Source organism: Acrocarpospora catenulata (assembly GCF_018476525.1).
Classification (GTDB): Bacteria; Actinomycetota; Actinomycetes; order Streptosporangiales; family Streptosporangiaceae; genus Acrocarpospora; species Acrocarpospora catenulata.
This window is the reverse complement of record NZ_JAHCST010000021.1, coordinates 57099-113566: the sequence shown is the minus strand read 5'-3', so window position 1 is coordinate 113566 and position 56468 is coordinate 57099. Positions and strand designations below refer to the sequence as shown.

Sequence of the window (56468 nt, the reverse complement as noted above, 5' to 3'; positions counted from 1 at the left end):
GTCGGGGCTACGCTCCACGATGAGCGGGCCGCCGCAGCGCCGCTGGTCCTGGCCGGCCATGTCCACGTTGACGGCGGCGACCGGGACCGACGCCGCCGCGTCGTGCAGGTAGGCGGCCATCCCGGTGAACTCGGGCGCCCACAGGAAGCGCACACCCCTGCGGCGGCTCCCCGCCTCCGCCAGTACCGTGGCCGCGCCGAGCAGCGCGGCGGCTCCCGAGGCGTTGTCGTTGACGCTCGGCCTGGGATGGCACAGGTGGGCGCCGAGCAGCACCTCCGCCGCCTCCTCCCCGGGCAGCAGCCCGGTCACCACCGGCATCGGCGCTCTGCTGTGCGTACGCACCACGACGTGCGCACGGCCGCGCCGGACCAGCTCGGCCAGCTGTCCCGGGGTCAGGCTGAAGGCCGGCAGCCGGGCGCCGGGGCGCAGTTCGATGCGGCCGACCCGGCCCGCGCTCCGGCCGGTCGAGTGCTGGTCGGCGACGAAGAGCTGGTCGGTGACGAAGCCCACCGCGCCCTGCCCGGTGGAGTGCTGGTCGGCGACGAAGAGCTGGTCGGTGACGAAGCCCGCCGCGCCCTGCCCGGCTGCCAGATCGAGCGCGACGGGTACCGGCACGCGTGGATCGTCGTGCGCCACGATCGCGCCGCGCAGCTGGTCCGGTTCGGCGTGGCCGAGCCGGACCACGGGTGCCCAGATTCCGTCGGGTGGGGTGGGCGCGGAGTAGGCGGCCAGCGCGTAGGGCTGCTCGGGGTAGCCGACCACGCCGGCCAGCTCCGCGTGGACCGGCGTCCACGACACGGGCGCGCGGAAGCTCCACCAGCGCCGGTCCCCGTCCGCGGCGAACTCCAGCAGCCGCACCTCCCGCAGCCCGGCCTGTTCTGCGCGCTCGGCGACGTACGCGGCGGCGGCCATGATCCCGTCCGAGGCCTGGTAGCGGTCGTGCGCGGCCAGTTCGACGACGTCCTTGACGGCCGCGTCGACGTCGAAGCGGGCGTGCGCCTGCTGTACGGCCGCGTCGACGGCGGGCGCGCTCATCGGCCCGCCACCTCGCGGAGGGCGGCCCGGCGCGCCGCCGACAGCGGCACGCTGATCCGGGTCAGGCCGGGCAGCCGCCGTCCCAGCACCCCCTGCGGCGGCTCGTCCGCGGTCACCACCCAGGGCAGTTCGGGATGCCCCGGATCGACCCGGCAGCCCAGCCCGTCGAGCGTGGCCACCAGTTCGGGTTTGGCCTCCCGGACCGCCGCACGGAGCGGGCCGAACACGTCGCCCTGGCCGAGCAGTCCCAGCGCCACCTCCAGCGACAGGGGCGAGACGCCCAGCGGCGCGACGAGCGCGCGCACGGCCGCCGCCACGCCGGGCGAGGAGATCGCGAACCCGGCGCGCAGGCCGCCGCAGCAGTAGCCCTTCGACACGCTGCGCAGCACCACCAGGCCGGGCGTGCGCGTGACCAGCGGCACCGCGCTCTCCCCCGGGCCGAGGTAGGACGCCCGCGCCTCGTCCACCACCAGCAGCCCGCCCGCCGCGTGCACCGCCTCGGCGAGCGCGGCCACCCGGTCCAGCGGCAGCAGGTCGCCGCGGATGCCCGGCCGCTCGATGAGGATCAACTCAGAGCGGGCCAACCCAGAGCGGGCCAACCCAGAGCGGGCCAACCCAGAGCGGGCCAACCCAGAGCGGGCCAACTCGGAGTGGGCCAATTCGGAGTGGGCCAATTCGGAGTGGGCCAGCCCAGCGTCTGGGGCGGAGCCGTCGGCCCACGGGTCGAAGGGCAGGAGGCGGGCTCCCCGGTGGGCTGCCCAGGCGGGCAGGTCGGGATGGGAGTCGAGGGCGTGGGCGAGGGTGCCGCGTTCCGCCAGGGCGCTCAGCGCGTGGAGCAGCCCAGTGGTGCCCGCCCCCGTCACGACCTGGCCGGGGTCCAGTTCGGCGCCGAAGCAGGCGGCGAGCACCGGGGTCGAGCGCGCGGCGCCGTAGGGGTCGTCGAGCGCGTACCGTCTGGCGACCTCGGCGGGCTCCCCGCCGATCTGCTCCCATGCCCGCTCGATCGCGCCGCGCACGAACTCCACCTCGTCGGGCGCCCACCGCAGGTCCACCGGCCTCGCTTCGACGATCCCCGCACCGTTCCCCGACACAGCAGGAGCGGACCGCCGCCGCCCAGGGGCGACCTCCCCGTACCCCGGCCCAGCGGAGCCAGAGCGCCACCCAGGGGCGGCCTCCCCCTGCCTGTCGGCTTCGCCGTGCCCGAGGACGGCCGGCTCTGGGCGCTGTCCGGCGGTCGCCACGAGCTGGACGTACCGGGTGGCGGCGGTGACCGGCGCGCCGGCCGTGAAGCCGGCGTCGGCGCGCAGGATGTCGAAGCCGGTCTCCCGCACCATGGCCGCGACCTCGACCGGCAGGTACAGGCGCACGTCGTCGCGGAGCACCACCGTCGTCCCGTCCGCGCGGGTGACCTTCAGCTCGCCCCGGCTGCGCCCGCTCATGGGGTCGTAGGAGCGCAGGAAGTCGAAGACCTCCCCGTCGGCCGCGAACCGCGCGACCGGCTGGTACGCGGCGAGGATGGCGGCCACGTTGGAGTGGTCGAGCACCAGAATGCCGCCGGGCGAGAGGCGGTCGCGCACCCGGCGCAGCAGGGCGCGCTGCTGCTCGTCGCGCCCCCAGCCGAAGGACTGCACGCAGATCACGGCGTCGGACTCGGGCAGCTCGACCGGGCCGAGCAGGTCGGCCTCGACCAGCCGGAGCCGCACGCCCGCGCGTCCGGCCGCCTCGGCCGCCTGGTCCAGCGCCCACCGGCAGACGTCGACACCGGTGACCTCGAAACCGCGTCTGGCCAGCTCGACCGCGTGCCGCCCGGTCCCGCACCCGAGGTCGAGCACGCGCCGGCCAGGCGCGTGCTCCTCCAGCGTCTTCACCAGGTAGTCGACCTCGCCCGCCGTACGCTCCGCGTTGTACTCGTGCCGTGCGAAGCGCCAGTAGTCGGCGGTGAAGTAGTCGGCGTACCAACCTGTCACGAGAACTCCTGCCGGGCGAAGAAGTCGCACACGTCACAGATGTCGATCGGGTTGCGCACCCCCTCCTGCAGGACGTAGACGCCTTCGCACACCCGGCACTTCTCCTCCACCAGCGGGAACATGTACCGCTGCATGGTGGCGAAGGACTCGAACAGGTAGTAGTCGATCCCCGGCCAGAGGCCGTAGAGGTGGTCGGCCATCGCGTAGGCCATCGACCGCTCCTGCGGCCCGGTGGTGAAGCGCCCGGGGGTGCCCTGGCGGTTGAGCTCGGGGGCGACGAGCTCGAGGTAGATGGTGAGTTCTTTCTTGGGGATGCGGTAGAGCGGGAAGATGTACCGCATCCCGCCGATCTGCCGGACCGGGATGCCGCCCATCCGGTAGCCGCTGGTGATCCAGGTGACCATGCTCGCCACCAGGTCGTCGCCGTTGAAGCCGAAGGCGACGGTGTCGGCGCCGATGCGCTGGGCGTGGTCCTCCAGCATGCGGCGGAGCACCTGGTGGCCGACGACCATGTTGAGGTGCCGCGACTCGCCGCCGACCACGGAGTTCATGGCCTCGACGAAGGGGCGGCGCAGCTTGAAGACCCGCTCGATGTCGTGGGCGTCCACGATGACCTGGTCGATGCCCAGCCCTTCCGCCGAGGCGCGGGCGGCGGCGAACGTCGCGGGCTCCTCCCAGTCGGGCAGCCCGGTGATGGTCACCGACGTGATCGAGAAGGCGGGCAGCCGGTGCCTGGTGCGCTCCAGCAGCTTCAGGAAGGCGACGCTGTCGCGCCCGCCGGAGAGCCCGATCACCACGGAGTCACCCTGGTTCAGCACGCCGTGGCTGAGCACGCTCTGGACGAAGGTCTCCTCCACGTAGCGGACGAAGCTCTCCTCGTCGAACTGCTCCACCCGGTGTTCCAGCTGGCCCGCGGTGTCGAACATGACCGACTTCACGTAGACCGGGTCGGGGACGCCGTAGACGACCCTGGCCGGACGGCGGGTGACGTCGAGATCGTAGTGGCGCACCTGGCGGAGCTCGATGACGTCGTGCTCACCGACGATCGTCGTCTCCTCGGGGACGATCTTCCCGTTGCGCAGGGTGATGACGGCGTTGGTAGGGATGCCATGAGCGGTCAGCACGTCCGTCAGGGGCTGGCCGACGGCGGCCTCCAGAGTTTCCGAACCGCCCACTTTGTTGTGGAAGACGACATGCGCCACGACTTCCTCCTTGCTCAAATATCTGCTTAATATCCTCTTACACCGAATGAAAGGCAGATATGACGAAAAATCTGGAAGTTGGCATCTTTACGTCAATCGAGGACCTTGACATTGTCGAATGGGACTCCATTGTCACCGGATCACGCGCTCCGGTTTTCTATCGATCTCGCTACTTACGCGCGTATGAGCGATTTCCGCTGACACAGGTCAAACTCTTCGGATATTTCGTGATCCGTGAGGGCGGGCGTCCCGTCGCCGTGCTGCCCGTCTCCCTGATCGACGGCCTCGACCCTCTCGGGCAGCTGCGCGGTCGCTACCCCCTCACCGGGCAGGAGCTCGGCCTGCTGAGCCACGTCTGGCACTGCTACGACGCCGGGCTCCCCGAACTCTCCGACGAGTCCTGCCTGCGCGCGGCGGTCGGCGCCCTGCGCGAACTGGCCCGCGACCAGGGCGCGGCCTGGTACGGCTTCGTGAACGTCCCCCACGGCTCCCCCCTGCGCGCGGGCCTGACCGGCCTGGGCTTCCCCGCCGTGCACATCGAGGACCGCTTCCAGCTGGACCTGCGCGGGCTGGACAGCGTCGAGTCCTACTTCGCGGCGCTGCCCCGATCCGGGCGGGCCAACCTGCGGCGTAACCGGCGCAGGGCCACCGAGGCCGGGGTCTCCTGGCAGGTCAGACCTGCCGCCGAAGCCGACCTGGCCGAGATCGGCGGGCTGTGCGCGAAGACCGCGGCCAGGCACGGCACCGGCGGCTTCTACCCCACCGACCTGTTCACCGGTTTCGTCGCCGCGCTCGGGGACCTGGCGGTGGCGGTCGAGGTGCGTCAGGGTGACCGACTCATCGCGGCCGGCGTCTGTCTGCGTGATGAGATCCGCTTCCACGCCTGGGCGTGCGGCGTGGACTACGACGTCGTGGGCGGCTTCAGCCCCTATCCGCTGCTGCACGCCGCCACCGTGGAGGAGGCGATCGCGGAGGGCCGCGCCGTCTTCGAGGGCGGCCGGGGCAACCACGTCTTCAAGCTCAGGCATGGCCTGTCCCGGCTGGCCCTGGACGCCTGCCTGCTGGAGGTCTGATGCGCGCGACACCCGGGCACACCCCCGTCCCCGGCGGGCCGCTGTTCGCCACCGGGCACTGGCTGACCGCCATGCGCGGGCGGGTGCCCGGCGTGCCGTACACCTTCTCCGGGGACGGCGTGTCACTGCACGGCACGGTCGTGACGGAAGCCCACCCCGGTGAGGTCTTCGACCTGCCGTACGTCCTCACCGGCGACCCGCCGGAGCTGCCGCTCAGCGACGCCGCGCGGGCCGCGCGCGGGCCTGGCGAAGGGCTGGACTGGTTCCCCCACCTGGTCGTCATGCTGCCCGGGTACGAATGCCACCCGCTCGGCCCCGCCGCCCGCGCACCGGGGGCGCTCGCGGCGCTGGTGGAGGACATCGTGACCTGGTCGGCCGGGCGCGGGCTGCGCGCGGTCGCTTTTCTCTACACCCCACCGGAGACGGGCGAGCTCCAGCGGGTCCTGGACGGGCGTGGCTTCCGTCGGGTCCCGCTGTCCTACCGCTGCGAGCTGCCCGTCCCGGCCGGCGGGTTCCCCGCGTACCTGGACGGACTGCCCGCCAAGCGGCGCAGGGAGGCCTGCCGCGAGCTGCGACAGCTCGACGCGGCCGGGGTGAAGCTGACGGTGTCGGAGATCTCCCGCCCGACACCGGAGCTGGTGGCGCTCAAGTGCGGGCATTCCACCAAGTGGAACGGCGGCGCCGACCCCGTGGCGATCGCCGCGCGGCTCGGCGACCTCTGCGACCAGGGCGCACTGCTGTTCGGCGCCGAACACGACGGCGCCCTGCTCGGCTACGGCCTCTTCCTGGCCCACGGCGACACCTGGTACTGCGTCAGCACCGCCAGGGCGTACGGGTGCGCGCAAGCCCGCCACACCTACTTCGCGACCCTGTTCTATGAGCCCGTACGGCACGCCGCGGTGGCCGGCGTCACCCGCCTGCACTACGGGCACGGCAGCTGGCAGGCCAAGATCTCCAGGGGATGCCGCGCGGACGAGTTGCCCGCCTGGGTGCTGGCGCTGGACCCTCTTCTTGAGGACGCCGTCGCGCGGAGCGCGGAAAGCACCAGGCTGTCAGCCTGAGCGCAGCGGGGAAAAGAGCATCGAGCTGCGCAGCACGGCCCGTTCCCACCGGTCGAGCGTCACGCCGTAAACCGCCAGGTGCGCCTCGGCGCGTGGCAGGTCGATCCCCGGCAGGTCGGGCAGGAACTCGCAGGCCAGCAGAGCCGCCAGCGGGTGGCCGACCGGCAGCAGCGCGGCCAGCTCGGCGCCCGCGTCCGGCCGGTACGACGCCGCCAGTTCGGGGGCCAGCTTGCGCCCTTCCGCGTCGAGCTCGTGCCAGACGGCGGCCACCACCCGCGACCGCAGCCCCGCCCGCACCTGGTCGAACTCCCGGTTCTCCCGGGGATGACCGGCCTCCAGCATCGCCACCAGGTCGCGGAGCTCCCGCTGGTCGCCGTGGAGCGGCGTGCCGAGTTCGGGGCCGAAGAACACCCCGGCCTCGTGGCGGGAGTCGTCGGGGGTGTCGGAGCTGTGCACGATGTCCAGCAGGACGTTGACGCCGCGCAGGTCGCGGCGGATGGTGCCTGGGGCGGCCGACGCGGGATCGCTGGCGCCCTTCAGGGCGCGCAGCCGGGTGTGGGAGTCGACCGCGGCCGACCTGTCCTCTACCAGCAGGGCGAGGCTGGGGCCCAGCTCGAACACCAGGTCGACCTGCCGGTAGAAGTAGGCCTTCCAGACGGAAGTGATTTTGCGTTCGTGCAGGGCGTCCTGGTTCGGCGGCCGGTGCCACAGCACCTCGTAGCGGACCGGCTCGAACCCGTGGTCCTCCAGTACCGCGAGGACGGGAGCGCACAGATGACGCAGCACCGCATCAGGCGGAAACAGGAAGAAAACCGTCCGGTCCCATGCGATGTCCGTCATCTGCCGCTCCCTTTCTTCGAATTCCTGGAACGCCTTTAGCTCTTACGCGACTGCGAAACTCGGGGACGCCGAGCCACACGACGGTGACGGTCCATTGTCAGCCCTTCTTCCTCGCGACTTTGGGGCGGCGAACAAGTCGGATTCTCCGATCCATCACCCCTCCTTCCTTTTCCCCATCGTCGCTATTTCTGCCGCGATGGCGGCGCGAAAGGAGGTTGTTGGCAGGAAAGCGCCAATCATTCGGGACCGGCGACGGCGATGGCGAGCGGGCCCGCGGCCCGGCGCGTCACCTCGGCGATGTCGGCGGCGGTGACGGCCTCGATGGCGGCCGCCTCGCGGGCCAGGGTCCAGTCGGGACGGCCGGCCACCAGGCCGTGCCTGCCGTACCGCAACGCCTCCTCCAGGGACTGCTCGGTCTCCAGCCGGAGCAGCCCGGCCACCCGCCTGGCCGCGCGCGCGACCTCCTCCGGTGGCCAGCCGCGCGCGGCGCGCTCGATCAGCAGCCACGTCGCGGTGTCCACCACCTCTTCGACGTGCTCGGGAGCCGTGGCGACGTACACCCGCCAGGTGCCGGTGTCGCGGTAGGGCGCGGGCACCGCCCAGATGTCGTAGGCCAGGCCGCGCCGGTTCCTGAGCTCCTCGGTGAGCAGCGCCGACCCTGCCCCGGCGACCAGGTCCATCAGCACCTGCCAGGCCGGTTCCAGGCGATCCCCGTACGGCACCGCCGCGCCGCCGACCACCACCCCGGCCGTGTCGCTGTTGAGCGCGAGCGCCCGCCGCCCGCCGTGCGCCCGCAGGCCGACGCCATCGACGCCACCGGGAACCGCAACGGCGGACAGGTCCGCCAGCGGCCCCTTCTCCAGCGCCCGCAGCACGGCCCGCGGCTCGGCGCCCCCGCAGACCACGACCCCGGCCGTGCCCGCGAACCGGGCGTGGTGGCGGCGCAGCGCGTCGAGGTCCAGCCGCGCGACCCGCTCCGCCGTCCCGCCCACCGGGCGTCCCATCGCGTGGCCGGGAAAGGCCAGGTCGAAGAAGACGTCGTGCACCACATCGGCCGGATCGCCCGCGGCCAGCCGCAGTTCCTCCCGAACCACCCTGCGCTCCGCCTCGAGCACCTCGCCCGTCAGCGCGGGCTCCGCCAGCGCGCGTCCCAGCACCTCCAGGGCCGTGCGCGTCTCCTCCGTGGGCACCCGCGCGTACAGCACCAGATACTCCCGGCTGGTGATCGCGTCGGCCTCGCCGCCCAGCGCCTCCAGCAGGTCGACCGGACGCTGCCCGTCCACCGACGGCGCCTGCATGAGGACGTGTTCCAGCAGGTGCGTGACACCCGCCGTGTCCTCCTCCTCGTGGCGGGAGCCGGCGCGCAACCACAGGGTGACCGTGGTGGCCCCGGCTCCCGGGCGGTGCGCGACCCAGACGGGCACGCCTCCCGCCAACTCGCCGCGTACCGGCTCGTTCATCGCACCTCCACCACGCTCGCGCCGCCCAGCAGGTCCTCGCCCACCACGTCGCCGTGCACCAGGATGAACGGCCCGACGGGAGTGTGCGCCCACAGCGCCCCGCCGCTCTCACGCAGCGTGAGCCCGCCGGTCGTCTCGCCCGCCACGGGCAGGCCGAACAGCATCAGCCCCGCGTCCAGCGCCGCACGCGCGCTCATCCTGTTCGTCACCGCCTGCCAGGCCCTGCCGGCCCTTCCGCCGATGAAACCGCGCTGCAGCGCCGTCACCGCCAGGCGGAACGGCCGGCGCGCCGCCCCGGCCATCGTGATCCGCCGCCTGCGCCGGCAGGCCCGCGCCAGCGCCCGCCGATCGCCCGGCAGTTCGGGCGCCTCCAGCGGGCTGTCCGCCAGCAGTCCGGCCAGCTCGACGTACTCCGGCCAGAGCCCGAGCGCGGTGACGGCGCGCGCGCAGTCCGGCAGCGGCGCGCCGTCCAGCAGCAGTGCCGTGTCCACCAGGTCCCGCGCCCGGAAGGGCTGCTCGAACCGCTCGTAGAGCAGCGCGACGAGGTTCTTGACGGCGGGGTCGGCGCAGGCGGCGGGCAGGCTCGCCAGGTTCGGCACCCCGACTCCGTCGCCGAGCAGCGCGACCGTGGTCAGCTCCACCCCGTACGGCAACGCGTACGGGTCATCGGGCAGCCTGCGCAGGCTCAGGATCATCTCCGGTTCCCCGCCACCGGAGCCGCCGCGGAAGAACGTCGCGCTGTGCGTCGACCAGCCGTCCGCGAGCAGCCACTCCGCGACCTCCCAGTAGCGCTCCCGGTCGGGGATCCAGTAGTCGAGATCGTTCATGTACCGCACCAGAGGCTTGGGATAGCGTCCCGCGATCTCCAAGCCCTTGAGCGACACCGGATCCCGCCATTCGGCGGCCAGCCGCTCGTGCAGGTCGCGGTAGTAGTCCATGCGCCCGCGCTGCGCGGCCAGCTCGTGGGTCAGCGCCGGTCCCAGCGCGTGTCCCTCCGCCTCCCAGACGCTGAGCAGCGTCGCCACCAGCGACGGCTGCTCCAGCCTGGCCACGTGGAGCACCTCGCCCGGCGTCTCCATGTCCTGCCCGGTGACCAGGGCGAGGACCTGCTCCAGATCGGCCGCGGTCAGCTCCGCCATCGCGCTCACCCGGCCGGCCGGCGCAGGCACCAGACGCCGGTGGACGACTCGGGGGCGAGCGGACCTCCGGAGAAGCCCGCCTGCGCGCTCTCGATCTCCCATCCGGCCGCGCGCGCCCACCCGGCGACCTCGGCCATGGTGAGGAAGCAAAACCGGATGGGCGGGTAGTACTTCCGCTCGGTGACGACGCCGTGCTCGTCCAGCCGTTCGAGCAGGCCGATCATCTCGACGTCGCGGCCCTGCTTGTCGAGCATGCGGGTGATCTCGGAGACCACCCGGTCGCCGTCCCACGCCCGCAATCTGGGCACCCCGTCCCTGGCCTTCTGCCGCTCCGGCCGCGGCTGGACCACCTCGAAGGCCAGCCGCCCGCCCGGCGCGGCGTTCCGGAACGCGCACGCCAGCGCCCGCGCGACGGACTCGCGCGGCAGGTGGTTGAAGGTGTTCTGCGCGCAGTACTGCAGCGCCGCCGGCTCGGGCAGGGTGTAGTCGGCGAGGTCGGCCTGGATCAGCCGCACGCCGATGCCCAGCGTGTCGCGTGCCTCGGCCAGCATCGACGCCGAGATGTCCACCCCGACGTCCGGTTTGATCTCCTTGGCCAGGCGCCCGACGCCGACCCCGAGGTCGGCCACCGGCCCGTCGGCCATCGCGGCCAGCCGCCGGTAGTAGGCGATCTCCACGGGATCCTCAGCCGCGAGCCGCGTCCAGGTGCGGTAGAGATCCGCCCACAGGTCGAAGTCCGGAGGTGGTTCCATCGGCCGCTCCCTCGCGCATCGGGGCCAGACTCCGATGACACCACCTCACCGCGGCTGAGCGGGCGACCGGTGCGAAGGTGGCAGGAACACGCCGTTCTCCACGGCCGCCACCAGCGGTTTCAGTCCGCGGAGGCGCCAGGTCGCCCGGCGCCTCCGGCTACGTCAGTCTTTCGGCTGCCCGCCGTACTGGGCGATCAGCGCGCTCGCCTCACGCAGGATCGCCTCCTGCTGCCGACGTCGCTTGCGGCGCCGGGAAAGGACCACCCGGATGACGAAGAAGGCGACGACGAGGATGACCAGGAGAACAAGCTGCGGCCACGGCAGTGCCCAGAGCGTGGTGTCGATCGTCACCCGCTCGGTGGTGGTGGACAGCGGCTGACCGGCGGGCGAGGGGATCGCCAGGACTTTGGTGGTGATCTCCCCCATCGGCCAGACGCCGGTCACCTGCGCGGTGAACTCGCGGCTGCCGCCCGGCATGATCTCCCTGGTCCTGGCCTCGGAGGTGTCGTCCCAGCCGCTCTCCCCCACCAACGCCGAGGTCCGGATCTGGGTGTCGGGGGCCAGGCGGACGTTGCCGAGGTTGGCCAGGGTGTAGGTCACCTCGACCGTGCCCGCGGCGAAGGGGTTCCACGAGCCGGTGTACTCGGCGCGGAGATCGGTGACGGCGAGTTTGGTCACGTAGTCGCCGGTCACCCGGAGGTTGACCCGGACGCCCACCCGGTTCTGGACCCGGACCTGCCCGGAAATGGTGTCCACGGAGGCGGTGACACCCGCGGGGTGGTCCCCCGGCGTGGCGTTACGCGGCACCGCGACCCTGATGGGCACGACAGCGCTGGCCCCGGCGGGGATGGTCACCTTGTCGGGCACCTGGATCCAGGCTCCGCCGTCGGTCGGCGTGGCATCCGAAGGCCGCATGTCGAACAGTCCCCTGGCGGTCAGGTAGCCGTCGTTGGCGTCGATCGCGAAGACGACCTCCTTGGTGGAGCGGTTGGTGACCGCGATGTGCTCGGTCACCTCCTGCCCGCCGGCCAGTTCGAGGTCGATCACGCTGCGGCCGTCGGGACCGTCGGCATTGGCCGGCGCGACCGACCACGTGGTGTCGCTCCGGCCGGCGGCGACCGGGCCGGCGAATCCGACCAGGCTGGTCGCGACGACAGCGCACAGGAGCGTGAGGAGGGCGAGTGCCCTGCGCGGACTGCTCGTGGTCAACAGAGGTGTCTCCTGTCTCATCGTGAACATCCGGGACGTGCGCCAGACTGGCACACATCCCGGACGGACCCAAGGGCGGGGGCGTCCCCGCCCTCTCGGCTCAGGACTGGTTGAACAGCGAGAGCGTCAGGGTCGAGTGGTACTCACCGGCGGCGACGTCCGCCGGGGTCCGCAGCGCCAGGTCGGCGTTGACCTGGTGGGTGCCGATCTCCTCGGCCGAGTCGGCGGTCGAGACCAGCAGCTCCTGGCCCTGCAGACCCACAGCGGGAGCCCCGGTGCCGTCGGAGACGACACTGGAGACCGGCTCACCGGCCGCCACCGCACCGGTCGAGGAACCCGACAGCAGACGCGGAGCCCAGCCCAGGTACTCCGGACCGATCGTCTTGGCCGGGTCACCGGTCGCCACGAACTGGCTGGACTGACCCACGACCGCCCAGAAGTCACCGGCGGGGATCTCGTCGGGAAGACGAGTGTCGGTCACCGTGACCGTCGGCAGCGTACCGGTGAACTGACGGGCCGCGGCGTCCGAGCCGTTCTCGGTCAGGGTCACCCCGTTGTTGTCGGCCACGGTCATCGACACCTCACCCGGAACCCGGATCGGCTCGATGTTCACCGACACGTCGATGCCGTCGCTCGGCGGGTCGTCGGCCGCCATCGCCGGCACGGCCACACCCGCGAGGGCGAGACCGAGCACCGACACGGCCAGTATCTGGGTGGTTCTTCTCATGTGTGCTCCATGTAGGGGAGGGCGGGGCCGGCCGGTCGGCCGGCCCCGGTTCAGCGAGGCGGGTTCCCGGCGCGTACACCGTGGTCACCGCCGGTCGGGTCAGCCGCAGTTGACCGCGGTGTAGGCGGCGTCGTAGGTCGAGGTGACCTGCCTGCCGCCGATGGTCGCGGCGGCGGTCACGGTCGCCGTGCCGGCCGCCGGCTGCTTAACCCGGGTGTTGAAGGACTGGTAGGCCTGGCCGCCGGGGGCGACGTCGGCCACGGTCTTGGACCCGTAGGCGGTCCCCAGCGTGATCGTCGCCGGCACGGAGGCGTTGTTGACGGCGGTGACCGCCACGTACGCCGTGGTGCCCACGCAACGGGCCTGGGCCGTCACGGTCAGCGCGATCTCTGGAGCGACCGGCACCGCGACAGACTTGATCTCCTCAACGTTCCCGGCCGCGTCGGTCGAGCGGAACCGCAGCTCGTGATCGCCCTGGCCGGAGACGGCGACCGTACCGGCGTAGGGGGACCAGGCGCCGCCGTCCAGGGAGTGCTCGGTCTTGGCCACGCCGGACGTCTCGTCCGTCGCGGAGAGGGTGACCGGCACGGCGCCGTCCACGGCCGAACCAAGCGTCGCGGTCGTCACCGGCGCCGTCGTGTCCACCTTGACGGTCAGCGTCTTGGCGTCCTCGGTGTTGCCGGCCGTGTCGACGGAGCGGTAGGCCAGGTTGTGCGAGCCGTCGCCGGTGATGGCGATCGGCGCGGTGTACTTGGTCCAGGCGCCGCCGTCCAGCTGGTACTCGGTACGGTCGAGCCAGTTGCTGCCGCCCGGCCCCGGGGTTCCGGACAGCGTGACCGACACCGGACCGGTGAACCAGCCGCCGGCCGGCTCGGCCGGGGTGACCGTCGCGGTCGTCACCGGCGTCTTGCTGCCGACCGTCACGGTGGTCTTGTTGTAGTTCTTGCCGTTGCCGTCAGGCTTGTAGTTCTTCTCGACGTTTCCGGCGATGTCCACGGCGAACCAGTGGACCTCGGTGGTCTGGTTGACCGTGATCTTCTGGGCGCCCTCACGCATGCCCGCCGCCATCAGCTTGGGCGAGTTGAAGGTCGGCCGGCTGCCGTCCAGCGTGTAGTACACGTTGGCCGACTCGTCGACCTCGAAGGTGAACGTGGTGGAGGTCTCGGTCGTGCCGGTGACCTTCAGCTGCGAGGTGGGCCGCTGCTCGTCGTCGGCGAAGGCGCGGGCGACCTCCAGGATGGCGATCTGGCCGTTGGCGAACTCCATCGCCTCCTCGTGGCCCTCGCTGAAGGCCGGCTGGAAGCCGACCGCGGTGAACCGCTTGGTGGTGGGGTTGTAGAGGTCGGCGCCGACCTCGAAGTCCCAGCCGATGATGCCGCGGTTGTACCAGTGCTCGTCGGCGCTGTTGCCGGCCGCCGAGTAGAGCACGTCGGTGACGGGACCGGTACGGCCCGGCCAGATCGCCGTACCACGGTGGGTCTGCACCGCGGACAGGATGTGGTCGGAGGCCGCCCAGAAGTAGTTCTCGGTGCCGTAATCCGCCCGCGGCAGCACCTCACGCCCGGTGGTCTTGTAGGCACCCGGAGGCCACATGAAGTAGCCGCCGTAGGAGTGGGTGTTCATGGCGAACTTGATGTTGGGGTACTGCTCGGTCAGCCACACCTCGTTGCGGGCCTCCGGCTCCGACAGCTCGGCGGGGCCGGCGTAGGTCTCCCCGGTGCAGGTGGTCGAGGCGCCGTTGTACCCGTCGAACAGGGAGCCGACCGAGAAGTTCCGGTTCAGGTCCACGCCCCAGCCGTTGCGGTTGGCGGGGTCGGCGGCGCTTGCGGCGCAGTGGTTGGTCATGTTCTTGCGCTGCATGTTGTAGTCGTACATCGAGTAGTGCGAACCGTCGGGGTTGGCGGTTGGCAACAGGAAGATGTCGAGGTTGTCCACGAGCTGCTTGGTCGCGGGGTCCTGCGCGTAGTTGCGCAGCAGCCGCTCGGCGGTCTCCACGCAGGTCAGCGTGGTCACCCACTCACGGGCGTGCTCCTGGCAGTAGAGGAAGACACCGACCTTGGAGCCGTCCCGCTTCTTGCCGATGCGCAGGACCTTCGTCTGGAAGGGCTCGCGCGACACGCTCGCCGGCGCCTTGAGGTAGTCGGTCAGCCGCGCCGCCGCCGCCGCGGCCACCACGCCCGCGCCCGCGTTGCCACGGTAGGTGTTAGCGCTCACCAGGGCCGCGGCGGCCGGGTCGGCGTTGATGGCGTCCACGACCTGCTTGGCGGTGCTGGTGAGCGCGCCCGTGCCGCTGGTGGCCAGGTTGACCACGATGTCCTTACCGGTGACCGCGACCGACAGCGGAGAGTCGGCGGCGTTGGGGTTGACCAGCGCCGCGCTGATGTCGTTGCCGCCCTGGTGGCCGTAGGCCTTGGAGGTCAGGTAGACGATGCCGGCCGATGCCGTGCCGAACTGCGCCTGGGCGAGCCGGCGGTAGCCGTTCGTCTTGTACGGCAGATCGATGATCCGCGCGATCTTCGGGAACTCCTGGGCCAGCCCGACGATCCGGTTGGTGACCTCGGTCGCGTCCATGTAGTGGTCGACGAAGTCGGAGACGTAGTGCTCGCCCGGTGCCGGACGCGGCGCGCCCAGCCACTTGCTCACGTTCACCGTCGCCGTGCCGCCGCGGTTGCTGGTGACGGTCACCTTGGTCGGCGTCTCGGTGACCGCGACGGGCGAGGTGAACCGGTGGTACATGTACTGGCCGGCGTCGGTGAAGCGGGACATCGTCGCCGTGCCCCCCGAGTCGGCGGCGGTGCCCGCCCCGCTGTCCCAGGTGGCGGTGAGGACGGTCTGCGCGTCGGTCGCGCTCGACTTCACCTCGACCGACAGGAAGCGCTGGTTGTTCAGACTGGTGAACCATTCGGCACGCAGGACCGTGAGCGTGTCGGAGTCCGCGGCCTCGGCCACCGCGATCCTCGCCAGGGCCCGGGCCCGCTCCAGCTTGTTGGCGACGAAGTCGCTTTCGTCGGAGATGACGCCACGCAGGTCGAAGCCCTCGTCCCGGAGGTAGTCGGCCTCCTTGGGGCTGAGGATGGCGTGCACCTCGATGCCGTCGTCCACGGGCTTCTTGTATTCGGCCAGGTCGACGCCCAGGTCGTTCAGTCGTTCCACATCGGCCTGGTCCGGCACGACGATCCTGATCAGGGCGACGCCGTTCTGCTCGGTGGCGGGCAGGCGGTCGGGGGTCACCTCGCTCACCGGTGGGCTCGGATCGGCGAGCACCGGGGGTGGGGTGACAGCCATCGCCAGGGGTAACGCGAGCACCACGGCGAAGCGGCGAGCTCTTCTGCGGTAGGCAGAGCCTCTCATCGATGATCCTCCATCTGGCGTGCCCCTGACCAGGTGGGGAGTTCAACCTGGCAGGCCGCACGCAAGTCGAGGGGAAGTCTTTTGGATCGGTCCGATTTCCGTCAAGCGGTGATTTTTCGCAATTAAGGGATTTTTCGGTAACGGTCTTGTTTCTAGGGATTTTGGGGGATCTAGCGCCCCGATCCCATTGGCGGTGCCGACACGAAACCCCTATGAAACCGGCGGCCCTGGCTGAGACATGCAGGTATCGGACCGGTCTTCCGACCGGCCCATGCCAAGACGGCGGCGCTGGTGGAGCTGGGGAGCTCCACCAGCGCCAGAGTTGTGACACGCCCGCTACCCGCCTGAAGGCAGACAGGTACCGCGTCGGTCGTCACTTGATGGTGTGTCGGTGGGTGTGGGGGTACCCGACTCCCTTCGTCACGACGACGGTGAACGTGGCCTGGGGCGTGCCACCCGTTGGCTCAGGACTGGTTGAACAGCGAGAGCGTCAGGGTCGAGTGGTACTCACCTGCGGCGACGTCCGCCGGAGTCCGCAGCGCCAGGTCGGCGTTGACCTGGTGGGTCCCGATCTCCTCGGCCGAGTCGGCGGTCGAGACCAGCAGTTCCTGGCCCTGCAGACCGACGGCGGGTGCGCCGGTGCCGTCGGAGACGACACTGGAGACCGGCTCACCGGCCGCCACCGCACCGGTCGAGGAACCCGACAGCAGACGCGGAGCCCAGCCCAGGTACTCCGGACCGATCGTCTTGGCCGGGTCTCCAGTAGCGGTGAACTGGCTGGACTGGCCGACGACCGCCCAGAAGTCACCGGCGGGGATCTCGTCCGGGAGGCGAGTGTCGGTCACGGTGACCGTCGGCAGGGTGCCGGTGAACTGGCGGGCGGCGGCGTCCGAGCCGTTCTCGGTGAGGGTCACCCCGTTGTTGTCGGCCACGGTCATCGACACCTCACCCGGAACGCGGATGGGCGCGATGTTGACCGAGACGTCGATGCCGTCGCTGGGCGGGTCGTCGGCAGCCATCGCCGGAACGGCCACACCCACAAGGGCGAGACCGAGCGCCGACGCAGCCAGTATCTGCGGGGTCCTATTGATTTTCACGTTATTGCTCCACTTATGGGGGGCGGGGCCGGCCGACCTGTCGGCCGGCCCCGTTTTGAACAAGGCGGTATCCCGGCATTCACACCGTTGCTACCGCCGGTCCGGTCAGCTGCAGCTGATCGCGGCGTAGGCGGGGTTGGACGACGAGGTGACCGGCTGGCCACTGACCGTCGCGGTGCCAGTCACGCTCGCCGTACCGGCAGCGAGCTGCGCGGTCCGGGCGTTGAAGGACTGGTACGCCTGCTTGCCCGGAGCCAGGTCGGCCACCGTCTTGGAGCCGTACGGGGTCGACAGCGTCACATTCGCCGGCACGGTGCCGTCGTTGACGGCGGTGACGGCCACGTACGCGGTGGTGCCCACGCAACGGGCCTGAGCGGAAACCGACAGCGAAAGGCCGGGGGTCAGCTTCGGCTGCTGCTGCGCGTTGAACCGGTCGAGCTTCACGGCCTGCGCCGCGTTGATCTCGGCCTGGCTGAGGAACTGGCTCGGCTTCAGCTTGAAGGCGTCGAAACCGCGGGCGATCTCGTTACCGTAGACGTGGCCGTTGTACCAGTAGACCGACCAGTAGCCGCCGGTGACCAGCGAGGTCGGGCTGACCGGGCCGCGGTCGAAGAACGCGATCTCCCTGGGGTTGCTGGAGTCGGTGAAGTCGAACACCGACAGACCACCCTGGTACCACGCCTGGACCATCACGTCGCGACCGGGGATCGGGATGAGCGACCCGTTGTGCGCGACACAGTTCTCCAGCGTCGTCTGCGCCACCGGCAGCTTGTAGTAGCTACGGAAGACGAGCTTGCCGTCGACGATGTCGTAGATCGAGTTCGCACCCCAGGACGGGAGGTCGGTGGTCCGGCAACGCGCACCGGAGCCGCCGCCCCACTCGTCGGTGAAGACGACCTTCGTACCGTCGTTGTTGAAGGTCGCCGAGTGCCAGTAGGCGTAGTTGGGGTCGGAGACCGCGTCGATCCGCTGCGGGTTCGTCGGGTCGGAGATGTCGATCAGGATGCCGTTGCCCGCACAGGCGCCGGCGGCCAGCCCGATCTCCGGGTACGCCGTGATGTCGTGGCACTGGTTGGTGACCGGCGACGGCGACCAGTTGGTGCCCGACGGGTGCTGCGTGGTGGGCGGGGTGTTCTGCAGGCCGTTGATCGCGCCGGTGTTCGGGTCGGTGAACAACCGGGGGTTGCTCACGACCGCGGCGTTCTGCGGCGCGGCCAGCGGAACCCGGATGACGTCGATCCGCCACAGCGAGGTGGCCGGGTCGGTCGCCGCCGTGTTGGCGCAGCCCGCGAGCTCCTGACCGGAGCGCACGCTGGAGGTGCCGGAGACGTAGACGTAGACGTTCTCCGGCTCGTTCTTGCTGGTCACCAGCGAGTGGGTGTGCGAGCCGCGGCAGGTCTGCACCGCCGCCACCTGCACCGGGTGGCTGATGTCGCTGATGTCGAAGACACGGACACCGCGGAACCGGTCGGGGTTGACGGTTCCGGTGGCGCCCTGAGTGCCACAGTCGATCCGGCCGCGGGTCTCCTCGACCGACATGAACAACAGGTTCCCGTACACCGACAGGTCGCCCTGCCCACCGGGACAGACCACCGACGTCTTCAGGACGGGGTTCCCGCCGTCGGAGATGTCGTAGATGTTGAAACCGTGGTAGTTGCCGGAGAACGCGTAGTTGCCGCTGAACGCCAGGTCAGAGTTGAGGTACGAACCGTTGCCTGGGCTGCTGGCGACGTAGAAACCCTCCGGTCGGTCCCGGTGGGCGGTCAGTTCGAGTCCGCTGATTGCCTGCTGGGCGTCCAGCCAGCCGGCGCCGAGACCGACCCGGGGGTCGACGTCGGCAGCCGCTGCGGAAGTCGCGGCTGGCAGGAGACCCACCATTAACGCGCCCACGGCGATGATCCCGAGCTTTTGTAGTCTGGCACGTCCCCCACGCGCCGAACGGCTACTTCTCACGGGCCGTTTCCCTTTCTTTCGGGCATCCCCTCCCTAGTTGATCTATCGCGAGAGGCGACCCGGGATCTGGCCGGTGCCACTTGTGACGCCAGCTGGGGGGGAGATCCACTTTGGTGTTACACGCGCACTGTAACCGGAAGTGACCTTGATGTTCTATACCCTGACATATCTACCGTTCCGGATAGACACCACCAAGCAAGGTAAAATAGGTCCAAATAATGAGTTCGTTGCCCACATTCCGATATCTGGCCACGTTTGTGCTGGTCACGGGCGTGCTCGCCGGCTGCACCACCGAGACTCCCAACGCGCCGGCAGCTCCTGTTATCGTTAACCCAGGAGCTCCTGGCAACCCCGGACAGACCTTGGCCGCCACCGCGCTGCCAACGGTCGATGACGCTGCGTTCACCGCCGCGGACGTGCTCTTCATGCAGGGGATGATCCCGCACCACGCCCAGGCGCTGCGGATGACCAACCTCGTCCCGTCCCGGAGCAAGAACCGGGACCTCACGTTGATCGCCCAGCGGATCCAGGCCTCCCAGGAGGACGAGATCAATCTGATGCGACGCTGGCTCAGCGACCGCGGCCAGACGGTTCCGGACGCGAACCACGATCACTCCGTCAAGGGCGGCGAACTCATGCCCGGAATGCTGACCGAGGAGCAGTTCGCCGAACTGAAGAACGCCACCGGCACGGACTTCGACCGGCTCTTCGTGCAGGACATGATCGCCCACCACATGGGCGCGCTGCAGATGGTCGAGAAACTCTTCAACAGCGACGGCGGCCAGGAAACGGAGATCTTCACCTACGCCTCCCACGTGGACGCCGACCAGCGCATCGAGATCAACCGCATGCAGCAACTCCTGACCCAACTGGGCGGCCCCACGACGAACTGACCCGCCACTCCCCCGCCCGGTCGAGACACGTTCGCCCGGGCGGGGGCTTCAGGCGCGTACACATCTTCGAGGACAGCGCGGCGCCGGTCGCAGAGATCGGCATGCCCGCTGGGTGGACAGCGTGACGAACGGGGTTCCGCGCCAGACCCGCAGTTGCTTGCGATAACGAAAGCTCGCTTATTGCATAAGCGAAAATCGCATGCTTCTATTTCGTTACGTCCGGCTTCGCTGTGACAACCACCCCCCAACCTGACAGAGGGTCCCATGAAGATCAGACGTTGGCTTGCCTCCCTCGTCGCCGCGACAACCGTGCTGGCAGGCGGCGCGATCCCCGCGACGGCCGCACCCGCCGGGCCACCCGCGCGGCCGCCCGCCGGGCCGCCACCGGACACGACCCTGGCCACCCACACCTACGCCTACGCGGACACCCCGGTGGGACAGCCGCTCAAAGGCTTCGCCCCCTACCTGTTCCCCGGCGACGACTACGGGACGAAGTACCCGGGCGGTCTCATGTGGAGCTACTTCGCGCTGAACGAGGTCATGAAGGACCCCGCCAACTGCAACACCTTCGACTGGACCATCTTCGACAAGGCGCTGGACGAGGCCGCCGTGTGGGGACGCCAGTCGGCTTTCCGCTTCTACGTCGAGTATCCGGGCGGCACCGCCTCCCACCCGGGCAACGGCATCCCGCCCTGCCTCAACGGCAAGATGACCACGCGGACCAACGGGTTCTGGGGCACGGTGAGCCCCGACTATGACGACCCCGACGTCATCGCCGCGTTCGTCAACTTCATCAACGCCTTCGCCGCCCGCTACGACAGGTCGGGACCGGGCGGTACCGCCGATCCCCGGATCGGGTTCATGTCCCTGGGCCTGGTCGGCCTGTGGGGTGAGTGGCACACCTGGCCGTACGACCGGGACACCGCCGACGGCTACCCGAACCTGATGCCCACCGACGCCACCATCCAGACGCTCATCAACGCCTACGACACGGCCTTCGACAACATCCAGCTCGAAGTCCGCTACCCGGGGCTGGCGGGAACCCGTACGGCGAACATCGGTTTCCACGACGACTCCTGGCCGTACAAGGAGTGGCGTGGCGGCCAGCTCAAGAGCATGACACTGCCGAAGTCCCTGAACGGCTGGGACGACGCGTTCACCCAGATCATGCTGGACAACGGCACGGAGAACCGCTGGACCACCCAGTCGATCGGCGGCGAGGCCCGCCCCGAGATCCAGGGCAGCCTGTACGCCAACTGGCCGGGCGGTGGGGGCCAGGTCGACGACGTGCTCGCCGCCACCGAGCTCACCCACATCAGCTGGATGATCAACCAGACGGGCGCGGGCGGCTACAGCGCCACCGACCCGAAGGTCGCCGCGGGCGTCCGGAAGATGGGCTACAACCTGCACATCCCGCAGGCCAACTTCAACGGCACCCTCGGCGGCACGTTCAAGGTCGGCGTGACCGTCCGGAACGACGGCGTGGCGCCCTTCTACTACCCGTGGAAGTTCGTGCTCGGGCTGCGCGACGCCGGCGGGACCGTGGTCAGGACGTGGGACACCGACTGGGACATCCGTACCGTCCAGCCGCTCAGGATCCGGGCCTTCCCCGACTGGAACGTGGGCGCGGACCCGACCTACCTCGACTACGGCCGCCCGGTGAACTTCTCGGCCACCCTCAACGCCTCCGGCGTGCCCGCCGGGACGTACCAACTGGTCCTGCGCGTCCGCAACCCGCTGGAGGCCATCACCAAGGACGTCCTGCGCAGCCGTCCCGCCGCCGTACGACTCACCGACTGGACCATCGACCGCTGGCGCCCCGCCTACCCACTCTCCTTCGCCAACGCCAACCAGGGCACCGACGGCTGGGTCAACCTGGGCTCAATCAGCACCAACGGCACCTCTCCATCACCGTCTCCATCACCGTCTCCATCACCGTCTCCCTCACCGTCGCCCTCGCCTTCACCCTCGCCTTCACCCTCGCCGTCTCCATCACCGTCACCGTCTCCCACTCCGACCGTGACCGGCCTGCTGCTGGACAACTTCGACGGCACACCCCCGTACCCGTCCAGCGCACAGAACGACCTGGGCAAATGGACCGGCGGCAACTGCTTCCTCGACGGCGGCGGATCCGGCGTCGTCACCGGTGGCGCGCTCAGCCTGCGCTACAACAACTGCGGCTGGTTCGGCAGCGACGTCGGCGTCGACCTGTCCTCCAAGACCTACCTGGTAATCCGCATCAAGGGCGCCTCCGGCGGCGAACAGACACACTTCAACCTCGGCCTGGGCGGAGCAACCAAGCTCTTCGCCGACTTCACCCTCGACGGCGGGGCACACCCGACAATCACCACCACCTACCAGGACATCAAGATCCCGATGGCCGCCAACGGAATCAACCGCAACTCCCCCAGCCAGCTCGCCATGGGCTTCTGGTACGGCGGAACCTCCACCATCACCATCGACGAGATCCGCTTCGAGTAGCCGTCCCGGCCGACGCCCTGGTGGCCCTCGTCCAGGGCGTCGGCTCCCCCACGATTCACGGAGAGCTCCATGTCGCATTCGCTCAGGAAGCCGTTGCTCGTGGTGCTGGCGGCATCCGCCTTGGTCATCGGCGGGGTGGTCACAACCGCCCAGGCGCAGACCCGTACCTACCAGGCCGACTTCGCGACCGTCATAGCCAACCCCGAACGCGGCTACCACAACCGCTACGAGATCATCAACGACCCCGCCGTCAACGACTACGCCAACGCCTCCTCGATCCCGGGCTTCAACCCCGACCTCCTGGACCGGACCTTCGCCCGCGCCAAGCAGCACGGCAACACCCTCATCCACAGCTACCTCCACCTGGACAAGTACGTGGCGTCCGACAACCTGCCGCAGGCGCTGCTGGACAACCTGACCAGCGGCCTCGCGGCGGTACGCCAGGCCGGTATGAAGATCGTGCTGCGCCCGGCCTACACCTGGGACGGCTGGGCCGCCGTCACCGAGGCCAAGGTGCTCCGCCACATCGAGCAGATCGGCGCGGTGATCTCGGCCAACGCCGACGTCGTGGCGCACCTGGAGACCGGGTACCTGGGCGCGTGGGGCGAGTGGCACACCGGGAACTACGCCGACCCCTTCGCCCAGGACCAGGCGGTCACCCGCTACCGGATCGTCAAGAAGATCCTCGACACCACGCCGGCCTCTATCCCGCTGGCGATGCGCTATCCGATCTTCATCAAGGAGATGGTGGACCCGCCCTCGTGCATCGTCCCGGAGGGCTGCGCCCTGACCCAGGCGCAGAAGGACCGGATCGGCTTCCACAACGACTGCTTCCTGGCCGACTACAACGACATGGGGACCTACGACAACAACTCCTGGATGGGTTGGTACAACATCGAGGTCAAGAAGCAGTGGATGTACGACCGGCAGACGTCGGCGGGCACCAACACGATCATGGGGGGTGAGACCTGCAACTCCGACGGTTACAACGACGCGGCGGGCGTGAACGTCCAGACCGAGATGTCCAAGCTGAACTTCACCGAGATCAACGAGGACTACGCCGCGGTCAACACCGACAAGTGGAAGGCCACCAACCTCGCCGCCGCCGGGAACGACCCCGCCGAGACCGCCTTCACCCGGATCAAGCGCAAGATGGGTTACCGGATCCGGTTGGTCGACGCGAGCTTCCCCGACTCGGTCCAGCCGGGCGGCCAGCTCGCCTTCTCGGCGAACCTGAGCAATGACGGCTGGGCGGGGCCGGTCAAACCACGCCCGGTGTTCCTCGTTCTCGACGACGGCACCCGCCGATTCGACATTCCGGTGCCCGGTCTGGATCCGCGCGCGTGGACGCCCGGGGTGCGTGCCGTACCGACCCAGACCGTCTCCGTGCCGTCGAACGTGCCGCCCGGCAGTTACCGGCTGGCGCTCTGGCTGCCCGACTCCGCCACCGGCCTGCGGTCACGCCCCGAGTACTCGATCCGGTTCGCCAACGCCGGCACCTGGTACGCGGCCACCGGGTACAACGTGCTGGCGAGCAACTTCACCGTCGGCCAGTGCGCACCGAACTGCCCGACCCCCTCGCCGTCTCCATCACCCTCACCGTCGCCCTCGCCTTCACCCTCGCCGTCTCCATCACCGTCACCGTCTCCCACTCCGACCGTGACCGGCCTGCTGCTGGACAACTTCGACGGCACACCCCCGTATCCGTCCAGCGCACAGAACGACCTGGGCAAATGGACCGGCGGCAACTGCTTCCTGGACGGCGGCGGATCCGGCGTCGTCACCAGCGGCGCACTCAGCCTGCGCTACAACAACTGCGGCTGGTTCGGCAGCGACGTCGGCGTCGACCTTTCAACCAAGACTTACCTGGTCATCCGCATCAAGGGCGCCTCCGGCGGCGAACAAACACACTTCAACCTCGGCCTCGGCGGAGCAACCAAGCTCTTCGCCGACTTCACCCTCGACGGCGGAACACACCCGGCCATCACCACCACCTACCAGGACATCAAGATCCCGATGGCCGCCAACGGAATCAACCGCAACTCCCCCAGCCAGCTCGCCATGGGCTTCTGGTACGGCGGAACCTCCACCATCACCATCGACGAGATCCGCTTCGAATAGCGGCCTGACTGCCACCGCCCTCGGTTTCGCTTATGAAGCCGGGGGCGGCGGCGTTTCTTGCTGGTGGGGGTGGATCACCGTCAACATCACCTTCGTTATGGTTTCGCAACTGGACCCCAAAGCCTTCCTATTGACAAGTAAACGAAATGTTTCGAAGATTGCGCCATGTCGAACACCTCAGAGCCGGTGCCGGCCGAGGTCCGCAGGGAGCGGATTCTCGCGATGGTGCTGGAACACGAGTTCGTCCGGGTCAGCGACCTGAGCACGATGTTCGGCATCTCGGACGTGACGGTCCGGGCCGACCTCGGGGCGCTGGAGGAGCGCAACGCCCTGCGCCGGGTCCGTGGCGGGGCGATGGCCGTCGGCAGGCGACCACGGGAGGAACCCTCCTTCGAGGAGGCGCTCAGCGCGTCCGCGATCGAGAAGACCCTGATCGGCGCGGCGGCCGCGGCGATGATCTCCGACGGCGAGAGCGTCATGCTCGACGTCGGCACCACCACCACGTTCATCGCCCGCGCCCTGGTGGCGCGCGACGACCTCCGCGACGTCGTGGTGTTCACCAACGGGCTCAACATCGCGCTGGAGCTGGAGGTGGCCATCCCCCGGATCACGGTCGTGCTCACCGGCGGGACGCTCCGCCCCCTCCAGCACTCGCTGGTCGATCCGATGGCCCAGCACGTCTTCGAGCGCGTCAACACCTGCACGGTGTTCCTGGGATGCAACGGCGTGCATCCGGTCGCCGGAATCACCAACATCAACCTTCCCGAGGCAGAAATGAAGAAGCGGATGTTGCGGGCCACCGCCCGTCGCGTCGTGGTCGCCGACGGCTCCAAGATCGGCCAGATCCAGCTGGCCGCCGTCGCGCCCATCTCCGGCGTGGACCTGCTCATCACCGGTCCTTCGGCGGACGCCAGGACCCTGGATCTCCTCCGCGACCAGGGCCTGCGGGTCGAGGTGGTCGGATCATGACCACCGTCGCCGCTCCGCCGCGCCGCCCCAGAGCCGCGCAGCCCTCGAGGCGGAACCGCTTGCGCTCCGGCGACGCGCCGGTGGCCTGGCTGTTCCTGCTTCCCGCGCTGGCCGGCTTCGTGATCTTCTACCTGGTGCCCACGGTGCGCGGGTTCTGGATCAGTCTCACCGACTGGAACCTGCTGTCCGACCCGGAGTTCGTCGGCCTGGACAACTACCGGGAGATGCTCCAGGACGACAAGTTCTGGAACGCCCTGCGGATCACCGCCGAGTACGTCGTGATCAACATCGGCAGCCAGACGGTCCTGGCCCTCGCCATCGCGGTGCTGATGGACCGCCTGACCCGATCGGTCCTGGTCAGGGCGCTGATCGTGGTGCCCTGGCTGGTGCCCAACGTCACGGTGGCCGTCGTGACGCTGTTCATGCTCGACCGCAACGTGGGCTTCGTGAACCACGTCCTGGACCTGTTCGGCCTGGACCCGCAGGCGTTCTACGGCAACTCCGACCAGGCGATCCCGACGATCGCCCTGGTCAACACCTGGCGCAACATGGGCTACACGGCCCTGCTGTTCTTCGCCGGCATCCAGATGATCCCGCGCAGCCTCTACGAGGCGGCGGCCATCGACGGAGCGGGCGAGTGGACGCTGTTCCGCCGGGTCACTCTGCCGCTGCTGCGGCCGGTCATGGTGCTCGTGCTGGTCGTCTCGATCATCGGATCGTTCCAGATCTTCGACACCGTGGCCGTGACGACCAAGGGCGGGCCCGCCGATGCGACGAGGGTCATCTACTACTACATCTACCAAAAGGCCTTCAACGAGTTCCATATGGGCTACGCGGCCGCGATGGCGGTGGCGCTGTTCCTGATCCTCATCGTGCTCACCCTGGCCCAGATGCGCATGCTCCGCGCCGCCGACTCCGATCTCCGTTAAAGGGACTGCTGACATGGCTGTTCGATCCCTCACCGCGGGCGCCACTGGAGCGGCCCACCAGCGCTCGCCGCGCCGGCGCCGCAGGAGTCCCGGCCGGGTGCTCGCCTGGATCCTGCTGGCGATCCTGCTGGTCGTCACGCTCTACCCGTTCGTCTGGATGGTGCGCACCGCCTTCACCGGGAACCACGAGATCTTCGACGGCGACTACTCGCTCGTTCCGGCCGACCCGACGCTGATCAACTTCAGGCGGGTCCTCGGGCAGACGAGCGTGGCGGAGGCGATCGCCGCCGGCGGCAGCGGCGCCGAGCTGAACTTCTGGCTCTACCTGCGCAACTCCCTCGTTTTCACCGCGGTCGTGGTGATCGGCCAGGTGGGGTTCAGCGCCACCGCCGCGTACGCCTTCGCCCGGCTGCGGTTCAAGGGCCGGGACACGCTGTTCGCGGTGTTCCTCGCGGGCCTCATGGTTCCGCCGATCTTCACCGTGCTGCCCAACTTCGCCCTGGTCAGGAGCTTGGGCTGGCTCAACACGTTCCAGGGGACGCTCGCGCCGTACCTGCTCATGACCCCGTTCGCGATCTTCTTCCTGCGGCAGTTCTTCCTCGGCATCTCACCTGAGATCGAGGACGCCGCCACGATCGACGGCGCCGGGAAGGTCACCGTCTTCTGGCGGATCATCCTGCCGATGAGCGGCCCGCCGTTGAGCACCCTGGCCCTGATCACCGCGGTGTTCGCCTGGAACGAGTACCTGTGGCCGCAGTTGGTCGGCAAGGACGACGGGGTGCGGCTGCTCAACGTGGCGCTCGGCGTCTTCCGCCAGGCCTCGCCGACCTCCTCCCCCGACTGGGCCGGGCTGATGGCCGCGGCGACGCTTCAGGTCATCCCGGTCTTCCTGCTGCTTCTCCTCTTCGGTCGCAAACTCGTGAACTCGCTCGGGTTCACCGGAATCAAGTAACCCCGCCGGCGGATCCCCCAACCGGCGCGCCTGTCCGGCGTGCGGGGATCCCGCCAACCCCCCGAAAAAAGGAACGATCATGAATCGTAAGCTCGGTGCGCTCCTCGCCCTGGCCGTGACGCTCACCGCCTGTGGCACCACCAACGAGCCGACCGGCGATTCCGGCCAGGCCGCGGAGAAGGTCACGCTCACCTACAGTCTCTGGGACCCTAACCAGCTCCCCGCGTACCAGGAGTGCGCGAACGCGTTCACCGCCAGCACCGGCATCCAGGTGAAAATCACCCAGCAGGGCTGGGAGGACTACTGGAACGGCCTGACCACCTCGCTGGTCTCCGGCACCGCCCCCGACGTGATCACCAACCACGTCGCGTACTACCCCGAGCTCGCCGCCAACAACCAGCTGCTCGACATCCAGCCGTACGTGGACAAGGACAAGGTCGACCTGTCCCAGTACACCGGCGACCTGGCGTCCCTGTGGGTCAAGGACGGCAAGCGGTACGGCCTGCCGCAGGACTGGGACACCATCGCCCTCGTCTACAACGTCAAGGACATCACGGACGCGGGTGTCGACCCGGCCGGCCTCGACGACCTGACCTGGAACCCGGCCGACGGTGGCACCTTCGGCGCGCTGGTCAGGAAGCTCACCGTGGACGAGAACGGCAAGCGCGGCGACGAACCCGGCTTCGACAAGACCAAGGTCAAGATCTACGGCTGGGGCCTGGAGCAGGGCGGCGGCGTCGTGGGTCAGACGCAGTGGTCCTGGATGCCGCTGTCGATGGGCTTCCAGTACCTCGACAAGAACCCGTTCGGCACCGACTACAAGCTCGACGACCCCCGCCTGGCGCAGGCGCTCACCTGGTGGCAGGACCAGATGAAGGCGGGCTACGTCATGCCCCGGGAGGAGGCGGGCAAGCTCGGCCTGGAGCCGATGATGCAGACCAACAAGGCCGCGCTCGTCCCGGACGGCTCCTGGCGGATCAACACCTGGGCGCAGAGCACCCAGCAGAAGTTCGCCTTCGCCCCGCTGCCGCAGGGTCCCGAAGGGCGTAAGACGATCATCAACGGCCTCGCGCCGTCCATCACCGCCGGCACCAAGCACCCCGACCAGGCGTGGGAGTGGGTCAAGTTCCTCGGCTCCAGCGCCTGCCAGGACCTGGTGGCGAAGAAGGCCGTGGTGTTCCCGGCGATCAAGACGGCCGCCGCGACGGCCCTGGAGGCGCACAAGTCCAAGGGCGTGGACGTCTCGGCCTTCACCGAGATCGCCGCCAACCCGGCGAACCTGGCGTACTACCCGATCACCGGCAGCGCCAACGAGATCAACACCAACGCCCAGGCGGTGATCGACGAGATCCAGGAATTCAAGGTCGTCCCCGCCGACGCGCTCAAGCAGCTCGACGAGCGCGTCGCCTCGATCCTCAAGTAACCCCGCGATCCACCACGAACCTCGGCCCGGTACGGCTCGCGCGAGCCGTACCGGCCCATCCTGAGAAGGACGGCAATGGAGACCATTCTGCAGCTCGGGGGCCATCGTCTGCCCGCTCGCCTGCCCGGCGAGCCGCGAGCGGCCGGCGACGGGCTGATCATCCCTGCGGGTGACATCCAGATCCTGCATCCCTTCGGCGAGACCACCTTCTACCGGCACGGCTGGAACTCCTACAGCCCGACGTCGTGGTGGCCGCTGGGCGGCGACCCGCTGCGCATCCCGGCGGAGTCGCGCCGCCTGACGGCCGACGACATCGACAACGACAGCCCGTGGCGGCACGGCGGCAGCGCGGTCGGCGCGCTGGACGGACCGGACGGGAACATCCTCCTGCTGGGCGGCCTCGGCCTCGACGTGCCGCGGGTCGAGGCCGACGGGCGCGTGCTGGCCGGTCACTTCGAGGCGGCGGGCGCGGACTGGTTCCTCGCCTACGGCCGGGAGGAGGAGGTGTTCGCGCAGTACGCCGCCCTTCTCGGGGAGCGCCTCGGCCGCCGGACCACGACGGCGGGGAACGTGTGGTGCAGCTGGTACTCCTTCTTCGAGGACATCACCGAGCCGCTCATCCACAAGGTCCTGGACGACCTGCGGGGATACCCGTTCGACGTGGTCCAGCTCGACGACGGCTGGCAGCGGTGCGTCGGCGACTGGGCGGCCAATGCCGACTTCCCGTCCGGCATGGCCGACCTGGCCTCCCGCATCCAGGAGCGCGGCTTCACCCCGGGCCTGTGGCTGGCGCCGTTCATCGCGCCCGCCCAGTCCCAGATCTACCGGACCCGGCCCCACCTGTTCCTCCACGACGAGCACGGGCAGCCCAAACCGGCCGGGTTCAACTGGGGCGACTACTACTTCACGTTGGACACGACCCTGCCGGAGACCCGCGACCACCTGACGGAGACCTTCCAGCAGGCGCGCGACTGGGGCTACCGCTATCTCAAGCTCGACTTCATGTACGCCGGGGCGCTGTCGGGGGCGCGCCACCAGGACATCCCCCGCGAGGAGGCCTACCGCGACGCCGTCCGCCTGATCCGCGAGGTCGCCGGGGAGGACACCTACCTGCTCGGCAGTGGCGTCCCGATCATCCCGTCGATCGGTGTCTTCGACGGCATCCGGGTCAGCCCGGACGTGGCGCCGTACTGGGACAACAGCGAGCGCTCCACGGACTACTCGGGGGCGGGCGCCCGCAACGCGGTCATCGCCTCGCTCCACCGGCTGTGGCTGCGCCCCCTGCTGGAGGTGGACCCCGACCCGGTGTTCTTCCGTACCCGCTACAACCTGCTGGACGGCGAGACCAAGCGGCTGCTCACCGACCTCGCCCACATCTGCGGCTTCCGCGCCGTCTCCGACCCGGTCGAGTGGCTCGACGACCCCGAACGCCGGGCCCTGGCCGCTTTCCTGACCGACCGTCCAGAGGTCCGCCGCGTCGGCCGCTACCGTTTCACCGTCGACGGGAGAGAGGTCGATTTCACCCCTTACGTCAACCCGGACGGGCGCATCTCGGATCGGTTACTGGTGAAGTGAGGTGAGCCCGTGCCCCTTTCCGAGGGGTAAACTCCTGTCTCCAGGAGGTTTCGGATGGCAAAGGTCGTCATCACCGGGGCCGGGAACGTCGAGCTCACCCGCAAGATCCTTTCGGATCTCTTCTCCAGCGCCGAGCTCGGCGGCACGCTTCACGTCGCGCTGCACGACGTGGACCCCGGGCGGCTGGCCACGGCCCAGGCGCTCGCCCGGCGGCTGGACTCCGAGACGGGCGCGGGGGCCACCATCGACGCGGGCCGGGACCGGCGGCCGCTGCTCGACGGCGCGGACTTCGTCATCTGCCAGTTCGACGTCGGCGGCTACGACGCGGTGCTGCGCGACTTCGAGATCCCCCGCCGGTACGGCCTGCGCCAGACCCTCGGGGACACCATCGGCGTCGGCGGCGTCTTCCGCGCCCTGCGGACCATCCCCGTGCTCCTCGGCCTGGCCGGGGACATGACCGAGCTGTGCCCGGACGCCTGGCTGCTGACCTACACCGATCCGATGGCCACGCTGTGCTGGGCGCTCCGGGAGGGCACGCCGCTCCGCAACGTCGCCGGGCTGTGCTACTCGGTCCGGGACACCCACGCCCTCCTGGCCGACCTGGTCGGACGCGAACTGGAGGAGATCACCTTCCGCACGGCCGGGGTGAACCACCAGGCCTTCGTGCTGCGTTTCGAAAGCGAAGGTCACTCGCTCTACCCCGAGCTGGACCAGCTCATGGCGAGCGACCAGGAGCTGCGCGGCCACGTCCGCAGCGAGATCTACCGCCGTTTCGGCTACTTCCCCACCGAGTCGAGCGAGCACGCCGCGGAGTACGTGCCGTGGTTCCTCCCGCACGAGAAGGAGGTCGCGCGGCTCGGCCTGCCGCTGGAGGAGGCCCTGCGGCGCAGCGCACGCAAGCTCGACGCCTACGAGCGGCTGCGCGGCTCGCTGGCCTCCGGCAAGCCGCTGCTGGCCAGGTGGAAGCATTTCGAGATGGCCTCCGAGGTGATCCACTCCATGCTCACCGGGACGCCGCGCGAGGTCTATCTGACGCTGCCGAACGCCGGGCTCGTCGACAACCTGCCCGCGCAGGCGTGCGTGGAGGTCCCGGCCCTCGTCGACGGCTCCGGGATCCACCCGCAGGTGATCGGATCGTTGCCCGTCCAGCTCGCCGCGTTGAACCGTACCTTCCTCAATGTGGTAGAGCTGACGGTGACCGCGGCCCTTCAGGAACGACGATCGGCGGTGTATCAGGCGGCCATGCTTGATCCCAACACCTCGGCCACCCTGCCTCTGGCGGCCATCGAGGAACTCTGCGACGAGCTCATCGACGCGCACGAGGCGCTGCTGCCCGCGGGCATCGTGCGGGGCGGGCGCGCCGTACCGGGCGAGGCCTGCTGATGACGGATGCGGCGGCGGCGCCGGACATCGCCGCGGATGTCCGGCGCGAGCGCATCGTCTCCATGGTCCTGGAGCACGAGTTCGTCCGGGTCACGGATCTGGCCGAGATCTTCGGGGTCACCAGCGTCACCATCCGCGCCGACCTGGAACTGCTCGACAAGCAGGGGGCCATCCGCCGCGTCCGCGGCGGCGCGATCCCGGTCAAGCCGTCCCGGGCGGTGGAGCCGTCCTTCGAGGTCTCCCTCGGCAGCGCGGCCGTGGAGAAGACCCGGCTGGCCCGGCACGCGGCCGGCCTGGTGGCCAGCGGCGAGAGCCTGGTCATCGACGCCGGCACCACGACGACCTTCCTCGCCCGCGCCCTGGTCACCCGCGCCGACCTGGCCGACGTCGTCGTCTTCACCAACAGCCTCCGGGTGGCCGTCGAGCTGGAGCCCGCGATCCCCCGCATCACGGTGCTGGTCACCGGTGGAACGTTGCGACCGGTCACCCACGCGCTGGTGGATCCGCTCGGCGCCCTGATGCTGGAACGGATCCACGCCGACACGCTCTTCCTGAGCTGCCACGGTGTCCACCTGGATTCCGGCGTCACCGGGGTCAACCTGCTCGAAGCCGAGATGAAGCGCAAGATGCTCGGCGCGTCACGGCGGCACATCGTGCTCGCCGACTCCTCGAAACTGGGCCGGACCGGGCTGGCGCCCGTCTGCACCCTCTCCGAGGTGGACCTCCTGATCACCGGCAAGGAGGCCGACCCGAAACTCGTCACCGCCCTGCGCGAGGACGGGACACCGGTGGATCTCGCGGAGTAGCCGCCTTCGTTAACGAAGAATCACGGTTTCGTCTTGGAGACTGCCCAGGTCAGCGAGGTTCGACGACCGGGCGACCACGCCCGCCAAGCCGCCCTCGCCTTGCTGTCCACCGCCTCCCGGCTAGCCCCCGTGTACCGGACCGTTCGGCACGGGCAAGTCGTGCTCGCCTTGTTCCGTACGTGCGATGACGGAAACCACACCGCTCGGCTCGAATACCGCCAGGCGTACGGCGGCGACCTCCGTGACGCCATGCTGGCGCAGGACGACGTCCAGGTCCTGCCGTGTCATTCCACAACGGCGCAGGGCAGGCTGTTGCACCACGCCGTCGTGGACGATCAGGCGCGGGGGCGGGTCGGCCATCCGGCGTACTCCGGGCATGAACCGCAGGTGAACGACGGCGAGGTGAGCGAGCAACAGCGTGATCAGGGCAGCCGCGCCATCCAGCCAGGTGGCGTCGGTCGCCGTCGCGGTACGCCCGATGAGCGCTCCGACCGCGACGGCCGTGACGAAGTCGAACGGGGCAAGCTCAGCCAGCGCGCGCCGCCCGGTGAACCGGAACACCACTACCGCGGTAACAAACAGCGCCAACACCTTGACCGCGGCCAGCAACGCCCGTTCCGGCTCGCCCACCAGCGCGTCGAGCACACCACTCATGCCAGACCCGGCCGACCCCGAACAACGCCGAAAGTCCTAGCGTCGGCCCCAACGACGATCATTCCGACTCTGTCCACGTACCTTGCCCCCGACTTCACGCGCATCACGAGGTGGCCGGGCTACCGCCAGAACGCATGTGAGGCTTCGCCGGTGGCCGGATGAGTCACCGGTCAGGCGTCTCAGCGTGGCGTGGTCTACCCTGCCCATGATCCACGAAACGTGGGCTGTCTCGTACTTGGCCGGGGCTTCGCTTCGCGCAGTAGGTCGCGACGTCGCCACTGCCTAGCCGAGGCCCGAATCGTAGATGAGCCAACGTTCGGTTGGGCTGTTTCGGCCCAGCCAGTAGCCCCAGCCGTGCTGGCCGCTCGGCATTTCCGGGGTGTCGTGTTGTCGTTGCAGGTCGAATAGGACACCGACGTAGACGACATCGCGGAATCTCCCCTGGGGATCGCGGTCGTTGTGCGCACTGGCGATTTTGACGTTGCTCACGCTCCAGTCGCAGAGAATGCTGGGGGAACCACCCTGGATGCGCTCCGCGAATGCTGGGGTCGAGAGGGCGCTGACCTTTTCCGCGTCATTGGCGTTGATCGCGGCCAGGTAGGCCGTGACCGTCCGAGCAGGAGGTTCCGTCACCGAAGGAACCGGGATTCCGGAGGATGTCCGTGCACAGTCTCTCGCGCACCCTGTGGCACCGGCAACGGACACAAGAACCAGCGCCAAACCGATTCGCATGAGACGCAATGATCCAACTCCTTTGGAACACCCTGCCCTGCACCAGATGAATTGGTCCCGATTCCATCGATCGTACAGATCACGTGATCAAGTTCCGGGAGTTCCACCTGTAGGGGTCAGCAGTTTCGTGGCGTTACCAGGCCGGATTCGTACGCGAGAACTACGAGCTGAGCGCGGTCGCGGGCGTGGAGTTTGGTCATGGCTCGGTTGATGTGGGTTTTCGCGGTCAGCGGGCTGATCACCATGTGGTCGGCGATCTGGTCGTTGGACAGGCCCTGCGCGACCAGTGCGACGGCCTCGCGTTCGCGGTTGGTCAGTTCTTCCAGGCCGGTGCCCAGGCCGGTGTTGAGCGGCTGGGTGACGTACCGGTTGATCAATCGGCGGGTGATCGACGGTGCGAGCAGGGCGTCGCCACGCGCGGCGACGCGGATGGCGTGCAGGAGATCTTCCGGCACGATGTCCTTGACGAGGAATCCGGCGGCGCCGGCCCGCAGCGCGTTGAAGACGTATTCGTCCAGGCCGTAGTTGGTCAGGATGACGACGTGCACCTGGGCCAGGGCCGGGTCCGCGGCGATGCGCCGGGTCGCCTCGATACCGTCGACGACCGGCATCTGGATGTCGATGAGCGCGATGTCGGGCAGGTGTTCCCTGGCGAGGGCCAGGCACTCCTTCCCGTCGGCGGCCTCGGCCACCACCTCGATGTCGTCCTCGACGTCGAGAAGCGCGCGGAATCCGCTGCGAATGAGCGGCTGGTCGTCGACCAGCAGGACACGGATCATGACGTCTGCTTCACGGGAAGTTCGGCCTGGACGGTGAAGCCGCCCTCGCTGCGCGGCTGCGCGCGTAGGTGGCCGCCGAGGGCGGTGACGCGTTCGCGCATCCCCAGCAGCCCGACACCGGGTATGGGGGCGCTGTCCGGCGTGGCCTTGCCGTCATCATCGACTCGTATGACCAGGATGTCCGGACGGTAGTCGATCTGGACCGACGCCGTCGTGGCGGCGGCGTGACGGGCGATGTTGGTCAGCGACTCCTGAACGATCCGGTAAGCGGTCCGGTCCACCGCGGCCGGCATGTCATGTCGTTGTCCCTCGATCGTCAGCTTCGCGTCCAGGCCGGTCGTGCGGGCTCGTTGCACCAGTTCCGGGACGTGGTCGAGCCCATGCGACGGGGTCTTCTCATCGTCGCGCAGCACCTCCAGGGTCGCGCGCAGTTCCCGGGCCGCCTCCCGACCGGCCTCCCGGATCGCCAGCAGGGCCTCCGGCACCTGTTCACCCCGCTTCTGGGCCAGGTGGACGGCGACTTCGGCCTGCACCTTGATGACGGAGATCTGGTGGGTGAGCGAATCGTGCAGCTCCCGCGCGATGTGCAACCGCTCCTCGTCGGCGCGGCGGCGCGCGGTCTCCTCCCGGGTGCGCTCGGCCTCATCCGCCCGCTGCTCGGCCTGCCGCAGCGCCTCCCCCGCCGCACCGGCCGCGATCAGCCAGGCTATCTCCAGGGCGCCCCGGGCCTGCGCAAGCGCCTCGCTCGTGTCGTGCAGGCCCGAGGCGAAGGCCGCGAGAGGGAGAACGGCCAGCATGGCCACGCTCGCCACCACCGTGATGGTGCGGTGTCCCGCCCGCACGGCCGCATACACCGCGAACAGGTACGCGACGGCAGGCACGTCGAACCCGGCCGCCTGGTACCCCACCGCGCACAGCCCGGTAACGACCAGAACGGGAACCGGAGCTCGACGGCGCACGGCCAACCCCAGGCCGCCGCCCGTCAGTAGCCCGTAGCCGAGCAGGTCGAGGTAGGTACGGGAATGCTCCCCGGACAGCCCGGTGAACAGAAGCGTCGCCGCCACGCCGACGGCGATCGCCCAGTCCCTGACACCGATCGGTCCCCTGCCCATGCGTGCACCCTAACCAGATGTTCGCGCGACCAAATCCTACGCACGGATGACCGGCCACCTACCGCACACGCGGTACCTCCGCGGTTCCTGCCACGTTCGCGGCAGCGCGAAATGCCTGCATCCGAAGGACGACCGGCGGCGGGCTGAGCGGACATGCTCAGGCTACGTCCAGTCGTAGGAGGAAAGGAGCATCTCATGTCCGCCCGTCACCTGCTTGCCGCCGCCACACCCGCCCTGCTCGGAGCTTTCGGGCCTGCCACACCAGCGACCGCGCACATCCTGGCCCAGCCCGCCGCCCCCGCTGCCTACGCCCTGACCGCCGGGCGCCTCTGGGCCTCGGTGGCCGTGCTACTGGGCTTGGCCGGCGCGGTCATCGGCGGGCTGGCCCTGGCCCGCTCCACCGGTCGAATCGGCAACGGCACCGGAAGAAGGGGAGCCATCGTGGCCCTGGTGGCGGGACTGGCCGGCCTGGTCATCGGCGGACTGGTCGTGGCCACCGCCGACGGCGGCCCCGGCACCGGCGGCGGAATAGTCGGGGGCTTCGTGGCCCTGGTCGTGGGATTAATCGCCCTGATCCTCGGCTGGCTGACTCTGACCCGCTTCCGCCGCACCGGCTGACCACCCTCGCCGGAGCCGGCTCATCGATCCGCCCCGGGAGAAGACTGGCGCGAACGTCGGCGAACCGAGCGCGTGATGATCGGTAGGCCGATCAGGCTGGGGAGCAGCCAGAAGGCGATCGTCGGCAGCCGGTTCCACAGCGGAAGGTTCGGGCCGTTGTCGACGTAGAAGCCGGTGAGCAGGCCGATGTAGGACAGGCCCATCCCGGTGATGTGGACGGCCGGGAATCGTCTTCTGCTCAGGTAGCCGGTCAGCCCGCAGGCGAAGGTGAGGCACCCGATGGCGAGCAGATGGGCGTTCTCCGGCCACCGCATCACCGACATCGCGGTCATGGTGCCGAAGACCATGCTCAAGCCCCAGATGTAGACACGGCCATAGCGCAGGTGGCGTCGCCTGCCCTTGCGGGAGAAGGTCGCCACGGTGCCCGCGATCACGCTGGTCAGCCCGGCCGCGATGTGCAGAATCAGCACGATGCGGAACAACGGGTCGGGGTGGGTGACGGGAAGGCCAGGCATATCCATGCTGAGTCCATAAGTAGCATTACTACCTATAGTGAGCCTATGCATGGGATAGGCGTTTGGGAAGCCCTGATATAGCGTTACTACCTATGAGGGCCGAGGCCTTGAAAGGCCATCTGGACGCGTTGCTGCTGGCCACCCTGGAAGAGGGGCCTCGACACGGGTACGCGATCAAGGAAGCCCTGTGCGAGGCGACCGGGGGCAGGCTCGATCTGCCGACCGGCACGATCTACCCGGCTTTGCACCGGCTGGAAAGAGCCGGTCTGATCAGCGGGACCTGGTCGGTGACGGCCGGGCGACGTCGACGCACCTATCAGCTGACCGGCTCCGGCGTTGCGGCCCTGAGGGAGGCGCGCCAGAACTGGAGTGAGTTCGCCGACGTCATCTCTTCGGCGTTGCGGAGCACACCGTGGCCGATCACGAGCTGATCGAGCGTGAACTCGACGTCCTGGCAGGACGGCTCCCGGCCTCCATCGTGGACGAACTGGCCGACGGCCTGACCGAGACGTACCAAGCTCAGTTGGCCCGGTTGGGCGAGCCCGACGCCGCGGCCAAGGCCACCCTGGCGGAGTTCGGAGACGCCGACACCATCAGCGCCGCCTTCGTCCGGGCGGCTCCCGGACGCGCCGCGGCGCTGGTGTTGCTGGCCATCGGGCCGCTCGTCGGAGCTCTCTGGGCCACCGCACTGGTGACCGCCCAGGCATGGACCTGGCCGGTGCCGATTGCCGCCCGGTTGACCGTGGGAGCGACACTTGCGCTTCTCGTGACCGTGCTCGCGCTGACCATACGGGCCAAGCGCCACTACAAGGCGGTGCAGATCGGGGCCATAGGCGCTGCCTGCGGATTCGTGATGCTGGACCTGACCGTGCTGATCACCGCCAAGGTCCTGGCCACACCGTCGCTTCTGATCGCGTGTGCGCTGGCGGCGAGCCTGACCAGGATCACCATTACCGCACAACTGCTGATCAGGTTCCGCTGACGTTCTCGCGTTCCCCGGAGGGCGCACGAGAACCCTCAGGTAACATCTGTCGTGCGGGGACCAGCGACATTCCTTCTGGTCATGAGGGACTAACGGGTGAACAGCGCAAGTGATCCGGACGCCGATTTCCGGGCTGGGCTCCAGCAGCACTGGGAGGCCTCCGAGCGCGGGGATGTCGACGCTGAGCACGCGATCTACGCCGCGGACGCGATCCTGGACTACTCGCAGTCGGGCGAGCGCTTCAGAGGCCGGTCAAGGATCCAGGCGCAACGCGGTGGGCACCCGGCCGAACGCCACTTCACCATCCGCCGGATCCTGGGCGGCGGCGACCTTTGGGTGAGCGAGTGCGTGATCACCTATGACGGCGCGCCCACATACTCGCTCAGCGTCATGGAGATCACCGATGGTCTCGTAACGCACGAGACCCAGTACTTCGCCGACCCCTTCCCCGCGCCTCCCGGGCGAGCGGCGCTGGCTGAGCCGATTCCGGTCCGCGACCAGTAGGCCAATTGAGACACTGCGGTAGGCCACATCGGGTTTTCGCACCCCGAGCTCACAACCGAAATCCCAGAGATCGACAAGTGCGGACGAGTACGTTCTCACCATGAGAAATCGATCTTCTCTCCTCATCATCCCGGCTGCGGTCGCCGTACTCGCCGCTCCTGCCTCAGCCTCGGCCGCGACAGGGGTTTCCCCGAGCCTGTCGGCCGCGCAGACCAAGGTCTTCTCCTTCCGGGGGATGAACCTGAAGATCCCCGCCAGCTGGAAGGTGCACCGTGCCGGGGACAGAGTCGTAGTGGTGACCGGAAAGTGCAAGAATCCGGAGCCCTTCGCCTCGAACTGCCAGGGATTCTGGGTCTTCGGCCCAAAGGCGTTCATCAACGTTCCGGTCGGGGGCGGTTCCCTCACCTACACGGGCAAGCAGCAGTTCCACCCCTTCAGCGGCGTGATTCCCTGCCCGTTCAACCCCAAGACCAGCTGGTACCCCGGCAACGAGAAAGCCGCCTCGACGGGCCTGCGCCAGGTCGGACGCGGCCACAAGGCGAAGTACAACGCCTGGCCCAACCTGTGCGTGACGAACAACACTGGCCGGAAGACGGCGAGCTTCACTCAGCGGGAGTGGTTCCTGCCTACCTCGAAGATCCTGGTGGTGGACGTCTGGGACACTCCGTCGCTGTCGAATGTGCTCAAACGCGCGACCTGGAGCTGACCGTGAATCGCGTGCCGGACGAGGGCGTCCGGCACGCCCGGACGCGGGGCGGTCACATTCCTAGGCGTCGAGCGTCGTGAAGAGGCTGTTAAGGCCCTCCGCCAGCAACGGGTGCGTGAAGATGGCGTTCGCCATGGCGGTGTACGGGAGCTTGCCCAGCATGGCGACCTGGATCATCGTCATGATCTCGCCGCCTTCCGCGCCGAGCACGGCGGCACCGAGGATCTGCTGGGTGTGCGCGTCGATGACGGCCTTCATGAAGCCGCGCGTCTCCCCGGTCTCAAGGGCCCGGATGACGGCGCTCATCGGCAGCTTCGCGACGCGGACCGCGCGGTTCTGCTCCCTGGCCTGCCGCTCGGTCATGCCGACGCGGCCGAGCTGCGGGTCGATGAACACGGTATAGGGGACGATCCTGTCCCGAGTACTCGCCTTCTCGCGGCCGAGCAAGTTGGCGTGCAGGATCCGGTAGTCGTCGTAGGAAAGATGGGTGAAGGCCGGGCCGCCCTTGACGTCCCCCATGGCGTAGACGCCGGGGACGGAGGTCTCCAGGTACTCATCGACCTCGATGAAGCCGTTGTCGCGCAGCCGGATGCCGGCCGCCGCCAGCGCGAGCCCCTCCGTGTTGGGGACGCGGCCGATGGCCGACAGCAGGTGGGAGCCCTCGACCTGCCGCTCGCCCTCCGGCGTGCGAACGGTCAGCCGCACCCGCCCGCCGCCTGCCTCCTCGACCCGGTCCGTCGTTGCCGAAGTCAGAACCGTGATCCCGTCATCGCGCAAGATGGCGGCGACCTCGTCGGAGACGTCATCGTCCTCGATCATCATCAGGCGCGGGCCGGTCTGGACGATCGTGACCTCGCTGCCGAACCTGCGGAACATCTGCCCGAACTCCAGCCCGATGTAGCCCCCGCCGAGGATGATCAGGTGCTCAGGGAGCGCGCCCAGCTCCATGATCGACGTTGAGTCGAGGACAGGGACGTTCTCCGCGCCGCTGATCGCCAACGGCCTGGGCCTGTTACCGGTGTCGATGACGATCACCGGTGCGCTGATCCCCCGCGTCCCGCCGTCCCTCAGGGCGATCTCGACCGTCTTGGGCCCCGTGAAATGGGCCTCGCCTTCGATCAGATCGACCCCGTCCTGTGCCAGGCGGCTCGCGTAGTTCTCCCGCGCGCCCGCGACCATCCCCCGCTTGCGCTCCCGCACGGCGGCGAGGTCGACCGACACCGGGCCCGTCCGCACGCCGTACTCCCCCGCGCGCCGCGCCTGATAGGCGACACGCGCGCTGGCGACCATCGTCTTGGTCGGGGTGCACCCGGCGTTCACGCAGACACCACCCAGATGGTCGCGCTCGACGAGCGCCACCTTCTTACCTGCCTTCGCCAGATCGACGGGGAGGAACCGGCCACCCTGGCTGGTCCCGATCACAATCACGTCATAGCTCTCGCCTGCCACAGGAAGATCGTAACCCTGTGCATTCCCCCAGGTACTGAGGGTGTCCACTGAGTGTTGGTGGGGTTTTCGCACCCCGCAGGCCGATCCAGACGCTGTCCTCTCCACATCCTCACGCGGCGCCTTTGGAACCAGCAAGCGACATCTTGTGAGTTCGACTCGTTAGTCGTATCCGGGATGCTCACCCTCCGTACGGGCGAGTGATGATCTCCAGGTTGTGGCCGTTGGGGTCGGACCAGTACAGGCCGCGACCTCCGTCGTTGGTGTTGATCTGACCCGGCCGCTGGTGGAACGGGTCGGCCCAGAAGATGAGTCCGCGGTCCTTGATCCGGCCCCAGATCTGGTCGAACTCCTCCTCGGCGACCAGGAAGGCATAGTGCTGGGGATGCACGGGACCGTCGGTCCCGGCGACGTCGAGGGACACCTCGTTGCCGAGCTCGACGACGAGGAACGGCCCGAAGGCCGTCGCGGGCGGCAGACCGAGAATCTCCACCAGAAACGCGGCGGTCTCCTCGCGGTCACGGGCTGCCACGATCGTGTGGTTCAACCGCACTGACATGTCGATCTCCTTCCCAGACGGTCCCGACCCGCCGGGGGATACAGGGGCCGCGATGTCTTTCGCCTCCTCATCTCCATGCTAGAAGCGGCCGTCAGGCCGGGCGGGTACGCCGTAACCCTCAAGAGTTGTCGAGGCGGGGAAACGCGACCTCTCGCAGGATGAGGCGAAGGGCCGCTGCGATGGGGATGGCGAACAGAGCGCCGAGGATGCCCATCAGGGCGGCGCCGAGGGTGACGGCGATGAGGGTGACTGCTCCGGGGACCTCGACGGCTTTGCCCATGACGCGCGGAACCAGGACGTAGTCCTCGAAGTGCCGGTACGCCACGAAGTAGGCGGCGGTGGCCAGCGCGATCGGGAGGGAGACGGACAGGGCCACCAGGGAGACCACGACGCCGCCGATGACGGAGCCCACGACGGGGATCAGGTCCATGAACGCGACGAACAGCGACAGGAGCAGCGCGTAGGGGACGTTGAAGAGGAACAGCCAGACGAAGGTGAGGACGCCGGCGACCACGGAGGTGATGAGGTTGCCGAGGACGAACCTGCCCACCTTGTTCAGGATGTCCTCGCCGATGAGGATCGCGCGGGGGCGCCGGGAGTTGGGTACGCAGCGGTAGGCGGTGCGCTTGATCCGGGGCAGGTCGGCGAGGAAGTAGACGGTCAGCACCAGCACGATCACCGTCGAGGCGACCGCGCCCACCACCACCTTGCCCGCGCCCAAAAGCCCGCCGACCAGCGTGCTCTCGCTCTTCCCCGTGCCCAACTGCTGAATGACATGCGCCAGATTGAACCGGGTGTTGAGCCGCCCGATGAACGTGTTCCGGCCCGTGGCCTCCCGGAGATAGACGGGCACCTCGTGGACGAACTGACCCACCTGGCTGACGATCACCGGAATGGCCAGCGCGAGGAACCCCCCGACCAGTGCCAGCGTCGCGACGACGATAATCAACACGCTGGCCCAGCGCGGCAGCCCCCGCCGTACCAGCCAACGGGCGGCCGGATCGAGCCCGATCGCGATGAACAAACCCAGCCCGATGAGCACCAGCACGTGCCTGGCCGCACCCAGCAGGAGGATCACCCCGTAGGTGGTGGCCACCCCCGCCGCGGCCGTCATCCCCACAAAGAACGGTGACCGCCGATCGAATGGCCGCCCCTGCTTGCCGAACGGCTGCTCTTCCGTGGCTGTCGCACTGGCTGTCTCAGCCGCCCGCTCAACGGTTCCTTCGGGAGATCGCCCCGCCGCAGAATTGGACGACGCAGACGGCTTGTCTCGAGAGGTCATGGCATATTCGGCCCTCCATCACCCCAGGCCATTCCCCCGCGTACGTCCCCTTGCGAGGACAACATCGAGCTTTGCCGGAAATTGAACGTCCCCCCTCCGCCGAACCGGCGAATCAGCGCGCTGATACGGGCACTTCAGCCGAGCGCCTTCTCCAGCTGCGCCTTGGTCATGGAGGAACGGCCCTTGATGTTGCGGTGCTGGGCCTCGGCGTAGAGCTGCTGCTTGGTGCGGCCGCCCGCGCCCGAGTGGGAGCGCAGTCCGCCGCGGCGAGAGGAGGAGATGTCCTCGATGGAGGTGCGGCTCTTGGTCTTGGCCTCGCCCGAGCGGGCACGCTCCTTGTTCACCGTGCGGGCCGCGATCTCCTTGGCCCGCTTCTCGCTCTCGCCGCGCTTCTTGGCGCTGTCCTTGATGTGCTCGTACTGCCGTTCCCGTTTGCGGCTGGAACCCTTCGGCATCCTCATCACCTCACTACAGCTGATGTGCCGTTATCCACTTCCCACACCCCTACCCGTCAGAGATGAGCCAACACGAATGCAGGATGCCGCCGATGTGGGTCTCCTCCGCGCCGAGCGACAGGAACAGCGCCGGAGACGAACAGGGAGGTCATCTCAGCCTCGGTAGCGGGCCATGCCGCCTCCGGATCGATGAGCGCGGTGTCGAAGGGCCGGCAGGACAGCTCCAGCACGAGGTCATGACACTGTCCTTCGGGAACCCGCAGGCAGGCACGCAGATCGTTCTCCCCTGGACGGGCGTCTTCGGCGCCAATGGAGGTCGCCCGTACGCCCGATCCAGGTTCCCGACTCCTGGCGCAGTTCGCTCATGGCCTGCCGACCAATTTCTCTGCACGTAGCCTGAGGTCTCATACCCACCCAGAACAGGCACGATCCCGTAAAGATCAGCCATATCCTGTTCGCCGCCTGGTGATTGCCCACTCCTGGCGGGTAGGGGTTGGTTATGGGAATTCCCCGAAAGAGTCGATTGATTGTCTATTGTTTTGCGTTCATTCTGTTCCTATTCTTGACCGTCGCAGCGGCAATTGGGCAGGACTGGCTTCTGTTTCTCATCGGCCTTGTGCTGACGGGACTCGCCGTCACCTTCGCGCTGGTGACGGGAGAATGGCTGGTGACCCGCCAGGGAGGCGGCTCCACCAAGCCGCGGCGTCGCTGAGGGCGAGCGGGGGGACACGTGTAGAGCCCTGCCGACATCGAGGGCCGGCCTCACCGCGAGCAGGTGGAGGCGTTAGCTGATCCGTGACCCGATGGGAAGTTCCGCTCGGATGGAGGAGATCCTCGCCGGGGCCGGTGCTCTGAGGCCGCCTGCCTCATGGGCGGACCGCCCCCAGGAATCGGCCTCGCCAGTAGCCGTCGATGTCGACCACCTTGACGACGTCCCCGGTCTGCGGGGCGTGGATCATCTTGCCGTCGCCCGCGTAGATGCCCATGTGGCCCAGGCCCTTGCTGAAGAGCAGGTCCCCGGGTTGTAGATCGTTCAGGGAGACCCGCCGCTCGGCTCCCCAGCTCCACTGTTCGTACGTCGTACGAGGAAGACTGACTCCTGCGGCACGCCAGGATGCCTGGGCGAAACCCGAGCAGTCGTAGGAGTCTGGCCCGGTGCCCCCGTACCGGTACGGCTTGCCGATCTGCTTGAAGGCGAACTGGAGTATCACGCGCGCGTCACCCGAGGCCGAACCGGTGTAGACGACGCCCGCGCTGCCGGGGTTGCCGGGATTGAACGCGCCGAGCCTGCGCAGCAGCCTGGTCTGCTCCAGCACCAGCTTGTCGACCTTCTTCTTCTCCGCCTGGACCTTGTCGCGTGCGGCGTCCGCGTCAGCGAGAACGGCTTTCGCGGTGTCCAGCTGAACCTGGAGTTCCCGGGTGGCGGCGTCGAAGACCCGCTGGGCGTTGACCTGGGACTCGGCCATCTGGTTGATCGTGACGGCCCGATTCAGCGTGCGCTTGAAGTCACCGGCCACCAGGTTGGCCTGCCAGCTGGCGGGCCCACCGGACTGGTAGCCGGCGATCGCCATGGCGACGAGGTTGTCGCGCAGGTCGTCGATCCGAGCACGCTTTCGCTCCAGATCCGTACGGAGGGTGTCGTGCCGCTTCTTGGACTTCTTGTACGCCTCGGTGGCCTGGTTGAACTTCTCGACCAGGCCGTCGGCCCGCTCGTTGAGCTTCACCAGCTTGGCTCTGGCCTGTGCGGCCGTGGGCTGGGGTTCGGCGACCGCGCCAGCTTGGAGGGCGGACAGCGTGACAATCGCCACCGACACCGCTCGCCATGACTGTCCCGCCACGGTCACTACGATCCCTCCTCGTATCAATGTCCATTCGGGGCGACATAGTACAGAGCGGGGCAATCGAGATTTCTGGTTTTAGCTGCAATTTCCTGGAGCAACCCGGCTGCCCGCAGCTACTACGAGGGATAGAGACCCTTCCTATCGCCTCTGACCTGCGCAGACCGCAGCCGCATCAGCCGTGAAAGGTAGACGTCCGCCAGGGCGGGCGCACGAAGGGAGGGAACCCCGATCCACCCCGTCCCAGCTCAGGCGCTTCGGCCAACCGGTCCAGACCGATCAGATCATCTACTACATTGGATAGCAGATCGGAGGTTCCGCCGAGGAGACAGATGACCATGATGCAAGCGCAGGTGGCGCGTTGGCTCATGGTGGTCGGTTTGGCTTTCGGGGTCGTTTGCATGCACTCCTTCGGCCACCACGGCCCGAGTCACGGCGACACCGAACCGATGGTCTCGGTCGCCGGGCATGACCTGACCCCTGAAGCTCCGGCCCAGACCGGTCTCCTCGCGAACGCGCCAGGGCCGGCTCCCTTCGACGTCTGCCTGGCGGTTCTGACGTCGATTCTGCTGTTCAGGCTGATGGCGACGGCGTTTCACGCGCGCGGCGCGGAGTTCGCCGGACAAGCCGGGTTCTCGCGCCGCGGCAGGCCGCCGCGGCCGCCTCCGAAGGGCCTGTCCCAGGTTCTGATCAGAATCGCGGTCCTGCGGATATAGGCCGGCGGATGCGCGGGAGGTCCTGCACCCCCGCGAGACGGCCGATACCGACCGCAACTGAGGGACAACCACATATGTTCAGCAACCGATCAATTCCCCACCGCGGCATGCTCGCCGTCGCCGCCGGAGCAAGCGCCGCCCTGCTCCTGACGGCCTGTGGCGGCGATGGCTCAGCCGCTGCTCACGAGGGCATGACCAGCAGAAGCACACCCGTCGCGGCGGCGAGCGCCGACTTCAACGACGCTGACGTGATGTTCGCGCAGATGATGATCCCGCACCACGAGCAGGCCGTGGAGATGGCCCAACTGGCGCAGACCCGCGCCTCCGATCAGGAGGTCAGGGACCTGGCCGTGCGGATCAAAGCCGCCCAGGACCCGGAGATCAAGCTTCTCCAGGACTGGCTGGCCGAGTGGGGCCGGCTCGCGGCCCCGGGCGAAGGGATGGATCACGGCATGGCCGGCATGATGACCGGGGACGACATGAAGACGCTCGAGGCCGCCACCGGCACCGCGTTCGATCGGAACTTCGCCCAGATGATGATCGCGCATCACAACGGGGCCATCCAGATGGCCAAGACCGAGCAGGCGGGCGGGGTCAACCCCGATGCCGTGGCGCTGGCCAAGACCATCGAAACCACGCAGCAGGCCGAGGTCGACCAACTACAGGCGATCCTCGACCGGCTCTGACGGTGACCGGTGCCCGGATGCGGTACGGCGTCCGGGCACAGCCGGCCGGAAGGACCGGCTCAGGAGCATGTCAGCCGTGGCTCCGGGTCGTACACCGTATGGAACTTCTGTTCCCGGACGACTTTGCCGTCCTTGTTGAAGATCCGCCAGATGTCGATGGTGAACCCCTCGGCTCCCCCCATCGGGATGCAGTCCGGGCCGGAATCCGACAGCGTCGGGAAGCCTCGTACGTCGTAGCGTCCCGAACTCCTGGACTCGATGTCGAATCTCTTGGTGCTCCAGAACTCCACGGTGATCGATGTGCCGGTGTAGGAGGTATTGATCAGCACGCCGTACGGCGAGTCGTTGCGCCAGCGGAAATCGGGCTGGGGGTAGGAGACGGTCGATTCCCGTCCGGCCGGGTATCGGGAGATGTAGTACTGGTGGGGGGTGTGCTGAACGTCCTGGAAGCCGCCGAAGAAGACCGCGTTGAACATGGTGGTGGCGAACTGGGAGATGCCGCCGCCCACGTCGTTGACGAACCGGTTGTTAAGGATCATCGGCGCCTCGACGAACCCGCGGGCCTTGTCCCTCTTGCCGACGATCCCGTTGAGGGAGAACGTCTCCCCCGGTCTGACCATGTGCCCGTCGAGGATGTCGGCGATGCGATGGATGTTGGTCACCCGTGGCGCACAGCATGGGTGGTAGGTGGTGGCCGAACTCACCTTGGCCCGCACCCCGAGCTTCCTGGCCTGTTCGGTGGTGAGCGCGGGCTGCCGCTGGGTCAGCGGCACGCTGATCGTACGGCTCCCCTCCCCGCTCAGGGATTCGATGATCGATTCCCCCAGCGCCGCAGGGTCGATGCCCTGACCCGCACGAGACGGGACGATCTTGGGTTTTCCGTTCACGATTGTGAAGGTGGCGTCCTTGGGCGCGCCCTCTGCCGGAACGAGGGCCGGTTCCGCCTCCTGGGCCAGCCGTTTCGCGTCGAAGACCGGGGTGAGCGTGGCGCCATCGGGCACGAATTTCAGGTTCGCCGCCAGATCCTCGCGGCTGATCGCGCTCGTCCGCGATTCGTTGGTCAGGACGACGGGCGCTGAGACAGCCGCGCGGGCGAAGGAAAGCGCGCGCCGCATTTCCTCTTCCGACACGGCGGGTGGGATGGTCTCCACTCGGAGCGGGACGACCTTGCCGAAGCCCGGGTACGCGGCTCGCAGCGCTTTCGCGGCTTCCTGCCGATCAAGCCGCGCACCCGCGCGTGGCTTGGTGATCCGAGGTTCGAGGCCGCGAAAACGGACACTTCCCTCCCGCGGCGTACGGTCGGTCTCGGCGGCCAGCTTGTCGACGGCGGCGGCGAGGCGCTCCTGGTCGACTCGGACCCGGACCGTGAAATCGCGTCGGCCGAACAACGACCGCGCGACGCCGACCGGGTTCAACGATTGATCGGCGGCGGCGGCCACGGTCGCCTTCAGATCAATGGACAGGCCCAGTTCGGCTGGTTTCAATCGTTTACGGCCCCCGGGAAGGACCGCGGTAAGCGGCTGGTCAGCCGCCGCGGAAAGGGCGCGGCCCAGCTTGTCTTCGGCGTCGGCCGGTGCGAGGCCGCCGATCCCGACACCCGCGACCCAGGTGTTCGGAGGCACCTCACCGGCGAACACCGCGACCGGGATGCCGTAGCCGAGGAGCAGCAGCGTCAGCGTGCCGCCGACGATGACGAGCAGACGACGCCGGAAGCGGAGGGGGACTCGGCGCATGATCGATATGTCCCTTTACGCGGAGGGGCACGTACGAACGCCAGCGTAGCGAATCAACTATTTCTCCTAGTAAATCAGCCCCCGCCGAGATGTGCGGATGGTCGTAGTGATTGGCGGTGATCCCACCGCGATCGCTCATAGGACGCCAGTACGGGCGTCTCACATAGCCGCCGACTCGCCCCGCTGATCGTCGCGCTCCCGACCGGAACCCCGACGATCTCCGAACCTGACTATGGACCATAGTAGATATGGTCACGAAGAAGGTACCGAAACGCGCAATCCAGCAGCGAATTCGGCGCTTGGTGCTGCTGTGAACAGGCCTGCCGGCAGCTGATGCGCGCGCCCAGCTGATCGGCCCAGGTCCGGGTCTGACGAGACGGCGGCGCCGATGCTCGCCGTCGCCATCCATCCTCGTAGCGGGCCTGTCCAAGTAAAATCATCTTGTCCTAGTTGTGTACTTATGGGCGACCATATTACTTTCTGGGTACTCGCGGCACGCGGCTGTTAGGCCGCTGTCGTTTCGTTGCCCAAACCGTGTGTCCTCGGGCGGGAACCCCGCCAGGGCGCGCGGCCGCCGAATCCGCGACTCGCGGAGCCGGGGACCCATCCCCTGGGGTGAATCGACACACCACTTGTCGTAGGGCACCTCCAGCCCGAACCCGTCAGCTAACCCGGTAGGCGGCATGGAAGTAAGGAGTCAACCCCTTCATGCCCCCACATCGGCTCCCCGCGTCCCCGAAAACCCGTCCGCTCTTCCCGAAGAACCGGCTGAGCCAAGCGCTCACCAGCGCCGTCATCGCGGTCGGCACGACAGCCGCGAGTGTCACCGCCGCACCGGCCGCCGCCGCGGTGGGTCATCCGCAGCATCCGTCCTCCCTCATGACCGCCCACGTCAACGCACCGGCGGTGCTTGGGCGTGCGGCCTACCTGCTCGACGCCTCGACCGGTGAGGTCCAGTTCAGCAAGGCGCCCAACCGGCGCATGCCAGTGGCCAGCCTGACGAAGGTGATGACCGCGCAGGTCGTACTCAAGGAGGCCAAGCCGACGGACACGGTCACGATCACACCGGAGGACGTACGGTACGGGGCACAGGGCGGCGCCTCGGTGGCCTACCTGCAAGCGGGAGACCGGCTCACCGTCGAAGACCTGCTCTACGCCCTGCTGCTCCCCTCGGGCTCGGACGCCGCCCACGCCCTGGCTCGCACCTACGGCCCCGGCGTCTCCGGGTTCGTCGCGAAGATGAACACCGCCGCACGCAATTTCGGGATGCGCGACACCCGGTACGTCAACATCGACGGCATGCCCACGGGCGGCGGAGGCTACTCCACCGCCCGGGACCAGGCGCGGTTGGCCCAGATCGCGCTACGCAAGCAGGAACTGCTGAAAATCACCTCAACCCGGCACCACACGGTCGCCGAGACGTCCAGGCACGGTGCCTACAGTTGGACCAACACCAACAGCCTGCTCGGCACACCCGGCGTGATCGGCCTGAAGACCGGCTTCACCCGTGCCGCGGGCTACAACCTGTCCTTCGCCGCCGACAGCCATGGCCGTCGACTGGTCGGCGTGATCCTCGGCGAGACGGTCTCCAGCAGGCGCTTCCAGACCGCACGGGCGCTCCTGAACTGGGCGGCCCATAAGGCAGCCGGAACCCCCTACGCCGACCCGCGTTGAAAGGCGAAACCAATATCCACTAACTACCGTAGTTAGTTCAGAACATGGTGAGGCGGTGACAGTGGTGGGCCAGGAACACGCTGATCCCGGGTACGAGCGCCACGGCGGCGGGTCCTGACAGCAGGGCCGTGATCGTGATGACACCCGCCAGGCGCTCACGCAGGTTCAACGGAGCCTTCGGATCGAGCATGCGGCGCACCCGAGTGATCGCTGTCTCGCCGCCGGCGCCGAGCGTGAAGGCCGGAGCCCGGCCGGTCGCCAGCCGTACCAGCGCGGCGGCGATATGGATACGCGGGTGACGGCTGGCTGCGACGTCGTCGGCGAGCAACTCGACCAGCCGGGTCACCTCATCCCTGGCCTGGGCGAACAGCGGAAGCCTGGGGAACGCGCGGACGAGGGTCTCGACGGCTGCGAGCAGCAGGTGATGGCGGCCGCGAAGATGCGCCCGCTCATGGGCGATGACCGCTGCCACCTCCTCGGGAGCCAGCGATCGTAGTGCTCCGGTGGTGATGACGGCCTGGCCCCGGCGGCCCGGCAGGCAGTAGGCCACGGGCTCGTCATGCTCCACCACGGTTGCGCCGATGGCGTCGTCAGGACGGCCGAGGATGCGCAGCATCAGGGCGTGCCGCCGCCGCTCCCTCCGTGCCCGCAGCAGGACGGCCAACCCGCAGCAGGCGGCCCATGAGGCGATGAGAAGGGAGCCCGTCATGGCCAGGCGACCACCGGTCGTGGCGAAGGCGGAGCCGCCTGACAACATCGCGGCGCACATCTGGAAGAGCCCGGCCAGACCATGCCCGACGACGGAGCCGGGGACCGCGGCGGCGACGCCAGCCAGGAACGCCGACACGACAGCGGAAGCACAGGCGGCCAGCCAGACGGCGATCGCCAGCCGTGGCGCCCGCTCGCTCCAGGCACCCCGGGGAAGAACCCGGGGCAACAAGCTCATGGCGACAACCGTGTACGCCACAAGGACGGCGGACACGATCACTGGCGGCCCTTGGTCGGATAGACCTGCAGGGCGGCTTCCAGGGCGGTCGCCTCCTCGGGCGTCAGGCGCTCCAGGAAATGGACCAGGGTGGCGGCCTGATTGGCGCTGGAGGCGAGCGTCTCCCGCATCAGTTGAGCCGTGTACGCCTCCCGGCTGGCCACGGTCTCGTACGCGTAGGCCTTGCCGGCCGGTTCGCGACGGAGCAAGCCCTTCTTGAAGAGTTTGTCCATCACCGTCATGACCGTGGTGTAGGCGATCTCACGTTCCTGGCGGAGATCTTCGAGTACGTCGCGGACCGATACGGGCCGACGGTACGACCACAGACGCTCCATGATCGCGGACTCTAGCTCTCCCAGGCCACGCATCGTGCCATGACTCCCTCCGCGTATGCGTTGATGCTACCGGGGATCGTAGATGCGCACCTACCATCACCCTGGCCAAGGAATCCCGCATAGTACGGGGGCGACCAGAATGGTGATCGGTCCGCTGAGCAGCACGATCCCGACGAAGTACACGGTCGCGGAAACCCAGCGTGGCCCCGGGCGCGGGCCGGTGAGCAGCCGCTCCACCCGCTCGGTCACCGCCGAATCGGCCAGCGCCATTCTCGCGGGTGCCGGCTCGCCGGGGGCGCTCATGTGGACAAGGGCGCAGGCCAGCGGCAGGCTGCCGTGCGCGTGCCTTGCCCGATCGTCGGCGAGCATCTCCAGCAGGACGGGGACAGCTTGGCGTGCCTTCCCGGCGGCGGTCAGCCATGAACGGGAGAAGTAGCAGGTCGTGTCGCCCCTGGGCGTGGGCGCGCTCGTGCGCGAGGTTCAGCTCGCGAGGCTGAGTGTCTGCCACAACGCCAGCGCGGCGCGGGGGTGCTCACGAGTCCACCGTGCCCCGGCCAGCGCGGATGCGATCCGTCCGCCGAGCAGGAGGGGAAGCAGGGAGACACCGACGGCGATCAACCACGGGGTCACCGAGAATCCCGGTCTGCTTCGTGCTCCTCCAAAGCCGCTCTCAGCGCTGCGGTGACCTCGGGAGAGACGGCCCCGACGAAACGCATCACCGCCGCCTCGACATCACCGGCTTGGTCGAGCGCGGCGCGCATCGACTCTGCCACGAAGGCGTCCCGGTCAGCGGTGGCTTTGTAGAGGTGCGCGCGTCCTTCGCGGTGCCGCGACACCAGTTCCTTGTGCGAGAGCCGTACCAGAACGGTCAGCACGGTGGTGACCGCGGGCTTGGAAGGAAGAGCGTTGGCGATCTGCTGGGCGAACATCCCGTCGGGATGTCTCCACAGCGCTTCCATGATCGAGCGTTCCAGGTTGCCGAGCCGCACCGCGCACCCCTTACGTCCCATCGCCGAAGCTAGAGGGTACGCGATCCGGGCTGGGCGCAACGACGGCCGGAAGACTACTCACGGATGGGCTCGGTGCCGATGCCAGGCAGGAACCGGCCCGTCCGCGCGGTGTAGTCGGTGAAAGCGGAGCCGTGCACACGGGCCAGGTACGGTTCTTCGACGGCTCGTACCTGGATTTCGATGGCGGCGACCAGGGCCGGCAGAGCGGTCAGCGACAGCCAGCTGGGTATCAGGAGGGGCAGTCCGAGGAGCGCCGTCGTCATCGCGGTGAAGATCGGATTACGGACCCAGGAGAAGATTCCCCCGGTGACCAGGTTCGTACGCTCGTCGGCGTCGACGCCGATGCGCCATGAGGCGCCCATGGCGTTCTGGGCGAGGAAGGTCACGACCAGGCCGACAAGGGCGAGTGCGAGACCCAGACCACCGAGGACGGGATGAGTCAGCGAGGCCGCCGGGGTGAGGAGCCCGGTTGCGGCCAGGAGCAGGGCGAGCACCGTGGCCACGATGGCGAGGACGAACAGGACGCCGCCCCACCAGCCAAGGCTGCCAGGACGTTCACGAATACCGATGAAACCCGTGCTTCCGGTCTGCCGGAACTGGAGCCAGCTCCGGTAGCCGAAGAGCACCAGGAGGCCCAGGGTGTAGACGACCAAAGCAGCGATGATCACGGCGGTCACTCTGTCTCGGTTGGGGTGGCTTTGTGGGAGGGGCCGTGGGGGTCGGCGCAGTGGACCTCGGTGGTGGTGCCGAGCGTCAGCAGTTCCTTGGGGGCGTGGTCGACCTGCAGGGTGGTGTGCTCGATGCCGTACTGGTCGTGGACCATACGCTCGGCGGCCACGCGGACGGCGTGGCAGTCGGCGCCCGGCTCCACCAGGATGTGGGCCGAGAGTGCGGCGTAGCCGGAGGTGACCTCCCAGATGTGCAGGTCGTGCACTTCGACGACCGAGTCGAGAGCCGCGGCCTTCGTTCCGATTTCGGTGGGGTTCATGCCGACCGGGGCGGCTTCCATGAAGACGCGGCCGGAATCGCGGACCAGGCCCCAACCGGCCTTGAGCATGAGGGCGGCCACGACCAGGGCGGCGAGGGCGTCGGCCCGTCCCCAGCCGGTGAGCCAGACGACCGCTCCGGCGATGGTGGTGGCGATGAAGGCGAACAGGTCGTTGAGGACGTGCTGGTAGGCGCCTTCGACGTTGAGGCTGCTCCGGTTGGCCTTGGACATGAGCCAGGCGGCCGCCAGGTTGATCGCGATGCCCGCCAGGCCGGTCACCACCACGTACAGCCCCTCGACGTCGGGGGGTTCGACGAGCCGGCGAACGCCCTCGAAGATGAAGTACGCGCTGAGCAGGAGCAGGGTGATGCCGTTGATCTGCGCGGAGATGATCTCGGCGCGTTTGAGGCCGTAGGTGAAGCCGCCCCGGGGCGGGCGGGCGGAGATGCGCATGGCGATCAGCGCGAAGACGATGGCGATGGCGTCGGTGAGCATGTGCCCGGCGTCCGAGATCAACGCCAGCGACTGGGCGATGAAACCGATGACCACCTCGATCGCCATGAAGCCAACGATCAGGGCGAGCGCACCGGTCAGGTAACGGCGGTCGGCCTCAGCGCTGACCCCGTGTCCGTGACCATGACCGTGTCCGTGGTCAGCCATCGTTTCGCTCCTCCTCCTGGCCGATGTGGGTGATCGCCAGGTCGAACAGCAGGCGGACGTGCGAGTCGGCCAGCCGGTAGTAGGCCATCCGGCCGGAGCGGCGGACCTTGACCACCTGGTGCGTGCGCAGCAGGCGTAGCGCGTGCGAGGCGGCGGACATGCTCTGCCCGGTGGCCGCGGCCAGGTCGCAGACGCACATCTCACCGCCCTCCAGGAGCGCGGCCAGCAAGCGCAACCGCCCAGGATCGGCCAGCAAAGAGAAGACCTTGGCGAGATCGTGCACAACCTCCTCCGAGGGAAGCGCCCGCCGGACGGCGGCCACCCGCTCGGCGTCCACCATCGGCGTGGGACAGGTGTCAGGCGGCAGGAGCACCGCAACACTTGAATGCCTGTTCATATGTTGGAGTGTCCAGCCGTACCCAGCGGATGTCAACACCACCTCCTCGGCAGACTTGAACACTTGCTCAGACGTGTAAACGTTGAGTAGCTGGATATCTACTCTCCGCAATGAGGCCTGGCAAAGGCGCCTGCGGTCCCCGGGTCGCCATGACATCGAAGAAGGAGTGTGGAATGGCATGCCCAGCTGGGTGCAGTCAATGGAGCCGACGTTCGAAGCGCGATCTTCAGGGCTTGCGGTCTGGCTCGCCGTCGTCTTGATCTCTCTGTCCACTTTGGCGGGAGCCTGGTTGGCCAGGCGAAAATCCCGGCAAGTCACTGCTTTGCTTGCCGTCGCATCCGCTCTGATGCTGGTCACCGCGTTGATCGATATGCTGCCGGACGCGTGGCAGGGGGCGATTGAGAACGACGTCCCGTTGTGGGCGCTGGGGCTGGCGATCGTTTTCGGGTTCCTGGTGATCACCTATTTCACGCGGAAGGGTTGCGGCCACGACCATGAGAACGCCAAGCCGGTCGGTAGGCACGCTCCCGGTCTGCACCGCCAGGTCAAGGAGGTGCTCAGCGCCGCCGTGTTCGGTGGCATGGGTACGGCGGCGGCCCTGTCGGTCCACCGCGCGGTCGAGGGCGCCACGCTCGCCCTGACCACATCCGCCGTCGTGGTGATCGCTCTCATGGTCCATTCGACCAGCGAGGGTCTGGCGTTGACCGCGCTCCTGGACATGGCGAAGCAACGGCTGGCGCCCTGGCTGACGGTGTCCTGTGTGAGTCCGGCGGTAGGCGTTCTGATCGCGACGGTCAGTCCCATTCCGCCTCAGGTCGAGCCCATCCTGATCGGGGTGGTGGCCGGCGTTCTCCTCCGTACGGCCGTGGTGGGCATAAAACTGGCCGCGAGCAGGCAGAAGGACGGACGCCTGCCCCGGCGGCACCTGGTGAGCGCCATCGCCCTGGCCGGAACGCTGGCGGTGATCATCGCCGTCATCCGCTGGATGCCGGGTGACCAGCGATCCAATCAGATGGGACGGGCCGTGGCTCGCCTTCCTGCTCCAGCGGCCTCCCCGCCCTCGGCGATGCCTCCGCTTCCGTCCCCTACTCCTTCCTCTCCTCTCGACAGAAAGGAACTGCGGGCCGCCCTGACCACAGGGCAGCTCACCCTGTCCCAGGTGTTCGCTCGCCCGGACAAGCTGGCGCAGGGGACCAACATCGGCTGGTTGTTGCGGGGGCTCCCCGGTCATGACACGAAAGCCCTGCTGGCGGCCAAAGGCATCGAACCCACGCGCGCCGTCGGTGATCTCACCGAGCGTCAGCGCGCCTATCTGCTGGACGTTTTCTCCTCGAAAGGCTAGGTGATTCAGACCATGAGCGATGGGCACGGCCACGCGCATTCGAACCTCGCACCGGAGGTCCTCGACCACTCACCGCACGCGGGTTCCAGCGCCACCGGCAAGGTGCTGACGCCTGAGGACGTTCAGCGCCGGGTGTTCGCCACCAGTCGCCTCCGTGAGGGGTACGACCTCGCCGAAGTCGACCTCTTTCTGGGCGAGGTGGAGAGCAGCCTGCGCCGCCTTCATCAGGAAAACGGCCAGTTGAAGACCCAGCTGAACCCGGCTGACCAGCCACGCGTCGACATACCGCCCACGCTCGGCGCAAGCGGCCTGCACACCGAGACACCCATCCTGTTGATCTCAACCGCGCAAGAAGAGGCCGCGGCGATCAGGGCTCAAGCCGAAGCGGACGCACGCGCACGCACCGAGGCGTTGCGCGAGGGATTGCGCAGAGCCAGGGAGATCCTCAGCCGCGATCTGCAAGAGATCGACCGCAGGCGGGTGAGCCTCGAAGACCATCTCTCTCAGATCGATGGGCTGATCGACCGGCTCCGCCAGGACGATGAAGCCTCTCCTGGGCCGGGTGCATCAGAAAGCTGACTGCCACTGCTGAACAACGTCCACGCATTGGCGATACCTCGAATCGGCGAACGTGAGACGTCCCCTGCGGGAACGGGGCTGGCACCGGCGATACCGGTGCCAGCCAACTCCTGGCCGTCACCGCGGAACAGAGCCGTCCCGACGAGAAGGACGAACCCAACGGCTGCGGAACGGATCGACACGCGGCCGGGCATCAGCGCTCGCCGCCGCTCTGCGGGACCTCGATCGAGTACAGGGAATCCATGGCTGCCAACTCCGGTCAGGGCCGATTGCGACACACTCACCCGGAGATACGCCAGTCTTGTTTCTACGGTTTATAGAAGTTCAGTCCCCGGCCAGAGCCGGGCCGCTGTACCCGAACCTGTCCCCCGCAGGGAAGCCAGGACCAGCCGGGCTTCGACCCTGATCTGACCACGGCGTTCCGCCTATTGCGAGTCGTTGTGGCAGCACCCATCCGCGCAGTCCGCCGTCCCGGTTTCGCCGGATGCCGTACGGGCTGACTGGAGTGGTGCGCAGCAGGCGTCCCCTCGCCAGGCCTCGCGGCCTTCCTTGACCGCGACGGCGGCGATGACCAGGGCGGCGATCGGGTCCGCCCAGGACCAGCCGAACAGGCTGTTGAGCGCGAGCCCGACCAGCAGGACCGCCGACAGGTAGGTGCACAGCAGGGTCTGCTTGGAGTCGGCGACCGCGCTCGCCGAGCCGAGTTCGCGGCCGGTCCTGCGCTGCGCGTAGGACAGGAACGGCATGATCAGCAGAGACAGGGCGGCCAGGATGAGCCCGGGA

The 56468-nt window shown here is 68.5% G+C and carries 55 protein-coding genes and 1 riboswitch (2 of these 56 cut by a window edge); of the genes, 23 read left to right on the top strand and 32 right to left on the bottom strand.

Going from position 1 to position 56468, the window contains the following annotated elements; translation table 11 throughout:
- The 3 genes in view from KIP79_RS22665 to KIP79_RS22655 are tightly spaced (each overlapping or abutting the next) and all read right to left on the bottom strand, a layout consistent with a single transcriptional unit that may run on beyond the window.
- On the bottom strand, positions 1 to 1035 hold the 5' portion of the coding sequence (locus tag KIP79_RS22665; protein ID WP_214106902.1) for a DUF4910 domain-containing protein. 915 nt of this gene lie to the left of the window's left edge; 1035 of the gene's 1950 nt are visible here — the first part of the coding sequence; its start codon is at positions 1033 to 1035; its stop codon lies beyond the left edge, outside the window.
- Complete coding sequence (locus KIP79_RS22660; RefSeq protein WP_308169840.1) at positions 1032 to 3002, bottom strand: aminotransferase class I/II-fold pyridoxal phosphate-dependent enzyme; 1971 nt, start codon at positions 3000 to 3002, stop codon at positions 1032 to 1034. The genes KIP79_RS22665 and KIP79_RS22660 overlap by 4 nt, the downstream gene beginning before the upstream one ends.
- Complete coding sequence (locus KIP79_RS22655) at positions 2999 to 4204, bottom strand: tRNA lysidine(34) synthetase (protein ID WP_214106900.1); 1206 nt, start codon at positions 4202 to 4204, stop codon at positions 2999 to 3001. Before KIP79_RS22655 ends, KIP79_RS22660 begins: the two co-directional genes overlap by 4 nt.
- 227 nt (positions 4205 to 4431) lie before the next feature.
- Between KIP79_RS22655 and KIP79_RS22650 the strand changes: the two genes are divergently transcribed.
- Together KIP79_RS22650 and KIP79_RS22645 are read left to right on the top strand one after the other, a co-directional pair.
- Entirely contained in the window at positions 4432 to 5277 is an 846-nt protein-coding gene (locus KIP79_RS22650; protein WP_214106899.1) for a GNAT family N-acetyltransferase, read from the top strand.
- Positions 5277 to 6338: a peptidogalycan biosysnthesis protein gene (locus KIP79_RS22645; RefSeq protein ID WP_214106898.1), complete on the top strand. Its 1062-nt coding sequence runs from the start codon at positions 5277 to 5279 to the stop codon at positions 6336 to 6338. Before KIP79_RS22650 ends, KIP79_RS22645 begins: the two co-directional genes overlap by 1 nt.
- On the opposite strand, the gene KIP79_RS22640 is transcribed toward KIP79_RS22645, so the two are convergent.
- From KIP79_RS22640 to KIP79_RS22600, 9 genes are all read right to left on the bottom strand, one after another.
- Entirely contained in the window at positions 6330 to 7178 is an 849-nt protein-coding gene (locus KIP79_RS22640; protein ID WP_214106897.1) for a nucleoside-diphosphate kinase, read from the bottom strand. The two genes, KIP79_RS22645 and KIP79_RS22640, sit on opposite strands and share 9 nt — an antisense overlap.
- 236 nt (positions 7179 to 7414) lie before the next feature.
- Positions 7415 to 8638 (bottom strand): M16 family metallopeptidase, encoded by a 1224-nt coding sequence (locus tag KIP79_RS22635; protein WP_214106896.1) that lies wholly within the window; start codon positions 8636 to 8638, stop codon positions 7415 to 7417.
- Positions 8635 to 9777, bottom strand: coding sequence for a nucleotidyltransferase family protein (locus tag KIP79_RS22630; protein WP_214106895.1), 1143 nt, complete (start codon positions 9775 to 9777; stop codon positions 8635 to 8637). The genes KIP79_RS22635 and KIP79_RS22630 overlap by 4 nt, the downstream gene beginning before the upstream one ends.
- Before the next feature lie 5 nt (positions 9778 to 9782).
- Positions 9783 to 10529: a class I SAM-dependent DNA methyltransferase gene (locus tag KIP79_RS22625; protein WP_214106894.1), complete on the bottom strand. Its 747-nt coding sequence runs from the start codon at positions 10527 to 10529 to the stop codon at positions 9783 to 9785.
- Positions 10530 to 10691: 162 nt separating this feature from the next.
- A complete protein-coding gene (locus KIP79_RS22620; RefSeq protein WP_214106893.1) occupies positions 10692 to 11738 on the bottom strand; it encodes a COG1470 family protein in 1047 nt (348 codons plus the stop codon).
- A 100-nt stretch (positions 11739 to 11838) separates the two neighbouring features.
- Entirely contained in the window at positions 11839 to 12465 is a 627-nt protein-coding gene (locus KIP79_RS22615) for a hypothetical protein (protein WP_214106892.1), read from the bottom strand.
- A 99-nt stretch (positions 12466 to 12564) separates the two neighbouring features.
- On the bottom strand, positions 12565 to 15816 hold the full coding sequence (locus KIP79_RS22610; RefSeq protein WP_214106891.1) for an OmpL47-type beta-barrel domain-containing protein: 3252 nt from the start codon (positions 15814 to 15816) through the stop codon (positions 12565 to 12567).
- A gap of 464 nt (positions 15817 to 16280) precedes the next feature.
- Positions 16281 to 16913, bottom strand: a complete 633-nt coding sequence (locus KIP79_RS22605; RefSeq protein WP_214106890.1) for a hypothetical protein — start codon at positions 16911 to 16913, stop codon at positions 16281 to 16283.
- Between the two features lie 105 nt (positions 16914 to 17018).
- Complete coding sequence (locus KIP79_RS22600; protein ID WP_214106889.1) at positions 17019 to 18803, bottom strand: LVIVD repeat-containing protein; 1785 nt, start codon at positions 18801 to 18803, stop codon at positions 17019 to 17021.
- 425 nt (positions 18804 to 19228) lie between these two features.
- Between KIP79_RS22600 and KIP79_RS22595 the strand changes: the two genes are divergently transcribed.
- The 10 genes from KIP79_RS22595 to KIP79_RS22550 all read left to right on the top strand — a co-directional run bounded on the left by KIP79_RS22595 (position 19229) and on the right by KIP79_RS22550 (position 32398).
- Complete coding sequence (locus tag KIP79_RS22595) at positions 19229 to 19759, top strand: DUF305 domain-containing protein (RefSeq protein ID WP_214106888.1); 531 nt, start codon at positions 19229 to 19231, stop codon at positions 19757 to 19759.
- A gap of 264 nt (positions 19760 to 20023) precedes the next feature.
- Positions 20024 to 22240, top strand: coding sequence for a DUF4832 domain-containing protein (locus KIP79_RS48995; RefSeq protein WP_214106887.1), 2217 nt, complete (start codon positions 20024 to 20026; stop codon positions 22238 to 22240).
- A 69-nt stretch (positions 22241 to 22309) separates the two neighbouring features.
- Positions 22310 to 24361 (top strand): DUF4832 domain-containing protein, encoded by a 2052-nt coding sequence (locus KIP79_RS22585; protein ID WP_214106886.1) that lies wholly within the window; start codon positions 22310 to 22312, stop codon positions 24359 to 24361.
- Positions 24362 to 24526: 165 nt separating this feature from the next.
- Entirely contained in the window at positions 24527 to 25330 is an 804-nt protein-coding gene (locus KIP79_RS22580) for a DeoR/GlpR family DNA-binding transcription regulator (RefSeq protein ID WP_214106885.1), read from the top strand.
- Entirely contained in the window at positions 25327 to 26259 is a 933-nt protein-coding gene (locus KIP79_RS22575; RefSeq protein ID WP_214106884.1) for a carbohydrate ABC transporter permease, read from the top strand. Before KIP79_RS22580 ends, KIP79_RS22575 begins: the two co-directional genes overlap by 4 nt.
- 13 nt (positions 26260 to 26272) lie before the next feature.
- Entirely contained in the window at positions 26273 to 27211 is a 939-nt protein-coding gene (locus KIP79_RS22570) for a carbohydrate ABC transporter permease (protein ID WP_214106883.1), read from the top strand.
- Positions 27212 to 27290: 79 nt separating this feature from the next.
- Positions 27291 to 28634, top strand: a complete 1344-nt coding sequence (locus tag KIP79_RS22565; RefSeq protein ID WP_214106882.1) for an ABC transporter substrate-binding protein — start codon at positions 27291 to 27293, stop codon at positions 28632 to 28634.
- A gap of 75 nt (positions 28635 to 28709) precedes the next feature.
- Positions 28710 to 30209: a glycoside hydrolase family 36 protein gene (locus KIP79_RS22560; protein WP_214106881.1), complete on the top strand. Its 1500-nt coding sequence runs from the start codon at positions 28710 to 28712 to the stop codon at positions 30207 to 30209.
- Between the two features lie 54 nt (positions 30210 to 30263).
- Positions 30264 to 31592, top strand: a complete 1329-nt coding sequence (melA, locus tag KIP79_RS22555; RefSeq protein WP_214106880.1) for an alpha-galactosidase — start codon at positions 30264 to 30266, stop codon at positions 31590 to 31592.
- Complete coding sequence (locus KIP79_RS22550) at positions 31592 to 32398, top strand: DeoR/GlpR family DNA-binding transcription regulator (RefSeq protein ID WP_214106879.1); 807 nt, start codon at positions 31592 to 31594, stop codon at positions 32396 to 32398. Before melA ends, KIP79_RS22550 begins: the two co-directional genes overlap by 1 nt.
- Before the next feature lie 120 nt (positions 32399 to 32518).
- On the opposite strand, the gene KIP79_RS49585 is transcribed toward KIP79_RS22550, so the two are convergent.
- The 4 genes from KIP79_RS49585 to KIP79_RS22530 all read right to left on the bottom strand — a co-directional run bounded on the left by KIP79_RS49585 (position 32519) and on the right by KIP79_RS22530 (position 35675).
- Entirely contained in the window at positions 32519 to 33043 is a 525-nt protein-coding gene (locus tag KIP79_RS49585) for a DUF421 domain-containing protein (RefSeq protein ID WP_214106878.1), read from the bottom strand.
- A gap of 291 nt (positions 33044 to 33334) precedes the next feature.
- Complete coding sequence (locus tag KIP79_RS22540) at positions 33335 to 33685, bottom strand: DUF4829 domain-containing protein (protein WP_214106877.1); 351 nt, start codon at positions 33683 to 33685, stop codon at positions 33335 to 33337.
- Between the two features lie 215 nt (positions 33686 to 33900).
- Complete coding sequence (locus KIP79_RS22535) at positions 33901 to 34563, bottom strand: response regulator (RefSeq protein ID WP_214106876.1); 663 nt, start codon at positions 34561 to 34563, stop codon at positions 33901 to 33903.
- Entirely contained in the window at positions 34560 to 35675 is a 1116-nt protein-coding gene (locus tag KIP79_RS22530) for a sensor histidine kinase (RefSeq protein ID WP_214106875.1), read from the bottom strand. Before KIP79_RS22530 ends, KIP79_RS22535 begins: the two co-directional genes overlap by 4 nt.
- 195 nt (positions 35676 to 35870) lie before the next feature.
- On the opposite strand from KIP79_RS22530, the gene KIP79_RS22525 reads away from it, so the two are divergent.
- A complete protein-coding gene (locus KIP79_RS22525) occupies positions 35871 to 36293 on the top strand; it encodes a DUF6223 family protein (protein ID WP_250213644.1) in 423 nt (140 codons plus the stop codon).
- A 20-nt stretch (positions 36294 to 36313) separates the two neighbouring features.
- Here KIP79_RS22525 and KIP79_RS22520 read toward each other — a convergent pair whose 3' ends face one another.
- Positions 36314 to 36814 (bottom strand): DUF2306 domain-containing protein, encoded by a 501-nt coding sequence (locus tag KIP79_RS22520; RefSeq protein WP_214106874.1) that lies wholly within the window; start codon positions 36812 to 36814, stop codon positions 36314 to 36316.
- A gap of 86 nt (positions 36815 to 36900) precedes the next feature.
- Here KIP79_RS22520 and KIP79_RS22515 point away from each other — a divergent pair, with 86 nt between their 5' ends.
- The 4 genes from KIP79_RS22515 (at position 36901) to KIP79_RS22500 (ending at position 39000) form a co-directional block, all read left to right on the top strand.
- Positions 36901 to 37239: a PadR family transcriptional regulator gene (locus KIP79_RS22515; RefSeq protein WP_214106873.1), complete on the top strand. Its 339-nt coding sequence runs from the start codon at positions 36901 to 36903 to the stop codon at positions 37237 to 37239.
- Positions 37221 to 37790, top strand: a complete 570-nt coding sequence (locus KIP79_RS22510) for a hypothetical protein (protein WP_214106872.1) — start codon at positions 37221 to 37223, stop codon at positions 37788 to 37790. The genes KIP79_RS22515 and KIP79_RS22510 overlap by 19 nt, the downstream gene beginning before the upstream one ends.
- A gap of 96 nt (positions 37791 to 37886) precedes the next feature.
- The gene (locus KIP79_RS22505; RefSeq protein ID WP_214106871.1) at positions 37887 to 38294 is read left to right on the top strand and encodes a nuclear transport factor 2 family protein; all 408 of its coding nucleotides are present in this window, start codon (positions 37887 to 37889) and stop codon (positions 38292 to 38294) included.
- A 100-nt stretch (positions 38295 to 38394) separates the two neighbouring features.
- Positions 38395 to 39000 carry a hypothetical protein gene (locus tag KIP79_RS22500; protein ID WP_214106870.1) on the top strand — a complete coding sequence of 202 codons (606 nt, stop codon included), beginning with the start codon at positions 38395 to 38397 and terminating at the stop codon, positions 38998 to 39000.
- Positions 39001 to 39060: 60 nt separating this feature from the next.
- On the opposite strand, the gene KIP79_RS22495 is transcribed toward KIP79_RS22500, so the two are convergent.
- The 4 genes from KIP79_RS22495 to KIP79_RS22480 form a co-directional block, all read right to left on the bottom strand.
- Positions 39061 to 40449 (bottom strand): mercuric reductase, encoded by a 1389-nt coding sequence (locus KIP79_RS22495; RefSeq protein ID WP_214106869.1) that lies wholly within the window; start codon positions 40447 to 40449, stop codon positions 39061 to 39063.
- A 178-nt stretch (positions 40450 to 40627) separates the two neighbouring features.
- Positions 40628 to 41005: a VOC family protein gene (locus KIP79_RS22490; protein ID WP_214106868.1), complete on the bottom strand. Its 378-nt coding sequence runs from the start codon at positions 41003 to 41005 to the stop codon at positions 40628 to 40630.
- Positions 41006 to 41123: 118 nt separating this feature from the next.
- Positions 41124 to 42119, bottom strand: coding sequence for an AI-2E family transporter (locus KIP79_RS22485; RefSeq protein ID WP_214106867.1), 996 nt, complete (start codon positions 42117 to 42119; stop codon positions 41124 to 41126).
- Positions 42120 to 42421: 302 nt separating this feature from the next.
- A complete protein-coding gene (locus KIP79_RS22480) occupies positions 42422 to 42742 on the bottom strand; it encodes a hypothetical protein (RefSeq protein ID WP_214106866.1) in 321 nt (106 codons plus the stop codon).
- A gap of 499 nt (positions 42743 to 43241) precedes the next feature.
- On the opposite strand from KIP79_RS22480, the gene KIP79_RS22475 reads away from it, so the two are divergent.
- Positions 43242 to 43454, top strand: a complete 213-nt coding sequence (locus KIP79_RS22475) for a hypothetical protein (protein ID WP_214106865.1) — start codon at positions 43242 to 43244, stop codon at positions 43452 to 43454.
- A gap of 154 nt (positions 43455 to 43608) precedes the next feature.
- On the opposite strand, the gene KIP79_RS22470 is transcribed toward KIP79_RS22475, so the two are convergent.
- Positions 43609 to 44586, bottom strand: coding sequence for a C40 family peptidase (locus KIP79_RS22470; RefSeq protein WP_308169839.1), 978 nt, complete (start codon positions 44584 to 44586; stop codon positions 43609 to 43611).
- 326 nt (positions 44587 to 44912) lie between these two features.
- Here KIP79_RS22470 and KIP79_RS22465 point away from each other — a divergent pair, with 326 nt between their 5' ends.
- The gene (locus tag KIP79_RS22465; RefSeq protein ID WP_214106864.1) at positions 44913 to 45296 is read left to right on the top strand and encodes a hypothetical protein; all 384 of its coding nucleotides are present in this window, start codon (positions 44913 to 44915) and stop codon (positions 45294 to 45296) included.
- A 107-nt stretch (positions 45297 to 45403) separates the two neighbouring features.
- Positions 45404 to 45982, top strand: coding sequence for a DUF305 domain-containing protein (locus KIP79_RS22460; protein ID WP_250213642.1), 579 nt, complete (start codon positions 45404 to 45406; stop codon positions 45980 to 45982).
- A 59-nt stretch (positions 45983 to 46041) separates the two neighbouring features.
- Here the strand turns inward: KIP79_RS22460 and KIP79_RS22455 are convergent, their stop codons facing one another.
- Positions 46042 to 47715: a VanW family protein gene (locus KIP79_RS22455; protein ID WP_214106862.1), complete on the bottom strand. Its 1674-nt coding sequence runs from the start codon at positions 47713 to 47715 to the stop codon at positions 46042 to 46044.
- A 562-nt stretch (positions 47716 to 48277) separates the two neighbouring features.
- Positions 48278 to 48411: riboswitch (cyclic di-AMP (ydaO/yuaA leader) on the top strand.
- 12 nt (positions 48412 to 48423) lie between these two features.
- Between KIP79_RS22455 and KIP79_RS22450 the strand changes: the two genes are divergently transcribed.
- On the top strand, positions 48424 to 49389 hold the full coding sequence (locus KIP79_RS22450; RefSeq protein ID WP_214106861.1) for a D-alanyl-D-alanine carboxypeptidase family protein: 966 nt from the start codon (positions 48424 to 48426) through the stop codon (positions 49387 to 49389).
- Between the two features lie 37 nt (positions 49390 to 49426).
- Here KIP79_RS22450 and KIP79_RS22445 read toward each other — a convergent pair whose 3' ends face one another.
- The 8 genes from KIP79_RS22445 to KIP79_RS22410 form a co-directional block, all read right to left on the bottom strand.
- Positions 49427 to 50335 (bottom strand): M56 family metallopeptidase, encoded by a 909-nt coding sequence (locus tag KIP79_RS22445; RefSeq protein ID WP_214106860.1) that lies wholly within the window; start codon positions 50333 to 50335, stop codon positions 49427 to 49429.
- A 38-nt stretch (positions 50336 to 50373) separates the two neighbouring features.
- Positions 50374 to 50742: a BlaI/MecI/CopY family transcriptional regulator gene (locus tag KIP79_RS22440; RefSeq protein WP_214106859.1), complete on the bottom strand. Its 369-nt coding sequence runs from the start codon at positions 50740 to 50742 to the stop codon at positions 50374 to 50376.
- A 63-nt stretch (positions 50743 to 50805) separates the two neighbouring features.
- Entirely contained in the window at positions 50806 to 51078 is a 273-nt protein-coding gene (locus KIP79_RS22435) for a M48 family metalloprotease (RefSeq protein WP_214106858.1), read from the bottom strand.
- A gap of 111 nt (positions 51079 to 51189) precedes the next feature.
- Positions 51190 to 51339: a hypothetical protein gene (locus KIP79_RS22430; protein WP_214106857.1), complete on the bottom strand. Its 150-nt coding sequence runs from the start codon at positions 51337 to 51339 to the stop codon at positions 51190 to 51192.
- Entirely contained in the window at positions 51336 to 51698 is a 363-nt protein-coding gene (locus tag KIP79_RS22425) for a BlaI/MecI/CopY family transcriptional regulator (protein ID WP_214106856.1), read from the bottom strand. Before KIP79_RS22425 ends, KIP79_RS22430 begins: the two co-directional genes overlap by 4 nt.
- A gap of 74 nt (positions 51699 to 51772) precedes the next feature.
- On the bottom strand, positions 51773 to 52387 hold the full coding sequence (locus KIP79_RS22420) for a methyltransferase family protein (RefSeq protein WP_214106855.1): 615 nt from the start codon (positions 52385 to 52387) through the stop codon (positions 51773 to 51775).
- A gap of 5 nt (positions 52388 to 52392) precedes the next feature.
- A complete protein-coding gene (locus KIP79_RS22415; RefSeq protein WP_214106854.1) occupies positions 52393 to 53367 on the bottom strand; it encodes a cation diffusion facilitator family transporter in 975 nt (324 codons plus the stop codon).
- Positions 53360 to 53740 carry an ArsR/SmtB family transcription factor gene (locus KIP79_RS22410; protein ID WP_308169838.1) on the bottom strand — a complete coding sequence of 127 codons (381 nt, stop codon included), beginning with the start codon at positions 53738 to 53740 and terminating at the stop codon, positions 53360 to 53362. The genes KIP79_RS22415 and KIP79_RS22410 overlap by 8 nt, the downstream gene beginning before the upstream one ends.
- A gap of 202 nt (positions 53741 to 53942) precedes the next feature.
- On the opposite strand from KIP79_RS22410, the gene KIP79_RS22405 reads away from it, so the two are divergent.
- Together KIP79_RS22405 and KIP79_RS49580 are read left to right on the top strand one after the other, a co-directional pair.
- Positions 53943 to 55106 carry a ZIP family transporter gene (locus KIP79_RS22405; RefSeq protein WP_214106853.1) on the top strand — a complete coding sequence of 388 codons (1164 nt, stop codon included), beginning with the start codon at positions 53943 to 53945 and terminating at the stop codon, positions 55104 to 55106.
- A 12-nt stretch (positions 55107 to 55118) separates the two neighbouring features.
- Positions 55119 to 55685: a DivIVA domain-containing protein gene (locus KIP79_RS49580; protein ID WP_214106852.1), complete on the top strand. Its 567-nt coding sequence runs from the start codon at positions 55119 to 55121 to the stop codon at positions 55683 to 55685.
- Between the two features lie 425 nt (positions 55686 to 56110).
- Here KIP79_RS49580 and KIP79_RS22395 read toward each other — a convergent pair whose 3' ends face one another.
- On the bottom strand, positions 56111 to 56468 hold the 3' portion of the coding sequence (locus KIP79_RS22395; RefSeq protein WP_214106851.1) for a cation efflux transmembrane domain-containing protein. The gene runs 347 nt beyond the window's last position; only the last 358 of its 705 coding nucleotides appear in the window; the start codon falls outside the window, past its right edge; its stop codon occupies positions 56111 to 56113.

What these genes read in the sequence shown, in the direction of transcription:
- KIP79_RS22645 (WP_214106898.1), top strand. Translation starts at nt 5,277, where the DNA reads ATGCGCGCGACACCCGGGCACACCCCCGTCCCCGGCGGGCCGCTGTTC.
- KIP79_RS22640 (WP_214106897.1), bottom strand. Translation starts at nt 7,178, where the DNA reads ATGACGGACATCGCATGGGACCGGACGGTTTTCTTCCTGTTTCCGCCT.
- KIP79_RS22635 (WP_214106896.1), bottom strand. Translation starts at nt 8,638, where the DNA reads ATGAACGAGCCGGTACGCGGCGAGTTGGCGGGAGGCGTGCCCGTCTGG.
- KIP79_RS22630 (WP_214106895.1), bottom strand. Translation starts at nt 9,777, where the DNA reads ATGGCGGAGCTGACCGCGGCCGATCTGGAGCAGGTCCTCGCCCTGGTC.
- KIP79_RS22625 (WP_214106894.1), bottom strand. Translation starts at nt 10,529, where the DNA reads ATGGAACCACCTCCGGACTTCGACCTGTGGGCGGATCTCTACCGCACC.
- KIP79_RS22615 (WP_214106892.1), bottom strand. Translation starts at nt 12,465, where the DNA reads ATGAGAAGAACCACCCAGATACTGGCCGTGTCGGTGCTCGGTCTCGCC.
- KIP79_RS22610 (WP_214106891.1), bottom strand. Translation starts at nt 15,816, where the DNA reads ATGAGAGGCTCTGCCTACCGCAGAAGAGCTCGCCGCTTCGCCGTGGTG.
- KIP79_RS48995 (WP_214106887.1), top strand. Translation starts at nt 20,024, where the DNA reads ATGAAGATCAGACGTTGGCTTGCCTCCCTCGTCGCCGCGACAACCGTG.
- KIP79_RS22585 (WP_214106886.1), top strand. Translation starts at nt 22,310, where the DNA reads ATGTCGCATTCGCTCAGGAAGCCGTTGCTCGTGGTGCTGGCGGCATCC.
- KIP79_RS22580 (WP_214106885.1), top strand. Translation starts at nt 24,527, where the DNA reads ATGTCGAACACCTCAGAGCCGGTGCCGGCCGAGGTCCGCAGGGAGCGG.
- KIP79_RS22575 (WP_214106884.1), top strand. Translation starts at nt 25,327, where the DNA reads ATGACCACCGTCGCCGCTCCGCCGCGCCGCCCCAGAGCCGCGCAGCCC.
- KIP79_RS22570 (WP_214106883.1), top strand. Translation starts at nt 26,273, where the DNA reads ATGGCTGTTCGATCCCTCACCGCGGGCGCCACTGGAGCGGCCCACCAG.
- KIP79_RS22565 (WP_214106882.1), top strand. Translation starts at nt 27,291, where the DNA reads ATGAATCGTAAGCTCGGTGCGCTCCTCGCCCTGGCCGTGACGCTCACC.
- KIP79_RS22560 (WP_214106881.1), top strand. Translation starts at nt 28,710, where the DNA reads ATGGAGACCATTCTGCAGCTCGGGGGCCATCGTCTGCCCGCTCGCCTG.
- melA (WP_214106880.1), top strand. Translation starts at nt 30,264, where the DNA reads ATGGCAAAGGTCGTCATCACCGGGGCCGGGAACGTCGAGCTCACCCGC.
- KIP79_RS22550 (WP_214106879.1), top strand. Translation starts at nt 31,592, where the DNA reads ATGACGGATGCGGCGGCGGCGCCGGACATCGCCGCGGATGTCCGGCGC.
- KIP79_RS22535 (WP_214106876.1), bottom strand. Translation starts at nt 34,563, where the DNA reads ATGATCCGTGTCCTGCTGGTCGACGACCAGCCGCTCATTCGCAGCGGA.
- KIP79_RS22530 (WP_214106875.1), bottom strand. Translation starts at nt 35,675, where the DNA reads ATGGGCAGGGGACCGATCGGTGTCAGGGACTGGGCGATCGCCGTCGGC.
- KIP79_RS22525 (WP_250213644.1), top strand. Translation starts at nt 35,871, where the DNA reads ATGTCCGCCCGTCACCTGCTTGCCGCCGCCACACCCGCCCTGCTCGGA.
- KIP79_RS22520 (WP_214106874.1), bottom strand. Translation starts at nt 36,814, where the DNA reads ATGGATATGCCTGGCCTTCCCGTCACCCACCCCGACCCGTTGTTCCGC.
- KIP79_RS22515 (WP_214106873.1), top strand. Translation starts at nt 36,901, where the DNA reads ATGAGGGCCGAGGCCTTGAAAGGCCATCTGGACGCGTTGCTGCTGGCC.
- KIP79_RS22500 (WP_214106870.1), top strand. Translation starts at nt 38,395, where the DNA reads ATGAGAAATCGATCTTCTCTCCTCATCATCCCGGCTGCGGTCGCCGTA.
- KIP79_RS22490 (WP_214106868.1), bottom strand. Translation starts at nt 41,005, where the DNA reads ATGTCAGTGCGGTTGAACCACACGATCGTGGCAGCCCGTGACCGCGAG.
- KIP79_RS22485 (WP_214106867.1), bottom strand. Translation starts at nt 42,119, where the DNA reads ATGACGGCCGCGGCGGGGGTGGCCACCACCTACGGGGTGATCCTCCTG.
- KIP79_RS22480 (WP_214106866.1), bottom strand. Translation starts at nt 42,742, where the DNA reads ATGCCGAAGGGTTCCAGCCGCAAACGGGAACGGCAGTACGAGCACATC.
- KIP79_RS22475 (WP_214106865.1), top strand. Translation starts at nt 43,242, where the DNA reads ATGGGAATTCCCCGAAAGAGTCGATTGATTGTCTATTGTTTTGCGTTC.
- KIP79_RS22465 (WP_214106864.1), top strand. Translation starts at nt 44,913, where the DNA reads ATGACCATGATGCAAGCGCAGGTGGCGCGTTGGCTCATGGTGGTCGGT.
- KIP79_RS22460 (WP_250213642.1), top strand. Translation starts at nt 45,404, where the DNA reads ATGCTCGCCGTCGCCGCCGGAGCAAGCGCCGCCCTGCTCCTGACGGCC.
- KIP79_RS22455 (WP_214106862.1), bottom strand. Translation starts at nt 47,715, where the DNA reads ATGCGCCGAGTCCCCCTCCGCTTCCGGCGTCGTCTGCTCGTCATCGTC.
- KIP79_RS22450 (WP_214106861.1), top strand. Translation starts at nt 48,424, where the DNA reads ATGCCCCCACATCGGCTCCCCGCGTCCCCGAAAACCCGTCCGCTCTTC.
- KIP79_RS22445 (WP_214106860.1), bottom strand. Translation starts at nt 50,335, where the DNA reads ATGAGCTTGTTGCCCCGGGTTCTTCCCCGGGGTGCCTGGAGCGAGCGG.
- KIP79_RS22440 (WP_214106859.1), bottom strand. Translation starts at nt 50,742, where the DNA reads ATGCGTGGCCTGGGAGAGCTAGAGTCCGCGATCATGGAGCGTCTGTGG.
- KIP79_RS22435 (WP_214106858.1), bottom strand. Translation starts at nt 51,078, where the DNA reads ATGCTCGCCGACGATCGGGCAAGGCACGCGCACGGCAGCCTGCCGCTG.
- KIP79_RS22415 (WP_214106854.1), bottom strand. Translation starts at nt 53,367, where the DNA reads ATGGCTGACCACGGACACGGTCATGGTCACGGACACGGGGTCAGCGCT.
- KIP79_RS22405 (WP_214106853.1), top strand. Translation starts at nt 53,943, where the DNA reads ATGCCCAGCTGGGTGCAGTCAATGGAGCCGACGTTCGAAGCGCGATCT.
- KIP79_RS49580 (WP_214106852.1), top strand. Translation starts at nt 55,119, where the DNA reads ATGAGCGATGGGCACGGCCACGCGCATTCGAACCTCGCACCGGAGGTC.